The 57,671-nt window shown below is 53.2% G+C and carries 57 protein-coding genes, 4 pseudogenes and 1 riboswitch (1 of these 62 running past the window's edge); of the genes and pseudogenes, 27 read left to right on the top strand and 34 right to left on the bottom strand.

The window, feature by feature from the left end; translation table 11 throughout:
- The 7 genes from QTO30_RS20620 to QTO30_RS20590 form a co-directional block, all read left to right on the top strand.
- Positions 1–523, top strand: partial view of an NAD(P)-dependent oxidoreductase gene (locus QTO30_RS20620; protein WP_340426042.1) — the 3' portion only. Its footprint begins 98 nt before the window's first position; 523 of the gene's 621 nt are visible here — the last part of the coding sequence; its start codon lies off the left edge, out of view; it ends in the stop codon at positions 521–523.
- Between the two features lie 76 nt (positions 524–599).
- A complete protein-coding gene (locus tag QTO30_RS20615) occupies positions 600–1,073 on the top strand; it encodes a DUF427 domain-containing protein (protein WP_340426041.1) in 474 nt (157 codons plus the stop codon).
- On the top strand, positions 1,067–2,017 hold the full coding sequence (locus tag QTO30_RS20610) for an NAD(P)/FAD-dependent oxidoreductase (protein WP_340426040.1): 951 nt from the start codon (positions 1,067–1,069) through the stop codon (positions 2,015–2,017). Before QTO30_RS20615 ends, QTO30_RS20610 begins: the two co-directional genes overlap by 7 nt.
- 69 nt (positions 2,018–2,086) lie before the next feature.
- Positions 2,087–2,175, top strand: a riboswitch (TPP riboswitch).
- A gap of 45 nt (positions 2,176–2,220) precedes the next feature.
- Entirely contained in the window at positions 2,221–3,003 is a 783-nt protein-coding gene (thiM, locus tag QTO30_RS20605) for a hydroxyethylthiazole kinase (protein ID WP_340426039.1), read from the top strand.
- A complete protein-coding gene (gene thiE, locus QTO30_RS20600; RefSeq protein WP_340426038.1) occupies positions 2,994–3,644 on the top strand; it encodes a thiamine phosphate synthase in 651 nt (216 codons plus the stop codon). Before thiM ends, thiE begins: the two co-directional genes overlap by 10 nt.
- Positions 3,641–4,450 (top strand): bifunctional hydroxymethylpyrimidine kinase/phosphomethylpyrimidine kinase, encoded by an 810-nt coding sequence (gene thiD / locus QTO30_RS20595; RefSeq protein ID WP_340426037.1) that lies wholly within the window; start codon positions 3,641–3,643, stop codon positions 4,448–4,450. The genes thiE and thiD overlap by 4 nt, the downstream gene beginning before the upstream one ends.
- A complete protein-coding gene (locus tag QTO30_RS20590) occupies positions 4,447–5,211 on the top strand; it encodes a 3-oxoacyl-ACP reductase (protein ID WP_340426036.1) in 765 nt (254 codons plus the stop codon). The genes thiD and QTO30_RS20590 overlap by 4 nt, the downstream gene beginning before the upstream one ends.
- 1,000 nt (positions 5,212–6,211) lie before the next feature.
- Here QTO30_RS20590 and QTO30_RS20585 read toward each other — a convergent pair.
- Both QTO30_RS20585 and QTO30_RS20580 read right to left on the bottom strand, forming a co-directional pair.
- Complete coding sequence (locus tag QTO30_RS20585; RefSeq protein WP_340426167.1) at positions 6,212–6,556, bottom strand: DUF2461 family protein; 345 nt, start codon at positions 6,554–6,556, stop codon at positions 6,212–6,214.
- Complete coding sequence (locus QTO30_RS20580; RefSeq protein ID WP_340426035.1) at positions 6,475–6,864, bottom strand: DUF2461 family protein; 390 nt, start codon at positions 6,862–6,864, stop codon at positions 6,475–6,477. The genes QTO30_RS20585 and QTO30_RS20580 overlap by 82 nt, the downstream gene beginning before the upstream one ends.
- A 101-nt stretch (positions 6,865–6,965) precedes the next feature.
- On the opposite strand from QTO30_RS20580, the gene QTO30_RS20575 reads away from it, so the two are divergent.
- Positions 6,966–7,508, top strand: a complete 543-nt coding sequence (locus QTO30_RS20575; protein ID WP_340426034.1) for a CBS domain-containing protein — start codon at positions 6,966–6,968, stop codon at positions 7,506–7,508.
- 372 nt (positions 7,509–7,880) lie between these two features.
- Here QTO30_RS20575 and QTO30_RS20570 read toward each other — a convergent pair whose 3' ends face one another.
- On the bottom strand, positions 7,881–8,735 hold the full coding sequence (locus QTO30_RS20570; RefSeq protein WP_340426033.1) for a LysR family transcriptional regulator: 855 nt from the start codon (positions 8,733–8,735) through the stop codon (positions 7,881–7,883).
- Between the two features lie 161 nt (positions 8,736–8,896).
- Between QTO30_RS20570 and QTO30_RS20565 the strand changes: the two genes are divergently transcribed.
- The 12 genes from QTO30_RS20565 (at position 8,897) to QTO30_RS20515 (ending at position 20,430) form a co-directional block, all read left to right on the top strand.
- Positions 8,897–10,684, top strand: a complete 1,788-nt coding sequence (locus QTO30_RS20565; protein WP_340426032.1) for an MFS transporter — start codon at positions 8,897–8,899, stop codon at positions 10,682–10,684.
- Positions 10,685–11,285: 601 nt separating this feature from the next.
- Positions 11,286–12,170, top strand: a complete 885-nt coding sequence (locus tag QTO30_RS20560) for a LysR family transcriptional regulator (RefSeq protein WP_340426031.1) — start codon at positions 11,286–11,288, stop codon at positions 12,168–12,170.
- A 53-nt stretch (positions 12,171–12,223) separates the two neighbouring features.
- Positions 12,224–12,451, top strand: coding sequence for a hypothetical protein (locus QTO30_RS20555; RefSeq protein ID WP_340426030.1), 228 nt, complete (start codon positions 12,224–12,226; stop codon positions 12,449–12,451).
- An 11-nt stretch (positions 12,452–12,462) separates the two neighbouring features.
- The gene (locus tag QTO30_RS20550) at positions 12,463–13,374 is read left to right on the top strand and encodes an MFS transporter (protein WP_340426029.1); all 912 of its coding nucleotides are present in this window, start codon (positions 12,463–12,465) and stop codon (positions 13,372–13,374) included.
- 216 nt (positions 13,375–13,590) lie between these two features.
- On the top strand, positions 13,591–14,409 hold the full coding sequence (locus QTO30_RS20545) for a HalD/BesD family halogenase (protein ID WP_340426028.1): 819 nt from the start codon (positions 13,591–13,593) through the stop codon (positions 14,407–14,409).
- Entirely contained in the window at positions 14,406–15,209 is an 804-nt protein-coding gene (locus QTO30_RS20540; RefSeq protein ID WP_340426027.1) for an SDR family NAD(P)-dependent oxidoreductase, read from the top strand. Before QTO30_RS20545 ends, QTO30_RS20540 begins: the two co-directional genes overlap by 4 nt.
- 48 nt (positions 15,210–15,257) lie before the next feature.
- A complete protein-coding gene (locus QTO30_RS20535; protein ID WP_340426026.1) occupies positions 15,258–16,310 on the top strand; it encodes an L-histidine N(alpha)-methyltransferase in 1,053 nt (350 codons plus the stop codon).
- Positions 16,311–16,369: 59 nt separating this feature from the next.
- Complete coding sequence (locus QTO30_RS20530; protein WP_340426025.1) at positions 16,370–17,536, top strand: GNAT family N-acetyltransferase; 1,167 nt, start codon at positions 16,370–16,372, stop codon at positions 17,534–17,536.
- Between the two features lie 4 nt (positions 17,537–17,540).
- Positions 17,541–17,702 carry a sterol carrier protein domain-containing protein gene (locus QTO30_RS22175; protein ID WP_445327199.1) on the top strand — a complete coding sequence of 54 codons (162 nt, stop codon included), beginning with the start codon at positions 17,541–17,543 and terminating at the stop codon, positions 17,700–17,702.
- A 51-nt stretch (positions 17,703–17,753) separates the two neighbouring features.
- Positions 17,754–18,434 carry a 2OG-Fe dioxygenase family protein gene (locus tag QTO30_RS20525; protein WP_340426024.1) on the top strand — a complete coding sequence of 227 codons (681 nt, stop codon included), beginning with the start codon at positions 17,754–17,756 and terminating at the stop codon, positions 18,432–18,434.
- A gap of 262 nt (positions 18,435–18,696) precedes the next feature.
- A complete protein-coding gene (locus tag QTO30_RS20520) occupies positions 18,697–19,677 on the top strand; it encodes a M20/M25/M40 family metallo-hydrolase (protein WP_340426166.1) in 981 nt (326 codons plus the stop codon).
- A 282-nt stretch (positions 19,678–19,959) separates the two neighbouring features.
- Positions 19,960–20,430: an SDR family oxidoreductase gene (locus tag QTO30_RS20515; protein ID WP_340426023.1), complete on the top strand. Its 471-nt coding sequence runs from the start codon at positions 19,960–19,962 to the stop codon at positions 20,428–20,430.
- A 638-nt stretch (positions 20,431–21,068) separates the two neighbouring features.
- Here the strand turns inward: QTO30_RS20515 and QTO30_RS20510 are convergent.
- The 6 genes and pseudogenes from QTO30_RS20510 to QTO30_RS20485 all read right to left on the bottom strand — a co-directional run bounded on the left by QTO30_RS20510 (position 21,069) and on the right by QTO30_RS20485 (position 25,880).
- Positions 21,069–22,049 (bottom strand): hypothetical protein, encoded by a 981-nt coding sequence (locus QTO30_RS20510; protein ID WP_340426022.1) that lies wholly within the window; start codon positions 22,047–22,049, stop codon positions 21,069–21,071.
- Between the two features lie 108 nt (positions 22,050–22,157).
- Positions 22,158–22,286 (bottom strand): annotated as a pseudogene (locus QTO30_RS20505) (SMC-Scp complex subunit ScpB); the annotation flags it as partial.
- Between the two features lie 221 nt (positions 22,287–22,507).
- Positions 22,508–23,902: a lamin tail domain-containing protein gene (locus QTO30_RS20500; RefSeq protein WP_340426021.1), complete on the bottom strand. Its 1,395-nt coding sequence runs from the start codon at positions 23,900–23,902 to the stop codon at positions 22,508–22,510.
- Positions 23,899–24,378 carry an endonuclease/exonuclease/phosphatase family protein gene (locus QTO30_RS20495; RefSeq protein WP_340426020.1) on the bottom strand — a complete coding sequence of 160 codons (480 nt, stop codon included), beginning with the start codon at positions 24,376–24,378 and terminating at the stop codon, positions 23,899–23,901. The genes QTO30_RS20500 and QTO30_RS20495 overlap by 4 nt, the downstream gene beginning before the upstream one ends.
- A 140-nt stretch (positions 24,379–24,518) precedes the next feature.
- Complete coding sequence (locus QTO30_RS20490; protein WP_340426019.1) at positions 24,519–24,866, bottom strand: hypothetical protein; 348 nt, start codon at positions 24,864–24,866, stop codon at positions 24,519–24,521.
- Positions 24,867–24,884: 18 nt separating this feature from the next.
- Entirely contained in the window at positions 24,885–25,880 is a 996-nt protein-coding gene (locus QTO30_RS20485) for a DNA/RNA non-specific endonuclease (protein WP_340426018.1), read from the bottom strand.
- A gap of 98 nt (positions 25,881–25,978) precedes the next feature.
- Here QTO30_RS20485 and QTO30_RS20480 point away from each other — a divergent pair, with 98 nt between their 5' ends.
- Positions 25,979–26,551 (top strand): hypothetical protein, encoded by a 573-nt coding sequence (locus tag QTO30_RS20480; protein ID WP_340426017.1) that lies wholly within the window; start codon positions 25,979–25,981, stop codon positions 26,549–26,551.
- Positions 26,548–26,889, top strand: coding sequence for a hypothetical protein (locus QTO30_RS20475; RefSeq protein ID WP_340426016.1), 342 nt, complete (start codon positions 26,548–26,550; stop codon positions 26,887–26,889). Before QTO30_RS20480 ends, QTO30_RS20475 begins: the two co-directional genes overlap by 4 nt.
- Positions 26,890–27,328: 439 nt before the next feature.
- Here the strand turns inward: QTO30_RS20475 and QTO30_RS20470 are convergent, their stop codons facing one another.
- The gene (locus tag QTO30_RS20470; RefSeq protein WP_340426015.1) at positions 27,329–28,891 is read right to left on the bottom strand and encodes a hypothetical protein; all 1,563 of its coding nucleotides are present in this window, start codon (positions 28,889–28,891) and stop codon (positions 27,329–27,331) included.
- Positions 28,892–29,550: 659 nt separating this feature from the next.
- Positions 29,551–29,703: a hypothetical protein gene (locus tag QTO30_RS20465; protein ID WP_340426014.1), complete on the bottom strand. Its 153-nt coding sequence runs from the start codon at positions 29,701–29,703 to the stop codon at positions 29,551–29,553.
- Between the two features lie 95 nt (positions 29,704–29,798).
- Between QTO30_RS20465 and QTO30_RS20460 the strand changes: the two genes are divergently transcribed.
- From QTO30_RS20460 to QTO30_RS20450, 3 genes are all read left to right on the top strand, one after another.
- Positions 29,799–30,365, top strand: a complete 567-nt coding sequence (locus QTO30_RS20460; RefSeq protein WP_340426013.1) for a T4SS efffector SepA family protein — start codon at positions 29,799–29,801, stop codon at positions 30,363–30,365.
- A gap of 61 nt (positions 30,366–30,426) precedes the next feature.
- Positions 30,427–31,071, top strand: a complete 645-nt coding sequence (locus tag QTO30_RS20455) for a hypothetical protein (RefSeq protein WP_340426012.1) — start codon at positions 30,427–30,429, stop codon at positions 31,069–31,071.
- A 10-nt stretch (positions 31,072–31,081) separates the two neighbouring features.
- A complete protein-coding gene (locus QTO30_RS20450; protein ID WP_340426011.1) occupies positions 31,082–32,011 on the top strand; it encodes a Kiwa anti-phage protein KwaB-like domain-containing protein in 930 nt (309 codons plus the stop codon).
- A 177-nt stretch (positions 32,012–32,188) separates the two neighbouring features.
- Here QTO30_RS20450 and QTO30_RS20445 read toward each other — a convergent pair whose 3' ends face one another.
- From QTO30_RS20445 to QTO30_RS20380, 14 genes and pseudogenes are all read right to left on the bottom strand, one after another.
- The gene (locus tag QTO30_RS20445) at positions 32,189–32,827 is read right to left on the bottom strand and encodes a phospholipase D-like domain-containing protein (protein WP_340426010.1); all 639 of its coding nucleotides are present in this window, start codon (positions 32,825–32,827) and stop codon (positions 32,189–32,191) included.
- Positions 32,828–33,036: 209 nt separating this feature from the next.
- Positions 33,037–33,900 (bottom strand): hypothetical protein, encoded by an 864-nt coding sequence (locus QTO30_RS20440; RefSeq protein ID WP_340426009.1) that lies wholly within the window; start codon positions 33,898–33,900, stop codon positions 33,037–33,039.
- A gap of 51 nt (positions 33,901–33,951) precedes the next feature.
- On the bottom strand, positions 33,952–34,860 hold the full coding sequence (locus tag QTO30_RS20435; RefSeq protein ID WP_340426008.1) for a hypothetical protein: 909 nt from the start codon (positions 34,858–34,860) through the stop codon (positions 33,952–33,954).
- On the bottom strand, positions 34,836–35,180 hold the full coding sequence (locus QTO30_RS20430; protein ID WP_340426007.1) for a hypothetical protein: 345 nt from the start codon (positions 35,178–35,180) through the stop codon (positions 34,836–34,838). The genes QTO30_RS20435 and QTO30_RS20430 overlap by 25 nt, the downstream gene beginning before the upstream one ends.
- A 4-nt stretch (positions 35,181–35,184) precedes the next feature.
- Positions 35,185–35,625 carry a hypothetical protein gene (locus QTO30_RS20425; protein ID WP_340426006.1) on the bottom strand — a complete coding sequence of 147 codons (441 nt, stop codon included), beginning with the start codon at positions 35,623–35,625 and terminating at the stop codon, positions 35,185–35,187.
- Between the two features lie 118 nt (positions 35,626–35,743).
- Complete coding sequence (locus QTO30_RS20420; protein WP_340426005.1) at positions 35,744–36,472, bottom strand: helicase C-terminal domain-containing protein; 729 nt, start codon at positions 36,470–36,472, stop codon at positions 35,744–35,746.
- 311 nt (positions 36,473–36,783) lie between these two features.
- Positions 36,784–39,423 (bottom strand): hypothetical protein, encoded by a 2,640-nt coding sequence (locus tag QTO30_RS20415; RefSeq protein WP_340426004.1) that lies wholly within the window; start codon positions 39,421–39,423, stop codon positions 36,784–36,786.
- Positions 39,420–42,116, bottom strand: coding sequence for a hypothetical protein (locus tag QTO30_RS20410; protein WP_340426003.1), 2,697 nt, complete (start codon positions 42,114–42,116; stop codon positions 39,420–39,422). Before QTO30_RS20410 ends, QTO30_RS20415 begins: the two co-directional genes overlap by 4 nt.
- Positions 42,117–42,196: 80 nt before the next feature.
- Positions 42,197–43,819: an HsdM family class I SAM-dependent methyltransferase gene (locus QTO30_RS20405; RefSeq protein ID WP_340426002.1), complete on the bottom strand. Its 1,623-nt coding sequence runs from the start codon at positions 43,817–43,819 to the stop codon at positions 42,197–42,199.
- Positions 43,820–43,934: 115 nt separating this feature from the next.
- The gene (locus tag QTO30_RS20400; protein ID WP_340426001.1) at positions 43,935–44,471 is read right to left on the bottom strand and encodes an ATP-binding protein; all 537 of its coding nucleotides are present in this window, start codon (positions 44,469–44,471) and stop codon (positions 43,935–43,937) included.
- Entirely contained in the window at positions 44,464–44,700 is a 237-nt protein-coding gene (locus QTO30_RS20395) for a hypothetical protein (protein ID WP_340426000.1), read from the bottom strand. The genes QTO30_RS20400 and QTO30_RS20395 overlap by 8 nt, the downstream gene beginning before the upstream one ends.
- A gap of 4 nt (positions 44,701–44,704) precedes the next feature.
- Positions 44,705–45,163, bottom strand: coding sequence for an ATP-binding protein (locus tag QTO30_RS20390; RefSeq protein ID WP_340425999.1), 459 nt, complete (start codon positions 45,161–45,163; stop codon positions 44,705–44,707).
- 151 nt (positions 45,164–45,314) lie between these two features.
- Positions 45,315–45,957 (bottom strand): annotated as a pseudogene (gene scpB, locus QTO30_RS20385) (SMC-Scp complex subunit ScpB).
- Between the two features lie 11 nt (positions 45,958–45,968).
- Positions 45,969–46,931 carry a DUF1403 family protein gene (locus QTO30_RS20380; protein WP_340425998.1) on the bottom strand — a complete coding sequence of 321 codons (963 nt, stop codon included), beginning with the start codon at positions 46,929–46,931 and terminating at the stop codon, positions 45,969–45,971.
- 156 nt (positions 46,932–47,087) lie between these two features.
- Here QTO30_RS20380 and QTO30_RS20375 point away from each other — a divergent pair.
- Positions 47,088–48,166, top strand: a pseudogene (locus tag QTO30_RS20375) (tyrosine-type recombinase/integrase).
- Positions 48,167–48,228: 62 nt separating this feature from the next.
- Here QTO30_RS20375 and QTO30_RS20370 read toward each other — a convergent pair.
- The 9 genes and pseudogenes from QTO30_RS20370 to QTO30_RS20330 form a co-directional block, all read right to left on the bottom strand.
- Positions 48,229–48,531 (bottom strand): HigA family addiction module antitoxin, encoded by a 303-nt coding sequence (locus QTO30_RS20370; RefSeq protein WP_340425997.1) that lies wholly within the window; start codon positions 48,529–48,531, stop codon positions 48,229–48,231.
- Entirely contained in the window at positions 48,521–48,811 is a 291-nt protein-coding gene (locus QTO30_RS20365; protein WP_340425996.1) for a type II toxin-antitoxin system RelE/ParE family toxin, read from the bottom strand. Before QTO30_RS20365 ends, QTO30_RS20370 begins: the two co-directional genes overlap by 11 nt.
- 52 nt (positions 48,812–48,863) lie before the next feature.
- Entirely contained in the window at positions 48,864–50,174 is a 1,311-nt protein-coding gene (gene repC / locus QTO30_RS20360) for a plasmid replication protein RepC (protein WP_340425995.1), read from the bottom strand.
- Between the two features lie 234 nt (positions 50,175–50,408).
- A complete protein-coding gene (locus QTO30_RS20355) occupies positions 50,409–51,452 on the bottom strand; it encodes a ParB N-terminal domain-containing protein (RefSeq protein WP_340425994.1) in 1,044 nt (347 codons plus the stop codon).
- Entirely contained in the window at positions 51,452–52,804 is a 1,353-nt protein-coding gene (locus QTO30_RS20350; RefSeq protein WP_340426165.1) for a ParA family protein, read from the bottom strand. Before QTO30_RS20350 ends, QTO30_RS20355 begins: the two co-directional genes overlap by 1 nt.
- A gap of 313 nt (positions 52,805–53,117) precedes the next feature.
- A complete protein-coding gene (locus tag QTO30_RS20345; RefSeq protein ID WP_340425993.1) occupies positions 53,118–54,338 on the bottom strand; it encodes a hypothetical protein in 1,221 nt (406 codons plus the stop codon).
- Positions 54,329–55,018: a ParB/RepB/Spo0J family partition protein gene (locus tag QTO30_RS20340; RefSeq protein WP_340425992.1), complete on the bottom strand. Its 690-nt coding sequence runs from the start codon at positions 55,016–55,018 to the stop codon at positions 54,329–54,331. Before QTO30_RS20340 ends, QTO30_RS20345 begins: the two co-directional genes overlap by 10 nt.
- A 451-nt stretch (positions 55,019–55,469) precedes the next feature.
- Positions 55,470–55,681, bottom strand: a pseudogene (locus QTO30_RS20335) (hypothetical protein); the annotation flags it as partial.
- 121 nt (positions 55,682–55,802) lie between these two features.
- Positions 55,803–56,228 carry a hypothetical protein gene (locus QTO30_RS20330; protein ID WP_340425991.1) on the bottom strand — a complete coding sequence of 142 codons (426 nt, stop codon included), beginning with the start codon at positions 56,226–56,228 and terminating at the stop codon, positions 55,803–55,805.
- Between the two features lie 267 nt (positions 56,229–56,495).
- On the opposite strand from QTO30_RS20330, the gene QTO30_RS20325 reads away from it, so the two are divergent.
- The coding region (locus QTO30_RS20325) for a hypothetical protein (RefSeq protein WP_340425990.1) at positions 56,496–57,671 on the top strand (1,176 nt) is incomplete at its 3' end.

Below are 57,671 nucleotides of genomic sequence, written 5' to 3'. Positions count from 1 at the left end.
GAAAACCGATTTGATTGAGCCGTTTGCTGGGGACGCGCGATCAGCAGACGATGTGACGGCAGCGCTCGCCGGTGCCCGCGCGGTGATCTACACGCTGGGTATCAAGGAACGGCTTGCGATGCTCTGGGAGGAAGAGGCGCTCTTTTCCGATAGTACGCGTGTGCTGATTGAGGCGATGAAAGACAGTGACACCAAGCGATTGGTGGCGGTAACTGGATTTGGTGCGGGACGTTCTCGAAGTGCAATGAGTTCGATTGAACGTCTTGGTCATCGGGCCATCCTGGGCAGGCCCTATGCCGACAAGGACCGGCAAGAGGCGATGATTATGGAAAGTGAAATCGATTGGACGATTGTTCGGCCAGTTATTCTGACCAATAGTGCGAAATCACGCGGGCTTGAGGTGCTGCGCGATCCATCAAGTTGGCGAAACGGATTGGTCTCACGGCGCAGTGTCGCATGCTACCTTGTTGATGCCGTGGAGGATGGCCTCGACATCGGCGCGGATGTCGTGCTGACCCGTTGAAAGCTGGCGTTTGCTGTTGCCTCTGCCGGACAGTATCGCGATGGAAGTATTTTACTCAGGGACCATGTCCAAATCAATGTCAGACCTTATCGCAGAAAACGTTCAGGTTTATCCACGACCGCCAGCCCTGGAACCGGTGCCGCACCGCCTGCGCGTCGTGTTGAATGGTGAAACTGTCGCTGAAACGACCCGTGCTTTGCGGGTCCTTGAAACCCATCATGCGCCAACCTACTACATTGCGCCTGAAGACGTGGAGGCCGCGTTGATCGCGACGCGCCGCACCACCTTTTATGAGTGGAAGGGGCAGGCAGCCTATTTCAATGTGCGGGCAGGCGACAAGACGGCGCACCGCGCAGCGTGGAGCTATCCGTCCCCATCCGCATCCTTCAGCGCTTTGGCCGGACATGTGTCTTTCTACGCTGGCGCGATGGATGCATGCTTTGTTGGTGCAGAGCGCGTCATTCCGCAGCCCGGCGACTTTTACGGCGGGTGGGTGACGGGGAACCTACAAGGGCGTATCAAGGGCACACCGGGGACCGAGCATTGGTAGGGCCGACCGCCAAAACGGCTGTCATCGGCGCAGGTATGGCTGGTCTGACCTGCGCGCGGGAATTGATGCAGCGCGGCGTAGATGTGGTGGTTTTTGACAAGGGTCGGGGACTGGGCGGCAGGATGGCAACGCGCCGCGCGGAGGGCGGTTTCCAATTTGATCACGGTGCCCAGTACGTTACACCGCAAAGCGATGGCTTTTCCGCGATGTTGAAGCAAGCCGAAGCCGCTGGTGTCGTGGCACGCTGGCCGCAAGATCGTGAAAAACCGGCGTATGTCGGTGTCCCCGGGATGACCGGCTTGGCAAAGCATCTGGGAAACGGCCTGACGATCCGAAAAGAAACCCGCATAGAGAGTATCGTGAAATCGAATGGTCGCTGGAAATTGATTTGGCAAGGCGGCGATGAGACGTTCGATCGGGTGGTCATCACCGCGCTTGCGCCTCAGATCGGCGCGCTCTTGCCCGACGCGCATCCCTTCAACGCCTCCCTGAAAACGGTCGAAATGACACCGTGTCTGACGCTGATGGTCGGACTGCCCGGTGATGTTGAACTGCCCTTTGTGTCGCGCCGCGCTCCGGAAGCGGACCTAAAGTGGATTGTGTGTGACAGTGCAAAGCCGGGTCGGCCGGATGCGACGTGCATTGTCGCGCATGCCAGCCGCGATTGGAGTATGCGGCATCTGGAATTGGATCGGGACGCTTTTGCCAAACTTATGCTGCCGCTTCTGTGCACGGCACTTGGTATCAGTGCTGTGATCACTCCGGCCTATTTGTCAGGACACCGTTGGCGGTACGCGTTTGTGTCCCGACCGCTCGGGCGTACCTATCTAGCCGACGAGGAGGAGACGCTATTCGCTGGTGGCGACTGGTGTCTTGGTGCGAAAGCCGAAGATGCCTGGGTTAGTGGGCAGGCCATTGCAGCGACGATCGCAAAACGGGTCTGATTTAAAATGACGCATAGACGAGACTAATGCGTCTCCCGGATTGACCGCACTGCCATTTCCAAGATAGCCTTGACTTGTCAGGGGCGCCGAGAGGCTGAGATGCACCCTTTGAACCTGAACCGGATAATGCCGGCGGAGGGAGGCAAAAACAGACCTAGTCGGTCTGTACCGTCTTTCCGTATCAAGCGAAAAGGAAAGATCGCATGCAACCCAATGCAGCCCTCGACGCGTTACGAACGCAATCGCCGCTTGTCCACTGCATCACGAACTACGTCGCCATGAACATCGCTGCGAATGTCACGCTGGCTGCAGGCGCATCGCCTGCCATGATCCATGCGCCTGAAGAAGTTGCGGATTTTGCCCTGATCGCAGGGGCTTTGACAATCAATATCGGCACTTTGTCCACCCCTTGGCTGGAAAGCATGAAAGCCGCCGCCGTCGCAGCAAATGCGGCCAAAGTGCCGTGGGTGCTGGATCCCGTCGCCCATTTCGCAACGCCCTATCGTGCCAAAGCAGCCCTTGATCTTCTTGCGATCAAACCCAGTATTGTTCGAGGGAATGCGTCGGAAATCATCGCTCTCGCAGGCGGAGCCGGGTCTGGCAAAGGCGCCGACAGTGGCGATCGCGTGAGCGACGCACAGCGTTCCGCCCGGGCCCTTGCAGTGCGCCATGACTGCATCGTGGCAGTCTCAGGCCCGGTTGATTTCATCACCGACGGCAAACGAAGCGCAAGTATCACCGGTGGTTCGGACATCATGCCAACCGTGACAGCCTTGGGATGTGCGCTAACAGCTTTGGTTGGTGCCTATGCTGCCATAGCACCCAGGTTCGAGGCGACAATTGCAGCGTTCGTGCACTTTGCTGAAGCGGGGGAGCGGGCAGGTGCTGAAACATCGGGGCCCGGCAGCTTTTCGGTCGCCTTCTTGGATACGCTTCACGCGCTACAAACCGGTGATCTTCTGGAGACGCGTGTGTCATGGAACTGATTCCACGCAGCCTTCGGTTGTATCTGGTGACGGACCCGAACCTTTGCCCCGGACCTGCGTTGATCGAGACGGTCGCAGCTGCGGTTCGCGGCGGCGTCAGCTTTGTGCAGCTGCGCGACAAGGAGGCCTCGACCCAAAGCCGCGTCGAAGCCGCGCGCGCGCTGAAACGCGTATTGGCAGGCAAAGGCATTCCACTTGTCATCAACGATGATCTTGAGGCAGCGGTCGCAGCAGACGTGGATGGTGTGCATATCGGCCAAGATGACGTCATTCCCGCATTCGCGCGGAAGCGTTTGGGACCGGACAAGATCATCGGCCTGTCTTGCGAGACGCCAGAACAGGTCGTGTCAGCAGACCCTGACCTTGCTGACTACCTCGGCCTTGGCACCGTTTTTCAGACTACGACCAAGGCGGATCACAAGCCAACGATTGGCCTGTCTAGTCTGGCCGAAATGGCGCGGTTGGCGCGGTTGCCAACAGTGGCCATTGGCGGATTGAAGCGCGAGCATGTGGCCGATGTCCTGCGGGCCGGATGCAACGGGGTCGCCGTGGTTTCCGCGATTTGTGGTCAACCCGATCCGGAACGCGCAGCGCACAACCTCAGCCATGCTTTGAATACAACAGCTGGACTTTCGATATGATCAGAAACGTTCTGACCATTGCTGGTTCCGACCCTTCCGGGGGTGCTGGTGTCCAGGCTGACTTGAAGGCCTTTGCAGCCAACGGGGTGTATGGATTGGCGGCCATAACGGCTTTGACCGCGCAGAATACCCAAGGCGTCAGCGGCGTCGAATTGATCGCACCGTCGTTCGTCAAGGCACAGATCGCCGCCGTTTTTGCCGACGTCCGCATAGATGCCGTTAAGGTCGGCATGATCGCAACCTCAGAGATCGCAGTAGCGGTTGCGCAGGCCTTGTCTAATCATCAAGACATCCCAATCGTGCTTGATCCGGTGATGGTCGCTAAAGGTGGCGCGCCGCTGTTGCAAGACGATGCGATGGAGGCATTGCGCGTGTCACTGTTGCCCCTGGCCACGGTCTTGACCCCAAACCTGCCAGAAGCCGCGCGTCTGCTGAACCGACGCGAAGCTGCTACCCGCGACGCAATGGCCGCCCATGCACGCGATCTGTCGGATTTGGGTCCAAATGTCACGCTGGTGAAAGGCGGCCACCTGAACGGGGACCAAAGCCCCGACGTTCTGTGGGATGGCATACATCTCCACTGGTTCGAAGCTGCGCGCATGCAAACCAGGAATACGCATGGCACAGGCTGTAGCCTGTCGTCAGCGATTGCAGCGCAGCTCGCCAAAGGTCTGGTGCCAAGTGCGGCCGTTGCCGCAGCGAAGCAGTACATCTCAGGCGCGATTGCTGCGGCTGATCTCCTGACAGTCGGACGAGGTAACGGGCCGGTCCATCATTTCTACAGTCTTTGGAAGGAAAAAACATGAGTAAGGCCCTAAAGGAACAGACCGTCTTGGTGACAGGCGCGGGCCGGGGATTGGGTGCCGCAATCGCGCGGGCATTCGCCCGAGAAGGTGCGCGGGTGGTGATCAACTATCGCAACAGCAAAGCGGCTGCAGAAGAACTTGCGACTGACTTGGGGGATCGTACTGTTGCTTTGCAGGCCGACGTACAAGATGCCGACGCAGTAAAGCAGATGGTCAAGCATGCAGAGAAGGCGGTTGGCCCGATTACGACCTTCATTCACAACGCCTTGGCTGACTACAGCTTCAACGGGGATGCGCGGTCCACCGTCGAGACCCTAAGCGCCGCTGAAATGCTCTCGCAACACAGCACTGCGGTGCTTGGCGCGCTGAATGTCATCCAAGCCACCGCTCCGGGGATGGCAAATTCGGGCTTTGGGCGGGTTGTCACGATCGGCACGAACCTCTTCCAAAACCCTGTCGTGCCCTATCACGACTATACCTCCGCGAAGGCCGCTCTGCTCGCGTTGACGCGCACCATGGCGGCCGAGCTCGGGCCAAAAGGCATTACGGTCAACATGGTATCCGGGGGTCTGTTAAGGACGACCGATGCCAGTGCTTCAACACCGCAGGAAGTCTTTGACTACATCGCGGGCGTTACGCCCCTGCGCTCGGTGGTGACCCCGGAAGAGGCCGCAGACGCGGTCTTGTTTTTTGCGAGTCCCTGGGCACGCGCTGTGACTGGCCAAAACCTCGTCGTTGACGGAGGTTTGGTGTTCGGGTGAGATGGAGAAACTGTGACGGAAGAGCCAATGCAGGATGCCTACCGTTTCCGCGTCTCGATGATTGCTAAGGGTCGAAGCGAAAGGAAGTTTTAGATCCGGGTTTTTTCTTATCTTTGAACGACCGGTTTGGTGATAGCATGTGCGAAGCAGCAGTCATGACGCCGCACCTGCAAAATAGTGCTGCGTGAGCAAAGATGGAAAAACCAAGATTGGGTTTCCCGCGGTCTGGCCGTAGCGGCAACTTGCGGCGGATGGCCGAAGAAACGCCAAAGTGGGTGATGCTGCGCTCTGTGCGATTGTCGGGTTCGGGCGGAAACCGCTATAGTCCCCGATTGAGGGCTAGTCTGTGTGAACGTGCTCTCAATGGCGTTGCCTCATAGCACGCCTTAGGAGCAGCGTGCTTACAAAAACCAGGATCAAAGCGGCGTAAATGCTGAGAGCCAGTCCGCCGAAATGGTAAACCACATAGTACGTGTCCGATGTCTTTGGCGAAGGCATCAACAGGTCGGCAATCCACAAATGATAGACAAGAATGCCAATCCAAATCAGCAGCCAAACTAGACAGGATACTTGGATGAGCTTTAACGCGCGTAGGACCATACTTGAAGCAATGCACTTGGCGGATATGAAATCAAGTGTCCCAACCGGCGAGTTCTGTTCTAAGCAGGCCGCTGACATGATAATCTGTTGGCGCCAGCATGCGGGGGCGGCTCATGTCGCCCGAACGCTGGACCGGACGTTCGCTCGATAAACCTGGATGATTGCTGGGTCCGCAGACTCCCAGTCCGCCGTCGCCCTGATTTCGCGTCCGCCGCGAACGGCGGGTTTGACGGACCGCACCGCAGCATCCGACACTCCGAACGGACGGCGGCTTTGGGTAGACTCGAATGCGGCACAACCGGCTCGGCACCGCGGATGCTGCATTGCCTTCGATGGCAGCTCTGAGCCCCAAAGCAGAGTGCGACGCCCGCATCACTCTATCGTCACGGTCCGCTCGCAATCAATCAAAGTAACGTACCAACTGCCGAGCAGTGCTAAAGATATCAATCAGCGTATCTATTGCCGTATCTTCAAGCAGCAGTCCGTCAGGCAAATCATGGCGGCATCCTAGACCAACCATTTTCAAATAGGGTGCGACTGGATGACTACTTTCAAAACCATCCGGAACTATGTCGAACGCCTTGCGTGTCACCACGCCGTCCGGAAAAGTCTCTTTGAACTCCGTATCGGTCAAGATATCGGCCAAGCCTTCGGGGTCATTAATCAGGCGCTGGCGAAGCCTCGCAAGGGCAACCTTAGATGGCTGGAAAAGTGCGGCCCCCGCGTAACAATTCTCTGGCTCGATGTGCAGATAATAACCAACGCTTTCTGAGAAATCACCGGCATTGGCAAATACATCCACATCGGCGCGGAAAAAGCACGCCCAACACGCTCACGTGGTTCCTGAAAGAACTTTGTGTAGTTTTGCTTTGGTTTAACCCGCGCTTGCGCGACGTAAGGATCAAAGCGATCAGCATAGTCGTGCAATGTAATGGCTATGCCGGTGAAATTATGCAAAGCATCGTCACGTTCGGCGCGATGCTCATCCATCCATGCCTTGCGATTATTCGCTGCGAGATTGGAAAGGAACGCAAATGTTTCTGGCTCTACCATAGGTTAAATTCCTGTTTCGCTGTTTCAGTGTGCCTATCGCTGGTAGCGAGGCAGTAACACGCTACCTCCTAAGAGGAACATACTTAACCAGGAGCATCACCATGCCAAAAGAAGCTGTACGCCCCGGAAACCGCTTGATGGACCGCCCGGAATACAAGTCAAAACAGAAGCCTTTGACCCGGTCATCGGATACAACGGTCCTTAATGCAGTGTCCGCGATGGCGGAAAAGAACTATGGCTCTGTAATTGTTGTCGACCCCGATAACAAAGTCATCGGCGTGGTGACAGAGCGTGATGTAATGAACAAGGTCGTTGGCAAGGAACTAGATCCCAAAACCACGCAGCTATCCGCTATTATGACAAAAGATCCACGGGTGGCGCGGGAGTCGGATGATTTGCTTGATTGGCTCCGGATCATGTCCAACGAACGGTTTCGGCGCTTGCCAGTGGTCGATGATGATGGGCGCATCACTGCCATATTCACCCAGGGTGACTTTGTGTCCTACACATGGCCTGACTTGATCTATCAAATGAAGTCGATTGCGACAGCGACGGTCATCAAGAATTGGCCCTGGTTCCTGATCGGGGGCGGTATCACGCTCTATTCTATCGTCATGGTCATTGTGATCGGTCTAGTCAATTGATCAAGAAGTTGGTGAACGCATAGCTGTGCGTTGCCATCTTTAATGCGGGTAGCGGTGTAGCTACCTCCGGCTTGGCTTGAGCGGTGAGAATTATACCCGCCCATTTTCACGAGATGCCTAGCAAAAAACTAGAAAGGAGCAGAGCTGCCGTTCGTAGCCGACGCAGCCAATGAATCGAAAGAGCCCACACCGGGCGTCTTGATTTCTCGCTGCGCGCGCTCGCAGCATAAGAAATGCCGCATAAGCGAAAAATTCAGCGCATTATGCAGCATAGGAATCGGCCATTCGTGCAGGTCGCAGCGTGGATCAAGCGTCGAAGTCAAAAGTCGGCGTCATCTCCACCGCTCGCCGTTCAAAATTGAATGGCAGCAGTCAACTCACTCTAGCGTGTTGCGTTCTACCAATCGTTTGTGCCGTCTCGGCTTTCAACCAGTTTCGGAGAAGCGCTGTGACTGGGTCTTCTTGCATGTTGGGATGCTCGGATATCCAGTAGTCATCGCGACCAGGAAAAGTAGCCGTTCCGATTTGAACCAGATCACCGCGCTGCAAGGCGTCACAACAAAGCACATTGTCACCGATGGCGATACCTTGTCCGGCCAAGGCGGCGCGGATTGCAAGCGCGCCGCTTCCCAGAACGAAACCTTGGTCGTACCGGAGAACCTTTTGTGCGCGCAAGAAGGTATCCCACCAGTAGGTGTCGACATCGTGGAGAAGACAGAGTGTTTCGAAAGGTTTCGCCGAAGTTTCGAGGAGTGAAGGGCTCACAACGGGAAAAACAGTAAAGCCGCAGAGGCGCTCGACAGAGGCGGCATCCGCACGTGGATGCCCATACGTGATTGCCAGATCGCTTTGCGGCTTGTGCCGCCCCGGGATAGTTGGAACGAATATCACATCGGTATCGGGTATTTCGGCCTGCAGTCGCAGTAGCCTTGGGGCCAGCACAAGATCGAGAAATTCAATATCAACTTCGACCGTAATCGCTCGACGTGCCGACAGACCTGAAGCTTCATTGAGCCCAGCGTCAAGCAATGCCAGAACACGCCGGGCGACTGGCAAATACGCCCGACCAGCTGCTGTTACGACAACCGAACGATGTCTCCGAGAAAAAAGGGCTGTCTCTAAACGGTCTTCGAGGCTCGCCATCTGCTTGCTGACCGCTGCCTGCGTGACGTTCAGTGCGTCTGCCGCACCAGCAAAGCTTTCTCGCTCCGCAGCTTCCACGAACATTCTTAACGCGGTTGGAGAAGGTAGGGCTCGCATAGCGCTGCATAACCAAATGGAAGGCGAGAGGCCAGAAAAATCTCTTTTGACCTACATTTGTCATGTCTCTAGCTATTCAGACAATGACCCAAAAAACCTCTAGTATTAGCTGTCGGGCAGCTGTTGGCATGGACCGCGCTCTCAACTGGGGCGAACTTCTCGCCGATGGCAGGGGACTTCGTATCAGCGCGGTCCTTGCGGTCATTGTTTTGCACGCTGGCGGAAACTATGCCGCCGTCACGCTTGCACCGGCGATGGTTGCGGAAGTGGGCGGCGGGGAACTCATCGGTGCTTTGACCGCACTCTTTAACATCACAACGGTTCTTGCGGCAGCAGCGAGTGGCCCGTTGGCCGCGCGATATGGCATGAAATGGCTTTGGTGGATCATGACGGGACTGGCGTTGTCTGGTGCGCTGCTTTCAGCCGCTGCAGGTACCATGTTATGGATCGCGGTTGGTCGTGCCGTTGCCGGTTTTGGAGGCGGCGGTCTGCTCGCTCTCGGATTTGTCGCTCTGCACTCGGAAACAAGCCCGGCTGCGTTCCCCAAAATCTCGGCAATATCTGGCGCGTTCTGGATCGGAGCTGCGTTTTCTGGTCCGTTGGTCGGAGGCCTGTTCACGGATTTCTTAGGCTGGCGTCCGGCGTTCATTGTCTTTGGCGTTGGTATGCTGATTTACGGATTTGCCAATGCGAGAACCATGGCAAGGGTCGAAACTGAGCGCAGCACAGAACGGTTTCCAATAACGTCGTTTACGGCCTTTGGCATAGGAATTGGGCTGATAAGCTTCGCGCCCCAATTCGACCGCGGCGCTGCGGCGCTTATCGCTTTCGTTGGACTTATCGCACTCACTGCAGCTATCTGGCGTGAAAGATCACATGTGCCGCGCATGTTCCCGAAACGCGCTTTTCGACTCCGAACGATGCAGGGAAGCGCGATTGCGGCAAAGACAGTTCTTGGGGCGAGTGCGATGAGCATTCTCGTCTTCGGCCCACTTGTTTTGACGCAAGTTCACGGACACAGCGCCACATTCGCCGGGGCGTTAGTGCTGATCGAAACCATTGGCTGGTCGGTTGCTTCTTTCGCAATCGTGAGCATTCCTGGGGGACGGTATGTTGCCTTGGCCGGTCCTTTCCTCACGCTTGCCGGTTTGATTGGATGCTATGTCTTTCTGATCGGCGGTCACTTGATCGGCGCAGCATTCTCCTTCGCCGCGTGCGGTTTTGGCCTCGGTATGATTTGGCCGTTTCTGGGTGAACAAATGGTCGCGGGTGATCTAGACGGTGAAAAGACTAAGACCATGGCCATGGTTTCCAGTGTCGAGACCCTTGGATTTGCCATTGGTGGAGCCTTGGTTGGCCTCGTGGGTGCATTCGTTGCTGGGGGTACCATCGATGACAGAGCGTCGATTCTCAGGGCCGCGAGCGCAGGTATTATGTTTTCGATGCCATTCGCGCTGATCGGTGGCGTGGCGGCCGTTCGGGCCTTGCGGGGAAGGTCAGTTGAATTCATCTGCGCCTTTGAAGCTTGCGCAAAAAGGGGAGAAGCAGTCGTGACCATAACTCGGTTTCCATATGAAGGACTGGGCCGCTGCGAGGCCGTCGTATCGGATGGACTGGTCTATGCGGTTGCGACGGATCCGCACTGTGCGGATGGAATCCTTGCGCAGACCAGGAATGCGTTGGATGAGCTCAGCAGTATTCTTGAGAAGGCGGGCAGCGGTCGACCAGGGCTACTTCAGGCCACGGTTTTTCTCAGCGACGTCAAACAAAAGCAGGAAATGGATACGATTTGGATCGATTGGATCGGACCAAAAACAAATTGGCCGCAACGCGCCTGCGTTGGCGTTGATCTCGAAGATGGTTGCTTGATCGAAATCGTAGTGACCGCAAAAGTGCTCAGGTCATCGCCTCAATAGCAGTCACTCAATTGGCGGGCAGCATCTGTTAAGTGTAGTTCTTCGATTGTCCTCGCCGCGCCAGCGATGAATGACATGGTCATTCTCCTTTCCGGCTGCTTTTAAGAGGCCAATTCTATCGTATCTCGTTGGCCTTAGGAGAGCGACTGCCGCAAAAAAACATGCCATTCATGCAGATCGCTGTGTCGTTCCAATGTCGAATATTCAGCTCCCAAGACTAAGCGCATTGAGGAACTAATTCGGAGCGATTTTGGAACAGCATAATAGAGGATATTGCCGCGAATGTGCTCGATCCTGATCCGTCTTTATGGCGACAAGATGTGGACCCGTCACGATTTGATGCCGCTCCTTTGATAGCATTTACTGCAACAAAAGAGACAGATTATGTAGCATCTGATCTGCAACGTTGAATGTTGCCACAACACCTTGCGACGACTTGTCAACGTGACATCAATTTCACTTTCTAGTTGTATGCAAAAGATATAATATCGGCGTCGGCCCAAAATATGATGTGCCTAATTTACAAGGCTTCTATCGGTTGCGGGGGTATACTGGCCGATCATCCAAATATGTACAAACAGTGGCGGTAGGTTCGAGAACGATGGCAGGTTACCCCTCAACAACAGCTCTACAAATGTTTCTCGAGGCTGCGCGCCGGGAGAGTTTTTCCAAGAGCGCACACCCGCTTGGAGTAACGCCAGCCGCGATCAGTCGCCAGATCAGCGCGCTCGAAAGTCAGTTGGGCGTCATGCTTTTTGAGCGTGGTAATCGTTGCGTCCGTCTTACCGAAGCCGGGCGGCGTTATCAGCATGTTGCAGCGCGCGTGATCTCGCTCTTACAAGAAGGGGGCAAGTACATTGAGCAGGACGCGGACCCCAAAAGTCTACGGATCAGGGTTGATGCAGCTTTCTACGTTTTCTTTCTCCAGCCGCGGATAACTAATCTAGTGCATGCCGTACCAGAATTGGTCCTAGATATCATCAATACCAGTCCCGTTCGATGCGATCAGGACAAGGGCGCGCAAGCTTGGATTACCTACGGTCAGCCAATCCTCGACCGCGAAAGCAGGGTTGAGCGGCTATTCGATTTCAACTATTTTCCAGTGGGCGCTCCAGATATTTTGAGTAGCATAGCCGATCCGATCGGGACGTTAACCCTGTTTCATGATCTACAGCGGACGTCTTGGGCCCCAATTCTTGACCTCCAGGGTGCGGGGCGCAAAAAGCTACCAGTGGTGTTTGGTCAATACACGATCTGTTTGGATGCGGCAATTGCAGGGTGTGGCTTGGCCTTGGGCAATGATTTTCACTGCGCCGATGCACTTTCCGACGAACGACTGATGGCTGTAGGTAACATCCAGTTACCCGCGCATTCCTCATATTGGTTTGTAATTGATGAGAGATTGGTTGTTGATGAGACAGCGCTCGCTTTTCGCACTTGGCTTTTTGACGAGTTGCAGCAGGTCCGTAGTGTTCTGAGCAGATGACGTTGATGAGCAAATCGCTCGCGCCGTTCCAAGTCGTATAAAGGGGTAACTGCTTGATACGAGATGAAATAGCCACAGACTGGCCCTCTATCATAGCAGTGACTTTGGGGATCACTGCCTTTGCTACGGCACAGGGCCTAACTTATCCCTTGCTGTCCTTCTTGCTAAAGGACGCGGCACTCAGTGAAGGCCTGATTGGCCTTCATGCTGCTGCATTTATGGTTGGACTTGTTGTCTCGGTTCTAACCTTGCCAGCATTGAATGCATATGCACGTGCTTAAGCACTTTGATCGTGGCAGGATTGGCTATAGCAGCTGCAGCGCTGGTCGGATTCGCGCTGACGGAGAACTTGATCTTTTGGTTTTTTCTGCGGTTCGTCCTCGGCTATTGCGTGAACACAATTTACGTCCTAGGCGAAGCTTGGTTGAACGCTGCTGCGAATGACAGAGTTCGCGGGAGAGTTACAGGTGTCTACGGTGCTGGAATGTCTTTCGGGTTTGCAATAGGCCCGCTTGGCATAGCTGTTTTTGGCACAGAAGACGGCCTCGCGTTCTCGATATGCGCATCATTCGTCGCACTTGTAGCGATGCTGTTTGCGATATTGGCCCGGCGTGCAAAAGCGGAGCCAGAACCTGTGATCTTGCGCGAGATCGGGGCTTTTTTCACGTTGTCGCCTCACTTGATAGTCCTAGTCATTATTTTCGGCATATTCGACAGTACGGCAATTGCAATTCTGCCGCTTTATTTTGTCAATGAAGGTCTAACTCAGGGCGAGGCAGCGATCTTTGTCACAGTAATCCATGTCGGCATGATAGTTGCGCAACCCGCACTTGGCTGGCTGTTAGACCGAGTGAACCGGTGGGCGGTCGCTATCGGATGCCTCGCCGCTACCAGTTTAAGCTTTTTCGTGCTTCTCTACATACCAGTCTCTAGCTCTTTACTCTGGTTGGTCTCAGCTGCGGCTGGAGCCGCATTTTTCGGCGTCTACACGTCAGCCCTAACGCTTCTCGGACAAAACCACACGGGCAGTACGTTGGTAGCTGGGAGTGCTGCTTTCGCCATGGCATATGCGCTCGGCGGAATTGCCGGGCCCGCTACTACAGGTGCGCTATTGGCCATCAACGCCAGTTGGGCATTTTGGTTTCTTATCGCGGTTAGCACGTGCGCGGCTGCAATTTTGTGGCGGAAGCTGGGGCGTTCATAGCTCCGCAGTTTTTCATACATCTGCTCAACTCGTGGGAAGAAATGTAGGTGTTCAGTTGCGGGAAACTTAGTGTAGAGTCACAATTTGTAAATCAAGTATGCATTGCAAAGACACATAAACCTGTGGTTGTCTTGAACCGCAATATCAGATCTCAAATAATCCAATTCTTTGTCTCCGCAATTCTCATAAGAATTAGCGAAGCGTAAGAGGTGCGAAATGAGCAATGTGTCAAATGCAGCGGATGATTTATGCGGAAATATGAGTGTGGGTTTCGATTTGGAATCTGACCTCACTCCGCACAGGATTCTAACTAAAAACCTTATTCGACATAATGACTATAAGCTTCTTGCAGATGCACGGGAAGCGTATGGAGCTTGTGGCTATGCGGCTCTGCCTGGTTTTCTCGAGAAACCAGCTGTCGTGACTTTGACTGATGAACTCACGCGGCTACGCGAGAAAGCGATGCGAAAAGATTTTTCGATGCCAGGCTATGAAAGCCCACGCAATATGGCAGTGCTTAGCGGAAGACAAATTTCCAGGGAATCGCCGTTGATATTCAGCCTATATTTTCATCATGCCATCCGCGACATGATCGCCGAAATCACACAGTCGTCTGTATATAGTTGCTCGCATGAGGGTGAATTTCTGGTCGCCAATATGCTGGAACAACCAGGTGATACCCACGGTTGGCACATAGATGATCCCGCATTTGCCTTAGTAATCTGTCTAAAGAGCGCCCCCGCTGATGCAGGTGGGGAAGTTCAATTTATTCCGGATTGGGTAGACCTTTGCGCTAGTCACCGGCGCTCTCCAAGCGAAAATATCGATGATCTAGTGACCGAATGCCATGCGAGTGGTCTGGTGAAGACTGATCAACTTGAAGCAGGTGACGCCTACCTCTTAAACGCTGGTGACAATTTACATCGCGTCATGCCTTTGACGCGATCTGGCGTAAGCCGTTGGGTTGTTAATCTTGGGTTTCAGAGTGTGCCCTACCAGACCTATGGCACTACAGCAGATGCACTTTACAGTTGACGGTTTCATCCGCACCAAAGGGGCTGTTCGACAAGCTTACAAGTGAACGAATGTTCGATGGTCAGCGTGTGCTGGTCACGGGCGGAGCTAAAGGCCTTGGCCGTGCCATTGCGGAACGTTTAGCCGCTCTTGGTGCGGAGGTCTTAATTGGCGATATCGACTCAGAGGCTGGTGCCAATGTGTCGGCGGTGGCGCGCTCCAATGGCAAAGTGATCGAGTTTCACCACCTAGATGTCACCAACCGCTCGGATTGGGACCGGTTAACGGTTACTTTAGCGAATCTGGGCGGCCTAGACATGCTTGTGAATAACGCTGGTATACTAATTTGCGAGCCGATAGCGACCATGAGCGAGGAGACATTGCAGCGCACCTTTGATGTCAACGTCAAAGGGGTGCTGCTCGGATTGCAAACCGCGCTTCCTCTCATGACCCGTCGAAAGCAAGGACGGGTGGTGACAATAGCCTCAACTGGCGGATTTGTTGGAAGCGCAGGCGGATATGCTGCTTACTCTGCAAGCAAGGCAGCGGTACTGTTGATGTCCAAGTGCGCGGCCATTGAGTGGGCAGATCAAGATATCCGATTCAATTGCATTTGCCCAAGCGCGATTCCGACCAGCATGGCGGAGAGTCTTACAGAAACCGATTGGGCCGCGCGTGCTGAGGCCTCGCTATTGAACCGAACAGCTCGGATTGGTGATGTCGTTGATAGTGTTATCTTTCTGCTATCAGAGCAGTCCGCTTACATCACTGGAACCGAAATCATTATCGACGGCGGAACAACCGCCCAAACCGCGCGCTAGGTAGTCGTCGCGGCGCAATAAATGAAGTTATGACATAGGAGACTTCCCATGAACGCCAGCGACCTCGGCTTTAACGCTGAAAAAATGAAAGCCATGAGCACTAACAACACCATCATCGCAAGTGACGAAGGGCACCCGCGTGTCGATGTCTGGCGCGCCTCGAATGAAGCGACCGCTGGATATGCACCTGAACAGATCGATGAATTGCGCCAAGCATTGACTGGTGTGACCAAATATGTACCCGCCGTATTTCTCTATGACGATCTCGGATCTGCGATCGGTGACGAAATCGTCGATGCAAAGAGCTACTACCTTGCACGCAAAGAATGCGAACTGCTCGACCGCCACAACGAAGACATTGCAAGGCTAACCGTTTCCCCACTGGTAGTAGAACTGGGCAGCGGTAGCGGCAAGAAGAATGCTGGGCTTTTACGATCTGTCCAGCAGCAGCATAGCGCGCTCTACTACATGCCAAATGACATCAATGAGAAACTGATGTATGAAGGTGCGCAGGTCTTGGCCGATATGCTGCCTGGCGCACGCATCCGCTGTCTCGCTGGAACATTCGAACAAGCGATCCAAGAGGTAGTCCACGCCACAGAGATCCCGAAACTCTTCATGCTTCTTGGCAGCACTATTAGTCAGCTTGACGATTTTTCCTTGCTTCGCTTTTGGCGAAGCCAAGTCAGTAAGGGTGATCAGATTCTTATCGCCTTCGACCTGGTTAAGGATCCGGAAATCGTAAAAGCAGCTTATTCGAACTCTGAGACCCAACGTCATAGCGCAAATGCATTGATGAGTCTCAATCGCAGTTTTGCAGGAGATTTTGATCCCAATGCTTTCGAGTTCGTGGTTCGCTACCACTCGGAACTCTCTCGGAACGAAACCCACCAGAGGAGCCTTAAGGATCAAGTTGTGCGACTGGAGGCCCTGGGGCTAGAGGCGCATTTTGCCAAAGGTGAAACAATTCGTACTGCATATCAGCGTAAGTTTGTGCTGGACGACGTCACCGCGCAAACGGAGGCAATCGGACTTTTCCCGATTGCCCGTTTCACAGATGAGCAGGACTGGTACGCCCTCGTTCTTTTCGAGGCAGGTTAGATAAAGTGGCGCAACATTTGCACAACTTGGGACGTCAATCACAGGGCACTGTAGTACATGTGCCCGATAATATTGAGCTTGGCGGAGAGGTGACAAAGCACACCAACTACGTTGTCGAGCAGCTCGTTGCGGACGCTTTCGATGCCTTCGTCGATGTTATGGACATCAGTTGTCTGGAGGATACCCAGACATCCTGCCGAACCCGGCTCGCCCGCGTGCTGCGCAGCGACAGATGCTTCTGCGTTTATGACACACGGTTGCCGCACGTTACCAACCAGAATCAACCCGAAACCGAAGTGTTCAAAGGGCCGTGCCATCAAATGGTCGCAACACTCGGTCTCTACGATCTTGATATGGTTGTACCAGGTGGTCGGATCGAGATGGCAGGCGTGACAGCAGTATCAGTGCGGCCGACGCATCGTCGCCGCGGTCTTTTACGGCAGATGCTTTCACACGGCTTGCAAAATGCGCGGGCACGGGGCCAGACTATGGCTGCTCTTTGGGCGACGGAGCCCACGATCTATCGCCGATTTGGTTTTGGAAGCGCAGTGAAGGTCGCAACACATCAGATAACGGCTTGCCTAGAATTCTTGGGTCCGTGTTTGGGTGATCCAATGATCGTGATGGTTGACCGCGCCACGTTTCTTGACTCGGCGCGCGCGCTCTATGATCGCAATCTTGACAAACGACCAGGTGTATTTCGGCGAAGCACAGATTGGTGGGAAGCGCGGCAGCTCGTTGCCTCACCATTCGGGAGTTTCCCTGGCGCGTGCCTTAGATACGCACTGGCCCTGCGCGGCGAGGAGGTTGTCGGATATCTCTTGTTTCACACCAACTCGGAGAAGCAGGATTCCAATGACGGGGGTGTGTTATTCATTCGCGAGATATTTGGCACCGATGTAGCAGCGGAATTGGAGCTTTGGAGGTTTGCAGCAAATCACGACCTTGTCTCTACGTTGCGCGCGCCCTTTCGACCATACCCGGATCCAATCATAGCGCTTGCTAGAGACTCTCGGATGATCAAAACGACCGTATCCGAAGGATTACACCTTAGGTTTCTGGACGTCGCAAACGCGCTTTCCGCGCGCAGATATGCAATCTCTGGGAAGATTGATATTGCGCTAGAGGGACCGGATGACGTGGCCGGTCTATACTGCATCTTTGTCACTTCGGACGGTCGTGCCCAGTGCCGCATGAGTAGCCAAACAGCCAATTGCAACAGATAGCTCTGTGCGGCTTCACGCATCCACATTGGCGGAAGTCTTTTTCGGCGGTCATCGAGTGTCGTATCTCGCTAGGGCTGGACAGATCGAAGGGCCGACCGACGTTATAGATCGTATGGATTTGATGTTTCTTCATCGTAACACACCAGTATCGCTAGAAATTTTCTAGTCGAGAGCGCGTTACGAACCGCAAAGAGCAATCGCAAAAAAGGAGGTCAGAATGTCACAAATACATCTGAATAGGGAGTTGTCGTCCCCAACTGACGCAGGCGTTGAAGCGGTTCCAGGCGCAGGGTTGCAGTTGCATGGGTTCGAACCCTTCCGGCTGAATGAGAGCTACAGCACCTTCTTTGCAACCTTGCATCAAACCTGTCTCGATCTCGAAGCAGATCCTTACGGCGACGGTTCGACCCGTTTCCGTTGCTATGGCCGTGCGCTACTGCTTCCCTGGAGCAAGGCTCTGCATTGGTTCCCCAACACGTGCAATTCCGACGGCAGGGAGGCCAGCGAATACTACCAAGGAGACTTTAACCCCGAACTTGGCGATAAGTCGCGGCTCTTTCCGCCGCTCCCCGCCCAAATCTGCAATAGTGGCGATTTGGCCGAGGTGATCGTCGACAACTTTGATCGTACAGTATGGCAAGGCTTTGATCGCAGCGCCCCGATCCAAGTTGGGGTTGCGTTGATGCGGCTCTATGTAAATCGTACCTATCCAATAGCCAAAATCACTCCCGATTGCCTCCATCAGGATGGCGAACATTACACCTTCATCCATTTGATTGATCGATGCGGCATAAGCGGCGGAGACAACACAGTTGCTGAAGTATCGCAGGTCGGAAAGTTACCAGTCGATACACCTGCAGGAGAATCCGGGCGAGCTTCACGCTCGAAGAACGGCTAGAAAGCTACGCTGTGCACGACCCTCAGGTCTCACATCACGTATCAGGAGTTGTCCTCGATGGTGCCGCGACCGAAGGCTGGCGACATACATTGGTAATTGACTTCACGCCGATGAGCCCTCGTTTCTGAGGGCGAGGAAATATCACATGGTATGCTCGGTCCCTCCGATCCCAGAGATCGCAAATCAAGATCCGCCGGATATCGACAAAGACTATCTCATCAATCTGCTTAAGCGCTTGTTAGCGACGCCAAGCCCAGTGGGCATGACCAAGGACGTAATGTTTCTTGTTCGGCATGAGCTCCAGCAGTTGGGGCTGCCCACTAGTGTCACGCGCTCTGGGGCGCTAAAGGCAACCTTTGAAGGACACGATTCGTCGGTGAACCATGAATTGGGATTTGCCGCGCATCTCGACACATTGGGCGCTATGGTAACGCAAATCAAACCCAATGGTCGCGTCTCGTTGACCCCTCTTGGTAGCCTGCCTGCTCGATCAGTCGAGGGCGCGCGGGCCTTGCTTCATAGCCGAGAACCGATCCGAGGCACATTCTTACCGTTATTGGCTTCAGGCCACGCGCATTATGATGAGATTAACACGCAACCGGTCGATTGGAGCAACCTAGAGATGCGGCTCGATATCCGTTCGGACAGTGCAGCGGACACTCATGCGGCTGGTGTTGAGGTAGGCGATATCGTTTCGCTCGACCCACAAGAGTTTTTCTCGGACACCGGCTTCATTACGTCACGCTTCTTGGACAATAAAGCCGGTGTGGCCGCGCTCATGGCTGCAGTGCATGCATGCGTCCAAGCTGGGATACGCCCCGCGCGTCAAGTACAGCTTTTGTTTTGCGTTACGGAGGAAGTAGGCGGCGGCGCAGGCCATCTCGTGAATGAGGCTATTGCAGACGTGATAGCAATTGACATTGCGCTGTGCGCGGAGGGTCAAAACAGCCATCCCTATGGCGTAACCATTGCATTCAAGGATCTTTTTGGACCATACGATCAGATTCTCGCGCACCGTTTGGTCAACCTGGCTGAAGACAATGGCATCGCCCACGCTCGGGACGTATTTCCGCAATATTTTAGTGATGCCCGCGCCATCCGAGATGCAGGCCACGATGTACGCTTGGCTCTCTTGGGTTTCGGATGCGACGCCAGTCACGGCTATGAACGAACGCATACCGCGTCACTTCTTTCGCTCTCCCGCCTGTGCGTTTGCGCAATGCGAGAACTGAATGCATCCTGACCCGGCATTCGCTATGTAGTGTACGAATAACTTCTCCATGCATAATCTGCCGCCTCACCTTTGGGTCGAGTTCTATGATCCGCGATACCCCCAATACTGAGTCATTATGGACCGCGTCTTTCTACAAGTTCTGGCAGCCGCACCGGCACGCGGCCCAGCCATGTTTTAAAGCCTTCTCCAAAATGCGCCAGCCAACCGGTTAGAACGCTTTCTGTCCGGATCGACACATCCGCTGGACCGTCTGTCCGTCATGGCCTCATTGCCGCCGCTCCCGTTTTTTGCATGCAGCAGCATTTCCGAAGTGACTTAAGCGCCGCTGAAATGCTCTTGCAACACAGCACTGCGGTCCTGGGCGCGCTGAATGTCATCCAAGCTACCGCTCCTAGGATGGCGGATGCGGGCTTTGGGCGGGTTGTCACGATCGGCACGAACCTCTTCCAGAATCCTGTCGTGCCTTATCACGATTATATCTCTGCAAGGGCTGCTCTGCTCGCGTTGACGCGCACCATGGCGACCGAGCTCGGGCCAAAAGGCATAACAGTCAACATGGTATGCGGGGGTCTGTTAAGGACGACCGATGCCAGTGCTTCAAAACCGCAGGAAGTCTTTGACTACATTGCGGGCGTTACACCCCTGCGCTCGGTAGTGACCCCGGAAGAGGCCGCAGACGCGGTCTTGTTTTTTGCGAGTCCTTGGGCACGCGCCGTGCCTGGCCAAAACCTCGTCATTGACGGAGGTTTGGTGTTCGGGTGAGATAGAGATACTTTCACGGGAGAGCCAATTCACGATGCGCGACGTTTCGGCGCCCCAGTGATTGATAAAGGTCAGGGCAAAAGGGATTTTTGGGATCCGGGTTTTGTCTTATCTTTGAACGACCGGTCTGGTGACAGCAGGTGCGAGGCAGCGGCCACCACGCCGCACCTGCAAAAGAATGCTGCGTAAGCAAATATGGAAAAACGAACTACCGCAAAGTCCGCATCTTACCAGTTCATCTACGGCGCTGTGAAGGTCGGCGAACCCAGAATGTTCTCAGCTTGTTCTTCAAGATGCCCAAATATGCACGTTCGGTCCAGTCAGGCCGTGAAGTGACAATAATTCCTAGTTATCGTTACTTCATCAATCTTTAGAGCATCGCCGATGGAACGTGCTTCATCAAGTACAGATCGACTTAGGTCGACGCCGCCCAAGAGAGACAATCTCCGCAAGCATTACCGCAATTCGGGCTGGATTTTGGCCCAAAGAGAAGCCCTGATGGGCAGGCATGGACGAAGGCGGTGTGATTGAGACGGGGCATGATGGACTCCTGTTGCGGTGTCCAGCCAGTCCGCGATGAGCGTGGCGTTGGCCATCACACGCTCCGCGCCTATTCGGACAGCAAAGGTGAATGCTACCTATTCATTGCGGGAACGGCTCCGCTTTGAACGGTAAGAACGACGCAGTCGGCTCGGCTTGAGACGTGGTCGAGCAGTTGGTCTAGCTTTTTCAACCCGCTGCGCTGTTTGCCGATGAAGACGTAAGATCCCACTTGCTAGAAAAGCTTCTAGCATAGCTGAGATACCGGCACCAAAGAGCGTCGATGCTGCGATCAGTAGAGCTTGTGACACCTTATCAGTTCTTGGATGGCTAAATTGAGCTGAAGTTCGGAAGTTTTGTGTAAGGTGGCCTTCAAACTTTCTTTCCGGCGATCGGTATATTTCGAGCCCTTCACTGTCGAGGCTCATGGTTCTTGGAAAAAGACGCTTAGCCTCATTTTCAAACGGAAGCACAATTCCTGTTGTCGCGGTACGTATGTCGCTGGGGTCTGCACGGTTTTCATACGAACTGTTGAAGACAGCCCAGTAAGTTGAAATTTTGCGGTCTGTATAGCTCAAACGCTGAGTCAAATCGGGAACGTGCATCCACAATGAACCGGCAAACTTCACCGGATCTGGTTCGATAACATATTGATCCCCACTGGATGCAACACGAGCACGAAAATCAAGATATTGAATATCCCGCGTCGACTGGCCGTCTCTATGATTAATCTGGAAATTGAGCACTTCGTGGTCGGTCCAGAATTCAAAGTTACATCCCGCGTTTGCCAGCGCCTCGTCATCGTCAGGCGCATCCGTTGCCTGGACATGTATGTTTATCAGTGAGTCAATACCGTCGACATCTTCACGGTCAAATTCATTGTAGTCGGGATAGAAGGTCACGGCGAAGGTTATTGGGATTGGGCAATTATGCCAGACTGTAAATCCTGTTTCCTTGGCCTCCTGGTCATAGATCGGCAGCAGATCAATGAGCCAAGCAATCGTTAGTCCGGACGAGATACTAAGAACGAAGCCAACGATAGCCGTTAAGGTTATTCGTGATCCGCCATCGTTATCCATCTGCAATTCACATACTGCTTTTTTGCTACTTCTTACTCAGATATCAAAATCTTGGATGCTTTTCTTGTACCATTCAATATCCTCGGTTTTCTAAGGCTTAAGCAGCTATCACAAACCGGCGTCCTCAAGTTGCTCCACATTTGGCAGATCCCGCAACGACTTCAGATCAAACGCTACCAGAAACTTCTCCGTTTTCACATAGGTGTAGAGGGCTCCACGCCGTGGTGATTGCGGCCCGTGTCACCGGACCTTAGTTTATCAGAATCTGCCGATTCAGCGCGTTTTAGGGCACTTTTGTACTCCTATTTACAATACATCCACAAACCGTGTCGCGCGTCAGACCTCATCACTCCCCACTGACCAATAGGGAAATTGGTAACCGTAAGCACCTACATCGAGAAGGCTTACCCACAGATATGACGGTCTGACTCCCGACCAATTGCTGTGCAACACCACATCTATTCTGTGACAAAGTGCAACAAAAGCCCGGAGGGCACTGAGTGATACCCTACCCGTGCAACCACTGCGTCCTCGGCATTGTATACGGCAATCAGACCACCTTTGTTGCCCATCTGCATGGAGTTTGGGGTGTCACGCGTGACCGTGAATTTGCGCGATTTTCCCGGTTCAATTGGTCCGTTGAGAGGAAAGCGACGATCAAGCTTATCTGCAAGGCTCCAACCCGCCAGCGAGATAATTTCGTTGCTGGTATTTTCTAATGTGACCCATTCATTGCCCGCGTCTTCTCCTTCGGGATTTGGCAATGCTCGCATGATGCGAATGACACCGTCATTGACCACTTCAATTTCACCTGAGGGCTCAATCACGACATCGGTGTCGCTACTTTGCAGTGGTGACAAGAAAACCGGATAGAAGGACCGGACCATGTCGCCCCGCGCGTTGTCCGGAGGTGGCTGCACCGTATTCCGATACATTATCAGATTATAGCGCGCTCCGTTCAGCTCAATGGTTTGTGCATTTTCATTGTTTTTGACGAAATGGCCGCCTGCGAGGCTTTGGAAAAGAGCGATAGTTCCGAGCGCGATCTGCAATTCGGGACTTGGGCCAACAAAAAATCCACCTCGGTCTTTGACGAGAGTGTCAACGACGTCACCATGAACATCCTTTTGGTCCCAGGTCATGCTTACAGTGGCGACATGGGGAAACCGTTTTCCGGCGGTCGACGTGCGATCTGCCATGCCGTCGTAGTTAAAGCCACGAAAGTCGACACGTCCGCTCTTTTCGTCCAGATAGAATTTGGTCCACGAGTGATAGCCACCAATGCCCTTGCCTTTTGCATGTCCTTCGCCAACCATCACATGTTCAAAGCCGGAGGCGCTTGAGACCGGTTTTTCCGGGTTGTACCAGTTGGTATAGAGTTGGAACCACATGCGCATCATTTGCATTCGTAAATCATCACGATCTGCAATCGCACCCAAGTCATCGCGCAGGTAGGTAAGGGTACGTTGCATGACAACCGTATCCAAAATAACATCCATGAAATTGGCAATTTCTGTATCTTCGACGACATTATCGCCAAGATGGTCCTCAGTCAGGCTCACGTTCACAATGTAATTGTCCAACAAACGGATAAACGCTTGATACGTGTGCCCTGAAATCTTGTCGGGGTTTACATGAGCAAAGAGCGGGTCTGGGGCAAGATCAGGCTTCGTGGTTTCTACCTGTTCATCCACAAGGATATCGGCATCAGGATCCACCCATTCTCCTGTTGATTTTCGGGCACTGACTGTGCACCCGTTGTTCTTCAGATCCAGATCCCAAAGCTCTTGATAAATTGTCATAGTCGGAAATCCCTGTAATAAAATTGTGCCCGACTGATCAGGTTGCTTCAATCGTCGTCGCGATCAACATAGAAGTGACTCCAAACTTCGAGGTGGTCAGATTGCGTCCGTCGATAATTAGAAACACTGGTTCCCAGTCGTCCGATTTGCCCGCTTTCAGCGACTGCCTCCACCATGTCGGAGGGGACAACGATGTGATCAAGAACTTTCGGTTCAAATCGAGATGATGAGACCAGGTGACTACATCCGTGCTGCGTAGAAGCATCGCACTGGTCCGGAATCATACTCACGAGACCATTTGAGCGGATTGGATAGAACTCCTCGGCGGAAAGAGGGGAATTGAAATCGCCAACGACCACAACGTCATCGTCACTATCTGCCACAGTCAAACGTCTCAACTCGTCAAGCATCAATGTGGATTGCCACTGTCGAAGATCATCGTCGCAAACACCTTTGTTTGCGCCGGTCGCTGAAGACACTGTAGTTTGTGACTTGAAATGCAATCCTACCAAACGAAAATCAAACAACCAAGCAACCAACCTTACGGTAACGGGCGGCCTGAGGCTGTCGTAGATGCAACTGCTCCAGATCGGTGGATTCGTCGTTGGGATTGGTAGTTCGGCTGCAGAACCTGCAACAACCTGTACATTGCCAGATTTTACGAGCACTACGACAAACTGCTGACGTCCCGGGTTGGCCCCCCGAAACTACCTTCAACCGCGACTTCGAAACCAATATCCTGCAAATCCGCGAGAAAATTGCGCCAAGTCGCAGTACCTGTGTTAATTTCCTGTAGTACGACGACATCCATAGGAGCGATGCGATCGACTACCTTGTCGATTTCCCTATTGCTGTCGCTACTTCCGCCCCCACCGAACAGCTTGATGTTGTATGAGCCGATGGCGATGCAGGGCCTGCCATCGCAGGTATCCAAAGCATAGGAAGGTGTCGCCAATCCCAACCAAATAGTCAGGATTACAACTATATTTCGGCAAATGTGTGCTCTCAATGTCATGTGACTGCTGCTCCCAATTCAGTCATCATGCCAGATACCGGGCGCGATGGAACGCTCAACCGCTCTTTGCTTGGCTGCTTCCATATCAGGGAACAGATCAAACCCGGTTTGTGCTTCGATGTCATCAATACTGACAAGTGCATCCTCGATAATGTCCAGCTCTTCATCAAAATCGAGACCTTCGGGCACCTCTGCCCCTGAGTGCGGTAGACGCACAGCAATCGTCTCGATGAAACCGGAAGGTCGTTCATGGAGCACAACTTTGAAGAAATGACTTGGAATTCCGACACGGTCGTTCGGACGGACGCGATCCACGTCGTTGTCTCGCGCGCCATCGCCATCAAAGTCATAGATCGGCCCTGTCACGACAATGATGTCGCCCTTACTGCGCGCCCATGTCCGAATAAGGGATTCGAGGGTCTTCCATACGCCGCCGTTAAAGTCGGGCTGCTGCGGCATGATGTTTGAAAGCAGGAATGTATTGATCATGACATTCCGGGATCGGTTCATATCGGCCCGTGGGATCAGATGCCCACGCTCGAAAATGGGTTCATCGTAATCTGCAAGTGTGCCACGGTTGTCGTCCGCAATACGCTCATCTTCTCGAAAACATGTTTCGCGCGTTCTTCTTCGGACATCAGATCGGGTCAACCGATACTGTGCCAACGCGGGCTGGCGCATGATCTCATCGTGCAGGATCAGGTATTCGCGGTGCACAAGGAGAGGGTAGTCTCCTGATGTTGTTGGCAATCCCCAGGGTCCGTGCAAAGCGATGCTATCGTCAGACTCGCTGGCTGTCAGCAGGAGATCGTCGTCAAGCGCATCAACGTCACTGTCCGAAATTCGACAATCAAACCCAGAGATCACCGTCGTTCCCGGTGCGGGAGGAATGGTTAACGCGTCCTCGGTGTTCTCTTCAATTGCAGTGATTAAGCCTGACCAGTCACGATCGTCGGCTATCGCCGCGCTTGCAATGAAAGGCAAGATGGCGGCGGCAAAAACTTTCAACTTCATCCAACAGTTCTCCAACATACAAAAATTAATGCTTGGACGAATACCATTTTTTTGGCTGAATAAGAACAACTAGATTATTTGCTTGATGGACAATTCCCTTGAAACCAGAGGTCGCCGCCGCTCAATCAAATTATGGATCGATGCCAAATGTTTGTGGCGTTAGCTTCGGCAGCAAATTCTCCGATGGCCAAAAGGTAGCAAACGGGGATGCGTTGCAGTTTTTCGTCACGAAGAAAGAAGCACTTACGGATCTGAAGCGCTCTCTACCCGCCTTTGTGTTTCGTCGCAGCGCTGACGGAACGGTTGACCGCAGCGAAAAGATTCGAACCGATGTGATCGAGCTTCAAAACCTTGAACTGTGCTGCCGGGCCGGAAATGAAATCAATCAGTCGCCCTATTCAGGTTCGGTTGCGCTGATGTTCCGCGACAAGGCGGGAACAGATGACGTCTATGCTTTGACCTGCGCACACGTTGTGGGCGACCTGACAGAGCCAAATGGGATGGGGGGCGATTTCGTCGGCGGTAACACCAGTTGCCAGTTCACGGCGGAGGTAGTGTGGGCCAGCGTCTTGCAGGATGACACACTGGATTACGACATAGCTCTGACAAAAGCAGACATATACAATGGCGAGGCTACCGATCTAATGGTTGAGGAAGCGACACCCCGATGACCGGTCACGCCGATCTTACAGGCACAACGATGGGATCACAGTTCGTCGCACAATCAATGAAAAGTGGCAGGCAAGAATTGAGCGTGGAGTCTGAGGCATCCACTATTGGCGAAATTGACACGCAAGACGGCACAAAAATCAGCATCTCAAATCTCATCAGCTGTCGCGGAACAGCTGAAAAAGGAGATTCTGGCGGCTTAGTGTTTTCCAACGATCAAATCGCCGGGATCATCGTAGCAAAAAGCGACAATGGGTGGATATTGGTCCACAGTCTCAAAGACGCTTTTGACTATTTACAAAATGAACTGGGCCGACAAATAGACATCTTCGGAACTTGACCCACACGACTGCCTCACTGAACCACTACCGGCTGACGCCGGTAGGATCGGCGATGTGGTTCTCCAAGTACTGAAGGACGATATTGTGACTTGGCACTTAATCCCGATTTCACTGTACCCTTAATCGCAACATATCCACAACTTGTGCAGAGGGTTGGACCTCAACGTTTTACCCCGAGTAGCAGTACGAATTATGACGGCAAGCCGCTCGCCTTTGGTAGGGTTATCCACAGATCTGACGTTATGGCAATAAAGGGTACAGTGACAGGCACATTACTCCGCAAGTATGGAACTCATCCGTGCAGGTGAAGTCTTCATCGACCTCCAACGCCCCATTTGTCTTGAGTATCCGGGCTCTCTTTCCACGCTGGGAACGGTCATTCGGATAGTGCGGTCTCGAAGATCACTTGCGTTGATCTGAGCTGCGAATGAGAGACCCTTATCGCACCTGCAGATTACTCAGACCGGAATGGCCCTGCGCCCAGGATAAGACATCGCTGGCATCCAGAAAGAACCCTTCCGTCCCGTCAACAGCGGTGAGCATGCCATACCATAGTGTCCCGGTGACGTTCAAAATGAACGCGCCGGAATCGCCGCGCCTGGCCCGATGCCCGATGGGTGACCACCGACCACCCCAAAGAGATGTTGAGCGAATGCTGCTCAGGTTCTGAAAGCAATGCGGTTGGCTTTGCCCAGTGACGGGATCGACAACATCGACCAGCTGCGTGAGGCCCAAACTGCCAAATCGATAGGAATGAGGTCCGCCGCTTTTGGCCCCAGCCATGTCAACACGTTGTCCAGACCCATAGCTCTGGGAGACCTGCAGTCCCTGAACCGGGGGGATATGCGAGGGGCCAAGGCGGATCAAAGCCGCGTCCATGTCATTACCGTTCTGACTTCCCGGTTGGCACAGCGTGCCCGAGGGCAGTGGCGTCAGAGGCGAAGACTGCGCGACACCGCCAACGAGAACGCCACCGGCATCCATCGCAGATGTCGCTGCTCCTACGACATGGGCGCAGGTCATGCCATAAACATCCGTACCATCGCTGAATGTGCCACCAAATGTCCCGGGACCATCGCCTGAGACTTCATCTCCCGGTGCGATCGCCGCAACGCATCTTGCCCGGTCCTCAACCACGACCGTCACCCTGTCCGAAAAGCGGTTGGCGATCCCACCAACCCTGTTCCTCATGTCATCGACCTCGCCAGACACCCGTTCTGGTGCGCAGTGAATGCGCACAAGCAAAGGCAGGCGCTCGCTGAAGTCCTTCAACCGCGGTCCAAAGTCATGAAAGTCAAACTCCGGATCAACAGTAGGGTCAAAGATATCAATGTCATCAAAGCGATAAGAATTGTCATCTCTTGGGTATTTTCCGTTTCTGGCAGCAACCCAGAACCGCAACAACCATGGATGTGGTTCAACATGCACCCCCTGAATCAGAGGGATTTCTGACACCTCCTTAGCCAAGGAGATGCACGTCTCGCTGTTCTCTACGAATTCTCGAAGCGCACGCATCTTGCTATCCCCCTGCCGCAGCGGTGGGCTCGCGACCGGTTGGGCCAAAAACGTCCCCAGCGTCAAGACCGCGGTCGCCATCAAGGCAATGCCTGGCACAAAATAGCTTGGATCAACCGCCCCCCAGATCGTATATCCGTAGATCAGGAACGCGATCGGTGAAATGACACGATGATATCGACGGGACTCAGGCTTGGCCTCTGGGAAGAACCGATCAAAATAGGCGTAGGTCAGGATGGCACCCAGCACCAACCCCACAAGACAGGCGATCGTCACCGTTCCCTCCGGAAACACCAAAGAGTCTGGTGGTGGGGCATCCGGGTCAGCACTCTTGATAGGAAGCAATGCGGCTGCCTGCGTCCACATCGTATAAAAAGCCAGTATTTCAGCGGGGATGTATTTGGCAATCCGCTCAATACCATCCTTCGGGTTGGACCGACTGGCGGTTTTTGCACCAGCGGACACTGTTTCGACCAATCTACTCATTGAGTTCCCCAAAATCTCTTGTGTTGTAATCCTCGAAACTTAAACGCTGGACGCGTCTTGAGTCTACTCTCTGCCGAAAACTACCCCTCGAAATCCCGCATGCCTCACAGAAAGACATACCGGCTCCAAAAGGAGGTTCGTTCAGTTCATCCCGATCACCCTTCAGCAACAGCCAGCCAGGGTGTACAACGATATTATAGGTCAAAGATGCTGGCTGAGGGCGCTTTATCTGGGAGGTTATGTAAGCGACTTTGGAAATTTGAAAAACGGGCCCTACAGTTGATTCCGCATCCGTTACGAAAATATGCCTCGTATAATGTGGTGTTCGCGGTAGCCGAGGAGCGGCACGCGCATCTAAATCGAATTTCACAGATGCGGCTCGTGATTTATGCGGTGAAGCTTCTCGGGAGTTATTCCAATCTACGTGAGTAGAACTGAAAACAGATATTCGTTGCAATTTCTACAATGGCTGCATCGTTCCGCATTGTGACCACTGCAGACCGAGTATGAACAATCACCTCAGAGGATAAGGACGGGCCATTATCGTTGCCTCAGCCTAAACAGGTCGGCGGTCCTTCAAACCGCGAGCCGATAATGCCTCTTTCGATCTCAACCTTAGCATTCCCGAGCGTCCAGAGAACGACCAGTTCTTCTAAGCTTCAAACGTCGCGGCCAAGCTCATTCCAAAGACGCCGCACCTCGGGCCAGTCGAGAACCTCGGTCGTCTCGCATCCACAGACCTTGCCAGTTGCGATCCGCTTGAAGACGCGCATCGCGTCAAGATGGGCTCCGGCGCGCAGATAGGCCTGCATTGCCGAATATCAAATATGTTACATATCTACCTATACTCTACTACATAAATATGTTACATATCCCTAGAATGCAGAAATGCTGCGCAAAGGAGACAATGATGATGCCGGTAATTAGACTGAATGATGCTACGTTCGTTGATCTGAAATCGATCTCAACGTGGATCGGAGCCGAAACGCCTTCCGAAACGATTGTTCGACTAGTTCAGGAAAAAATGGAGACGCTTGATCTTGAGCGCGACATTGATCCTGGCCCAGGTGAGCGGAAAGGCTCTGGCGATCACATGACTTTCGACAAGTCTCCCGGCCTTTCGTTCACCAAGGTCCTTTCAGCGAAGGTGGATGGAGATACGCTTCAAAAGCCAAACTGGGCAGGTATACTTCTTGCCGCCATTGGTGCACTCACAAACAAAGGTATTTCGGGCCAGAACCTCGTTAGAGAGTTGCAAGTGCCAACTAAGTGCACTGCATATGAGGAAGATGGATACCGATACCATGCTGACCTTGGAATCTCGGTTCAGGGGCAGTCGGCTCAAGATGCTTGGCGAGAGGTCTCTCGAATTGCGAACAAGCACCTTATCCCCATCGAGGTCACGTTTCAGTGGCGTGAGAACGAAAAGGCCCAGCACCCTGGACGAACAGGCTTGCTATATGCAGGAAAATGAACTGGGCGAATTTCTCTGCGGACGAAATAAGCTCTACTTCATGTACAGCTTCTGCGTATGATTGCTTAACCAAGGCGGAGCCGATTTTGTTGGTTCGCTAGAAAATGGACAGATTTTGCAGTTTCGATTTTTTGCATCCCTTGCCGTGTTCCTGGGCTCCTATTTGCCGCTGGGCATCATTTTGCTCGTGCAGGATATTGACTACGGCAACTATCAACCCTGTTGTTGGGAGTTTTGGAAGAGCAGCTGTGGTTGGATGCCTGAACTTAAGAATCCATACTTTTCTCTCCCAATTTTTGCTCTATCCGCTGCCTGTTTTACAGTCGCGATGTACTCCTTAACCAGCGCCAAACCAAAGAACCCCGTAAATATCAGCGCGGTCAAATACATACCAGCCGAGTTGATGAGCTACACGCTACCCTACGTGGTATCGTTCATGAGTCTCGACTACCAGCAAGCCGGAAAATTCGTTGGTCTCATAGTCTTCTTGCTGTGGATGTTTTGGATCACGCACCGTTCCGGCCAGCTATTGCTCAACCCTATTTTCATCGCCTTCGGTTGGCGATTACACGAGATATCATTCAGCTTTCCCGGTAGCGACAAACTTCACCAGGGACGCGCCCTTTCGAGGGGCCCTTTAAGTTCGGACACACAATACATCCATGTGCTGGTCCAAGATGTAATGATTGTTAAGGCGGCTGATTGAAAGGGCGAGCATGGCAGTATTAGACGATTTAAGAGCGTTCAACATCGAAGAAGCCCATATCGTATTGTGGGTTTTTAGAGGGCCGCGAGGATCAGCAGTTGAACTTCCAAGCTATACAGGACGTTGGGTGCAAACTGATCAAGCGGTTGATCAACGCCTAAGAACAGCGTTCTCAAACGAACGCGACCGCATACAAGAAACAATGGAGTACAGCCTTCTAGCTGAAAACAATGAGGCAAGCGCTTTGCGGATCGAAAAAGACGAGACGCATGCTGGAATTGTCATATTTTCATCAGGCGAAGAGGTCGAAACGAAACGCGCAAGATCGGAAAGTGATCTTGTGAACACGAACTTCTACGCTATCAAAGCCACGCACGGTGAAAGCGTTATCTATGCGGTACGCCAAGCCGATAGATCTTGGAAAAGTCGCCACAGAAGATCGCTACGTTCCACATTTATTATGCGCGAACATGAACTCACCGTTGATGACACGCCACGATTTGACATCCACGATGGGGTAAACTTCTTCGTAGTAGGAGATCAACTACTGATAAATGGAAAGAAGCAATTTGAATCCATACTGAGATACAAAGCGGCGCATGTCTCCGATTTCGACAGCCTGAAAGCCGAGGCTGAGTTCTCTGGAATATTCTCGGATGTGGCCCCATTGGACGAGCACATTAGAAATAACAAGATACAGTTAAGGCGCGCGCAAGCCATTCGACAGAAAGGCCATTATAGAGATGTGGCATTCATGCAAAGGCTTCGTGATAACTATATACACTTTGGCTTTCAAATCGAGTTCGACGATCAAGGTCTGATTGTTCCGACGCCCGAAACATGCTCTGAAATAATAACTGCACTTCTTGATCACCGATTGTCCTCAGCGTTCTCTGAGAACATTTATGATGTCCAGAACACGACTACGGTAGCAGTTTAGGGCTGGCTGACACCAAACGGCAAAGGTTCGTTTTGGGAAACGATAATGCGTATCGTTACCGGCTGAATAGCCCCGATTTCGATGAATTCAGATGCTGTGATGGACTGACAGGACACCGCAACAGGAGTCCTCATGCCCCATCTCGATCACACAGCTTTCGTCAACCCTGAAGTATGATCAAGCCGGTAGTCGAACGAGCGTTGAGGACTCCAGCATAGCCTGTGCGAAAACTGATAGCGGTTTAGCATCAACGCCCCTCAGCAATACACCCGTTTCAACTGTACTCTCCAATGATGCATAAAGCAGATTAGCAGATCCAATGTAGGCAACGCTTTCATCTGCCACAAAATATTTTCCGTGGAAAGTTTCCCGTGAGCGTCCCGGTCGGTCTCGATAGTAGGTCATTATGGAAACGTTCTGCGCGACTTTTCGATCACCTCCTGATTGCTCCGCGCGCAAGATGTCTTCGTACTTTCTAACGATCAAATAGGACTTCACTGACGGGTCGACAGCGGCTGCAATAGTATTGAAAACATCCACGCCGGCTGCATCAATGAATGGGGTCGCAACTATGAATTTTTCAGTGGCAGCACGGGCTACCGCTGCAAATGCGTCGATTGTTCTACCTAGAGTTGCTCGCTCAACGCCGCGGCGTTCAAGGCTTTCTGATATGTCGTACCCGTCGTTCGGCAGTGTAATAACTGAGACTGGTCGATCAAAGGTGCTGATGGAATCCAATCCAAGAATAGCTCCTTCCAAGGTCCACCGAAGTTGAGATACGTTTTCGCCAGTCCACAGTACCTCTGTTCCGTCCACTGTCGGTCTCAATATCCCATGCTCTTCCAAGAGCGACCGAAATCGCCTCTTGTCCAGTCTGGTCATATTTGAACCAACCAGACGATCCAAAAGTGAGTCAACGTCAATCGATCGTGTAGTGTGGCGAGCAAGCCCTTCCAGTGCTCTGATGGCTCCCAATCGGAATGGCAAGCAGGCCGCAGCGGCCCGGCGAATATCGGCTTGAGAACTCAATTGAAGTAACCGGCAATCGGCGATTCATTCATGTCCCAAGACATGGCCTCACCTCCAGCTAGAAAGGCTCGCGAGATGATGTTGTTACCGGCCACACAGCTAACTTCTGGTATCATGATGCAAGCGGGACATGCCCCGCCGCGATGGTCACACAGAGTGCCTGAGCCACATCGCAGAGCTCGCGGATCATCTAGCGACATTAGTAAGTCATACCCATGGTTGCGCCACATCGCCGCAATATTTCCAAGATCCGGAGTCATACCCTTTCGATAAATCACAAAGGCTAGGTCAGCAGGAAAAATACGTTCTCCAAAGGACCCAAGATCTAATCCACTAAACTTCGAACAGGCATGTATTAGCTGGTGTGATAGCGTATGTAGGAGACCGAACACGAAGACGGGCGCATCCCTTTCCCTGCGGCCAGATGTTTCTGAATAAGCTTCAGCGAAGCGGCCAAAATCGTTATAAAGCTCAATCAAGCGACCGCCCAAGCTTTGTCCCTGCTTGGCGTCGATTGCTTCCTTTAGACCATTCTCCTCCAACCAGCTTACGACGCGGTTTTCGTCGAGCTTTACGTATATCGCTTCATTGTTTTGCCGCAGAACATAAATTGGCCTTTTGCGATCATCGATCCGTGGGAACCCGCAAAGGCGCACCGGCATAGATAAACCTTTTTGTTGGGTCGTAGGTGATGCGGAAACGCGGCTGAAACCGAACGAATACTGTAACATCTTCAGATTTCGGATCAGTTTGAGATCAGAAATACCAAGCGCAACTTTTCGTTCGACCACACTATCGAGATAAGCACGCCGTGCATTACTATCTCCCGGTGGTTGAAGGTCTGTGTCCGGAGCTGTCAAGTCGACCACCGGCCGGATTGCATCATTTGATACCGGTGTATCGATCTGCTCTTATCGCAAGGCTTGATGCTCGAGGCCAAGCCTTATGGGGTCAAATTTTCTCGCAAAACTCGACCTTTCATGAACCTGTCTAAGTAACAACTCAGGAGCTTCGGGTCCTCCGTCGATCCAGCCTTTCACTTGTGCCTGTTCTCGGTATGAGTCGAGCTTTGGCTTCAACATCTCAACGGCATCTTGAACCCCACTGGCTTCCAACGTCGCTTGTGCTTTGAGTGTTTCCTGGAGGCCATTGGCCAGTTCCATAGCCCCTGGCTGGTTGACCGCGCGGAGCGTTTTTATGATCGCGTCATCGCCCGGGATATGCGACGGGTATTCATAAAGATCCAATAGTGACGAGATCAAATCAGCAATTTTGTCGTCTGCCATTAAATCTATATGCCGAGTTGTCTCATATGAGATCATTTGCTCCGACTGGACATAATAGAGACTGTTAGCGCGATATGAGACTGGCAGCATATTGATTTCGCGGAGTGTCTCTCCTGGATCAGTCGTATAGCGATCTAATAGCCACCGTAGGGAGTTTTCATCCTTCTGGCGAAGTTCGCGTCGTTCACCGCAATGACAGTAAAAATACCAGTCGCGAAACTTGCCGGACCGGCCCTTGTGAAGCTTAAACTCACAAACTTGGCCAGCGTCACACCGACCGGGAAACTGATTTGTCATCTTGCCACTCTTAGTGTCGATATCTTTTCTGAAAGGTGACAAAGGATCGACACGGCCCGACCAATGCGCAAAGACCACGTCCAACTGTCGCCATTCATGAAGACCGGACGAATTTTCTTTGCAGCGACTGACGTTCTTGAAGTTGCCACCGTCATATGCGAGTTCCGTTAACTTAGCTTCGTGAACCACTGAACATTTTCGGCATGTCAGCATCAGCGGGTCAGGGACGTAAGCCATGCGATCGGGGCACAATACTCAAACTTCGATTGCTCGAATGCGGGACGACTCTCACGATCGAGAAACACTTGCTCTTCGAGTGTTTGCTCAGGAGCGACCGGTGGATCTTGGCGTATCATCCCGCGGCGATGCCAGTTTTGGATGAACTCAAGAATACCCTCACGAATTTGATTTCGTTCCGCAGGCTTGATGTTCGGATCGGATCGCGTGATGGGGACCGATCTACAGGCTCCTATTCCACCCTCAAAAGTGAAGTGTTTATCGGGAGCATAAGTCGTCGCAATTTGTGTTTGCGATCGTTGCATCGTTGTTTTTGCCATAGCACTATCCGCCTGTCTCATCGTCGAGCTCTGATCCACTTGCGCGCTGCTGTCGCAAGAACTGCAATGCGCGCTCAACTTGCTCTTCGTAAGATTCCGATCGTTTTCGCCCAACAGTCGCTGTTGCAGGAAAAATCTGCCCGGCTTCTTCAACATCCCGCAAGGACATCATAGGAGGGCTTGCATCAGTACTGCCACGCCAGAAGTCAGAGAGCTTACTTACTGTAAGTTCGGATTCCGGTCCAACGAAGAGGTCAAAAATGGCGCTTGCTTCGTCGGTTACCAAGTTCCGGTAGTACACTGCGTTCGACGGTTGACCTATCTTTCGGTGGCCACGGCCCTCAACGCCCGTGGCGCCAATAGCAAAATCAATGAAACTGGAACGATAAACATGCTGATTTTTGACTGGTTCTAAATATCTACGTACATCATTGAGACGCCACATCTGCGGGGCCCGTGCTTTATCAGACGCGTTTTTGAAGAGGCGCGGTTCGACGAAGCCTACAAGCCAGGCCTGAAATAGGCTCGGCATCACGCGCTTTATTGCATGGGCTGCCCACCGATCAATCGCTTAGCGGAGATATCATTCGCTCCAGAAACCGGTGAAATGGACGATGAACTTCTACGACATATCGGTCGCGCCGTGACTGCGGCGTGGGCACCAAGAGACTGAAGCCAACATGTGCGCGACCAACCCGAGATGAAGCTTGGATATATTCGGCGATATTGCTGGGAATGCCAGCAAACACCATTGAGTTAAATCGATCAACATCAACGCCATGCGAGATTGCGGATGTAGCGACGATATTCCGCAAACCATCGGAAAGCGGTACAAACTCTCCATCCTGTGTTTGCGCACGCTCGGCCTCGCGCATAACGCGTTCGATGTTTTCCATATCAACACCGCCGGAAATCAGATCAAGCTTGAGCTCGTCTTCTGGGAGACCGTCATACCGGTGAGTTTCGCGCGATACATCCTGTAGCGCGTCGAGTACAACATCCCCACCCTTCTTGTTTGTAACGTAGGTCAAGACAACGCGATGAAGGTCAACAAGAGTTGCGATCGCCGAGAACTGTTTTGCGTCTCGCGCTGACGCAAGTGCTTCAGCGCGCATATCGGACATCTCGTCTTCATCAACTCCTGTTAGTCCGTCAATTAGGCGATTGACTGCCCGCGTCTGGCGCACTGGATCAGTGTCTTGCCATAGGTCTACTAACAAAGAGGTGATTGTTGCATGGAGCGCCGCCAATATGTTCACAGTAGTGATTGTGTGTGTTCCACCATTCGTCATGAAACACGCATAGACTCGTGACCATGGGGCAAAGGTCTCGACGTCACCGGTCTGATCTAGGCGTGCGAGACGCGTGTTGTCATCGGGTCGCTTTGGGTGCGAATAGAATGACTCGTAGAGATCTGGACCAGGTCTTGGAAATTGCTGACACTCTCGTTGATACAAAACCTCAGTCTGTCGAGCCGGATCTGAAACTGTCGCAGTAGCTGCGATAATCTTGGGCATACGAATGGCACCGATATCGTCCTTTCCCGATTTCCTTCGCACCGCTTGATCACCAAAGACGTCAGTATTCTGCTGAAAAACTTGTTCTAGACTTGTTTCAAAAGGCTGGCGAAAGCCCCGAGGCTTTCTTCTAGCAGATGCGCTTCATCTTGAATGACAAGAGATGGAAGGGGGTCAAAAAACAGCTTATGTCCTTCTGGAAAGAACGGATCCAAAGCTGTGTAGCCTGTCGGCGGAGTGTTGCTCCGCGCATCTCGAGGCGGCGCTAGTCTCTCGAAATCATCCTGCACCAACCGAGCAAGGCCGAACATTCCAAAAACCTTTGAGATAGTGCTGTCGTGTTGACCGATTAGCGCCAGCTTATCGATTGTTCCCAAAACAACTGATGGAGCGCGCGCATAAATGTCTTGGTCGACAAGCAAGAACGGTAGTGGTTCAAGCGTATCTTGAGGATGGTTTTCATTCCAACGACACCCCGCGTTCAAGCACATCAATGCCAGTCTATGGTTACCGTTTGAGCCCTCTTTTCGACGGCGGCGAAGTTCCGTCGTTTGATCACAGAGTGGGCAGGATGGAACTTTGTTCAATGCTCTTCTGACAGAGAGATACGCAATCTCTTCTGGACTACCATTGACGAGCGGTTTTGCGTCATCAAAAGGTACGGCTTTCAAACGCCCGTCGTCCAAGCGGTTCGGTGTATTGCTGGCACCGACCCAGAAACCTAGCTGGAAAGGGGCACCACCGACTTGGTGCCCCTTGCGGATTAGTTCGGCACGAACCAGCAGCCGGAACAGTCGCCGCGCCTGCTGGACCGTCAGCAATCGAAGCGGATACCTAACTAAAGCACTAACACCAAACGTTTTTCCGCGTAGTCGATCCAAGAACAACAGGTAAATCAAAGCACCAAAAAATGCCTCCGATTTGCCACCGCCTGTCGCGAAGTAGAGTAAAGAAGCGGTTTCTTCGTCTCTCTCAGGATCAAAGTCATCTTCGTAATCTGGCAACCGAGATGCAAAACCGGGAATTTGAGCGATGATGAACGCGAGTTGGAACAGCCGCCATTCAAGGAATTTACCACCTCCCGCGTCTCGGAATGTTTCGTTCATCATTACCCATGCCAGATAAGGTGCAGCGGCCGGACTCTCCGCTGAACTTCGATACGCTGCTTGGGAGCGAGCGAGGACATCAACACCGCGGGCAATATCCCGCCGTTCTAATTCGTAGGCATTGCAGTCTTCTTCGAAATTCTGTCGCTCAATCAACGCCTCCGTCGCATCGTCAACGCCGCTGGATGGATCAATTCTGCTCCCAAGCCGTTTTATCCAGGTCTCATATTCACTTGGCAATTCAGACAAATTAGAAACATCGAATGCCGGGTCGCTGAGAGTCGCGTAATCACGTTGGACCCGCGAATCTGATCGAGGAACTTGACGCGGGAGAACGTATCGCGGGGCCCAATTGGTCCTTAGCACCGTCTCAGAATTCGATGTCTGCGTGTCAACACCACAGTTCACGCCCATAGCGTCCTGAGTCATGTAGCGGCGATATCGATAGCTCGGTTTCACCCTATCAAGAGGTAGGGGCTTAATTGCTAGGCTTGCTATCTTGACTTCCAGGCCGACCTGAAAACAAGCCGGTTCGAAAAAAGGCTGCTGAGAATTGGCCAAGCGACGACCGTGATGCTCAAGCGCGATCCGTATTAGGGACGCATCTTTTGAACGACGGTCGCAACTAGATTGAAGATTGACTTTCAACCCGAAAGGGTTTGGGAGAAGTTGATCAATGTGAGGGACCTGACTCCTGCATTCTTTAAGATAAATAGACCACGCTTGAGCTGAAACACAATCAGACGGTACGATCTTCCTGCCTCGGAAAGCACGGTTCCGACCGTCTTCAGATTGGAGCCAATCAGACACACATTTCTTGATCGTAAGATCAATTTCGCGGGAAAGCTCTTCTGAGCGCGACTTGAGGTCGACAGCCAGATCAACATTCCACGGACCCAGCACGACCGGAACTCTTACCCATATGTCAGGTGGGGGCATCGGATCCGCTAGGTGATCAGGTATGCTCGTATTGGCTTGAGCATATATCGCATCTTCGGCAGCATTTTCTGCTTCGTCAGCCTCGTTGTCATTGAGCGCTTCTTTAACTTCTTGAGCGTTCGGTTGGAGTGCCACTTCCTCTAAGTTTACATTTGGTGCGGGAAGCCCCACCAATCTGCACTCTGCCGAATATGCCTCCTGTTTAGCATTTAGATATTCGGGATAGCTGGCACTTTGCCCGCGATCATTTCTCCATGCCTCGAGACGGCTTCGGACCGCCGACTTAAGCTTCCTTCTTAGCTCAGCCGTAGGTTGGAAGATCGGTGTCATTCCGTAGCGTTTATCTGTGAGCTCTTCCCATTCAGGAAGGCCACGAACATAAACCGCAAGCGTACCAGAAACAGTGCATTGTGTGTGATCAGCTTTGGAAAGAGCAAAATCCAGTCCATGCGTGTTTATTCGGATGTCACTGGTCTCGTCATCTTCACCGGTTGGATCAAAACCCGGAAGGAGAAAACCCGAAACGAAGTGCCGACTAGGTTTGCGGCCAAAAACCACTGCACCGCTAGGTCCAAAACCACTGACTCGCTTGAAAGTCAGGTTTATTATGCTGTCGCAGACACCCTCCTTTAGCTCCTCGAGGCGCGGAATATCCTTTGAATTCAAAGATGTAGGTTTCATTGCCGCTCACTTTCGATACGCTCTATATGGAGAACTTCGCTAACATGTTCAGCGGACAAATCACGAATCTTCTCAATGAGGGGGCGTGCTGAAATGTTGGCGCGCAAAACTGCGTCGGGATCAATGAGTGCCGAAGCATAGAGTTTTCTTAGTTGCAGACCTGATCTAATTCTGCCGCCTCGGGTGGCTGTTATGGCGTATGTCCAATAAATTTCGATCAAGGTATCATCTATCCCAAGCGCGTCGCAGAACATTCGAAAGTGCTTGAACAGTCTCGGTGCCTGTGGAGCGCGCAATTCTACCGGTACTTCGTCTTGGCGCCTCACATCTAACCAACGCTGAACACTATCGAGCGTTGGTGGTTCAACGGCCGCATGATGCATCACCATCAAAACCTGCTGTGCCTTGCTGCGAAGATTGCCACCAGTAAGTTGGTCAGCTCGATCTCGGACAGCAGCATGATAGTCTGCGAGTAACGGGGCAGCTGCAGCACGAAACTCGTGCGCGCTCTGCAAAGCCTCAAGGAAAAGCGTGCCTGGTACAAGGATTTCACGACCTGGTACGATCTTATCTCCACGCAAGTATTCAAAATTATCGAGATCTGCTTGTTTTCGGGAGACGAAGACAGTTTGAGGGTTGGCGTGGATGGTATCTCCGTCCACTGTAGTTATCTTAAGGACGCGCCCCTCTGATGCATGCGTTTGGACAGTCATGTCTATAATTTTAGAGCCTGATGTCGATGGATCACCAAGCTCCAAATCAGGGAGATCTGCAATGCTGGTCTTTAGACTTGACCGTACTTTCGTGACCGTATCGCATATCTGGTCATATCCTGGTTCTTTTTCCGGCCATGCCTTCAAGAGTGCGTCTCCATAATCGGCCAAGAATTTAGCACTGGATGCGTCCACGAGAAGTTCAACTTTGGAGGGGCAAGACGGATTGCAAAGTAAGGCGAGCGCTTCGCGAGGAGGTGGAGAAATCAGCAAAACATGTCCATAAGGTCTCATGGAGGTGGCTGCGATTTCTACTTCTGTGATCGAGTCCCGTGCAGTCACGATATCAAATTTTTCGCCTAGTCGATCGGTGACATCGCGAAGGTCAGGGTCGTTTTCGATCCAACGTTCGAGGAGTTGCGCTGCGGATACACCGGATGCTACCACCAAAGTACGCGTTCCTCGCTTTGGAAGCGTTTCTAGTCTGGACCTCAGCATTTTCTTTGTAGTTATCTCGGCCGACGAAGAAAATGCGACAGCCAGTTCCTGAGCTTCTTCGGCAAAGGCCATTATTTCTGATTCCAAATTGCCAGCCCTCGGAGCGATTTCCCGCAATTCTGCCAGCGAAGCACCAATGTTGAAAGATTCTAGCAAGCGATTGTTCAGGTGCCGCTCATCGGGATCGTCAAATGCTTGGTTTACGCCGGTTTGCGACACCGGTGAATTCGCTAGCATGCGCATCCGCGACAGGCAGACCCCTATGCACCTAGCGATTTTGCCGCCTGCTAAATTGGCTGTATGCCTTCTGACTTGCATAGCATTTGCAGCAAATGCCGCTAGGTCACTAGCAAAAACATCAATTTCTAAAACGAGTCTGCCGGGGCTGCTTTCTAGGAATCTGCCGTCCTCCTTTTTGTTTTGCAGAAGTGATGTTGCATTTTGCCGGATCAAGACCACTGGTAACGGTCGTTTTTTCTTGTTACCTTTTTGTTTCGCAGCCAGTTCGTACTTTGCGAAAGCTGCGACGAATGGATCGTCAGTGACAGCGACTATTGGAAGGTCAGGGTCTCCGTGCCGCATGCGCGAAGCGATGTCAGAGAGTTCTCGTCGCCAATTTTCTCCAAGACGCGCGCGGGCGCGATACTGAAGATCGATCAACACCACGTCAGGTTTTCGATGACTTGGTGCCGTGCAGGTAGTCCAAGCGTGCATTGGGCTGGCGCCATGAATGACGGACAAAAGCCATGGAGTGGTCTTGGGCTCGACAGCTTCAACTCTTTGATGATCCGCTGCATTTTTCTTATGAGTCAGCAACTCGGATAGTTTTCGTGAGCGCTCAAGAAAGAAATCTTCAGGGTTTTTGAGCGTGCCGGACGAGTCGAGTGACCTTCGTGGCGTCAGTTCAAACAGTGTGGGGTGTTCACGATCTATTGTCCGATCGACAACGGCTTTCGCGCGCTTGAAATTCGACAAAGCTTCGGTTCTCAAATCTTGTACTCGTGCGACTAGTTTATGGAACCTAGCTTGGGTCCTCTCTGCACTTTCAGATTCAGTTTTCAACTTCGGATAGAACGAATTCAGCCAAGGTTGATTGACTTCAATTAGCCAACTGCGATCTACGAGCAACGCTCGCTGATTGGCGCCTGTACGCGCACTTGCCGGAAAAAATATAGTTGAGAGACCTCGGTACATTTCCGGCCCTTCGGCCAGTTCACAAAGAAACGCGATTCCATGCAGAGCCGAAACGCCTGGAAGTGGGCGTGGCCAGTTGAGAATGACGGACGATTGCCGCTTGCTGACGGCCTTTCTAAAAGCGCCAACTGCCGCTGCCACACCTTCCGACAGGACTGCATTTTGAAAGTTGCCACTTCGAGCCAAAACGATGTTCTGAGGATCAAAAAACTCCGTCGATCGCTGAACCATCCGCGTTTTGGAAGTGCTTGTCTTGTTCTTCGCATTGGCGCTCAAACGTGCTTTCAAAGCCTCCTTTTGCTGTTGGCGCCGGGTCTGCAGTTCTGACAGTGGATCAGAGGCGTCTCCGTGGAAGTGCTTTCGCCCCTTCACGAAGAGTAGGCCTTTTCGAGGATTGCTTCGAACGCCGCTTCATCAATTCCCAAAATGCCTTGCTGGCGCAGATATCTGAAGTCGGGAAGCGGTAGCTTACGAAGCGCAGCGATATTGACGCTGTTTGAGGACAGGAGCGGCCGCAACCTCTGGTCCACCGCTTCAGAAGAAAGGACACGCCAAAGCAAACGAAGGCCAATTTCCTGATTGACCTCGGGTAACGGAGAAATAACCACTACGTGGTTTTCTGCGTAGAACGCTCCATATTTGTCGATCCAAGTTTGATCAACGATCCCGGCTCGAATCCTGCGGACTTGATCTCCACTGTTTGTTCGCTGCAATACTATCGAGGGGCAGGTTAACGGCGCGGTCCGCTCCAATACGGAAACAAATGTTACAGGCCCATCACCAGGTTGGCAGCGGCGTGATGCCGGTTCGGCGTTTTGCCCAGGTTTGATAACGTGACCCCAGACAAGTGGTACAGCGTTACGCCGTTTTCGACGTACACCGCTGAGCAAACCCCTGTCGCGATTGTGTACGATGGAACCGCAACGGACTTGATAGCCATAGTCTTCTAGCGTTTGTACTGTCGAGTTTTTGGCGACCGGCGGTGTCGCATGCCAAGGTTCGTCTGAGTACGAATCAATCAGATATCTATCTTGTCGGCGCCACTTCATTCCTTGATTGACTATTCGCGCATCAGCACGGCGGGCTCCACGCTTTGGAACTCCTTTTCTGCATATGAGCAGGCATACGTCCTGGGACACATCTCGGAACAGCTTTTTCCGCTGGGAGATCGTATCGATTGCCAAGATTCTTGATTGAGACGTTAGGTGCTGACGTAAATGCTTAAAATATCGGCCTGTGATGAAGCTCGTTGGCACCAAAAAGGCGAGCACACCACCATCTTTTAAGAGCTGCAGCCCGCGCATCATAAAAAGCGCATAGAGGTTCGCGTATGTACCCAGTGTCTCCTTTGCCCAAACAGGCATGCATTTTCGTTCCGCCGGTGTCAGAACACGATAAGGAGGATTGCCAATCACCGCGTCGTAGGTACCGATTTCACCTAACTCAAGGCCGTTGCCGGTTAGGACCACTTCGGTCGCATCTTGTTCAATGACGCTTGTAGCCGCGACGCGCGCAAACTCAGCAAGTGCAGGATCAATCTCAATTCCAGTAAGAGATGACAGTACTTGCTTTGGTGTTGCTCCACTGTCGCGCATTCGATTTGCAATCGGGCCGATGAAAGAGGCTCCACCCGCAGAGGGATCAATGAACCGCCCAGCTCCGAAATTGACGCCAAATCGCTCCAGTCGATCTAATACGTATTCGCTTAAAGGTGGCGGAGTGAAATACATAGCCAGAGCTTTTTGCTTCTTGGCTGGTTGTGCAGATGCGTAAACTAGGGAGGCCGAATAGATCCGATCTAAATCTCGCAACCGCTCGGTGTATTTTTTAAGCTCCGTCGACTGGATTTCTGCTGGCGTTAATAAAGTTTGGCAGAATGCAGACCAGGCTTCATTTCTAATACTCTGTTGCTGACACTCGGATACTTCACCGATCAAAGCGGTTCCGCAGTTCAATGCGTTTGCCAAAAAATCCGCCTGGGTCATTGTCATTCTGGCACTCCTTCAGCTGCGGCTAGCGCGAATGCCGAGCGGGAGTCGCCGCTTACAATTGGGAAGCTGAATAATCGTCCAGCCATTTCTTTGATGCATCGCCTTTCTAGAATCCTCATGATGCACTCCATAGGCATGAAAGCGGGGCAGCGAATATGTTTTCACCAAACGGTACAACCTGATCGTGGTCATAGAGAACCATCCCCTGCACGAATTTCTTGCCACAGGCGTCCGCGAGCTTGCGCATCCCTGAAAAATCACCCGCCGAAACGGTGGCGGACGACTTTACCTCGACGCCGACGATTTCACCGCGGCGGTTCTCCAATACGATGTCGACCTCGTTCCTGTCCTTGTCACGGAAGTGCGAGAACGTGCACCGCTGTTCACTCCATGTCGCTATCTTCCGCAGTTCGCTGAACACGAAGGTCTCCAGGATCGCACCGAAGCTCGTTTTGTCCTTCCGGACAACGTCCGGCGAAACATCCCGCATCGCTGCGAGGAGGCCCGCGTCGAAAAAATGCAATTTGGGCGACTTGGTCAGGCGTTTCAGACGATTTGTGAACCAGGGCTGCAGGGTATGAACGAGGTAAAGGCTCTCAAAAACACTCACATACTTCTGCGTGGTGACATGATTGAGGTCAAGGCTAAGCACCGATACCAGTGTAGTTAACCAACTGTCCTGAGTGCTCGGCAAGCACTGACATCAGTTTCGGCATGATGGCAAGTTGTTCGATCTGGGCCACGTCTCTGACGTCTCGCTGGACGATCGCATCAAGATAGCCATGATACCAATCCTGCTTTCGTGACCATCGCGCTCGACCAAGCGCTTCGGGATACCCGCCGGAAAGGACGTTTTCAACGAGGTCGTCACCGACGATCATGTGGCTAAACCCTCGGCTTCTCTCGCGCAAAAGCCCGATCAATGAACCCCGATTTCGCCCCAAGGATCTCTGCCTGCGAGAGGGGCAATAATCGAACGACCTCCATGCGGCCAGCAAGGGAATCTGCCACTTTTGGGATGGTCATGAGGTTGGCCGAACCTGTTAGGAGGAACCGCCCCGGTGTCTTGTCGTCATCGACCAAGTTCTTGATAGCGAGCAGAAGGTCGGGCGCGCGTTGGATCTCGTCGATCACGGCGCGGTCCAATCCGCGGACGAATCCGACCGGATCATCTATCGCCGACTGCAAAACGTTGGCATCGTCCAATGTCAGAAAAGGTATCTTGTCCGACGCGATGTCGGTTGCAAGCGTGGTTTTGCCGGACTGACGCGGCCCCGAGATGAGAACCACGCGGGTGTCGGACAGAGCCTCTTCCACTCTAGCCTTGGCAAATCTTGGATACATAGTCGCGCGACTCCCTTCGACCGATTGAAAGTACGCGCTCGACCGATTGAAAGTCAAGTTCCGACCGATTGAAAGCGTGATGTGGTCTGATTGGCACTCACACCTCCGACTGATTGAAAGTCAAAGCCCGACCAATTGAAAGTGAAGAGCCTCACAACTGCGCTGCCCGGGCATTCTCATCCGCGCCATCAACCGTCAAATCAAGTTCCGGCAAATCCCTTAACGTCTGCAGATCAAACATCACCAGAAACGTCTCCGTTGTGACAAACGTATGCGGCGCGCCAGGCCGCGGAGCCCGCGGTCCGCTGGCGATCAGATCCTTGAACCGCAGCCGCGCGAGCAGATCACGGCTAACCTCCTTGCCAAAGATGTCCTTGAGGCCCGCCCGGTCGATCGGCTGGTGATAAGCGATGGCGCAAAGGACGCCCATCTCCATTTCGGTGAAGGCGAGCGACTGCTCGCCGAGATCGGCTGCAGCCTTGATCGCGTCCGCAAACTGCGTCTTGGTTCGGAACATCCACCCGCCGGAAACTTCGGCCAGTTCGTAGGGCTAAGCCCACCAGCTCTGCTTGGACGTCGTCGATCAGCATCTCAACCGAGGCCCCCTGCCCCACCACGCGCGCCAGGTCATCGCGCCCGACTGGCGTGGCGCTCGCAAAGAGCACCGCCTCGATCCGCCCCATCCATTCGCGCCAGCGCAACTCTTGCGGCAGGTCTTCAAGTTCCCGGTCAAACACGCCGTCGCGTCCGGCCTCCTGCAGTTTCGAGTTCTCCCGTTTGGCATCGGAGGTCATGGCGGTGCGGGTCATCGCACAATCCCATAGAGCCGGAAGGTCGGACGTCCTGTCAGTTCCCGCGCCACGCCAAGCTCGACGAGCCGATCACAGAACCGCCGCGCGGCCCGATCCGTCATCGGGATGGTGGTGCCTTGGATTATCGGTGACAGCATCATCGACGGCGCCACGGCATCCTCGGATAGGAACAGCGCAACCGCCGCCTCAGATCCCTTGGCGCGCAACTTCGGCGCAATGACGTGAAGCGTCGCTGCTCTTACTGCGAGGTCGCGCGCCAGTCGGATCGTGTCTTCAACGGACCCAAGGATGCATTGCTGAACGGTCAGATCACCCCCCTGCCCGTCCGCGACGAGGTCTCGCAAAGTCGCCTTGGTGAGATGCTGCGCCGTGATTGGTAGTGCGGTTTTCCAATTGAGAGTTCGCGCCAGAACCACATCCGAGAGTAAACAGGCAATCCGCTCCGCCCGATCGTCCATCTCAAGAACCGCGCGCATCACGGCAACACAGCCCGCTAACGGTCCCTCGGTTTTTGCGCGGGTCGCACCAGACGCTATCAACATCACGACATCATCGGCAAATGCCGCGCCAACCAAACCTTGGACATCGTCATGCCAATCACGCCCCGTCAGTTTGAGACGGACCGCGTCGCGCCAAAACGCCAACAAATCACCATCGGGCCCCCGCGCCTCACCCGGTGGCGTCAGATAATACGCGTCCCGGATATCCGCTTCCCGCGCCAGCCGCCCTTCCAGTTTCGAGGTGGCGGTTGCTGCATTCAGCGCCGACCGGTTCGCCAGCAGTTTGCCCGGCACACAGTGCCTCGGATCAGCGGCCAGCTGATCCAGCAGTGTCAGAGCTGCGCCAGACCGAAAAGCCACAGTTTCAAGGGTTTCTGCACGGCCGGAGGAGACCCAGGCGGGCAGCTTCGGTAAGGTCGTCAAGTCGTCGGAGATGGCAGTGGCCTGGTAAGTCATACCACAACAATAGTCTCACGCGGCGCTTTCGTCCACAATATACGGTACAAACCGCCCCACTCTGCCGTTCTTCGCTACGTCCAATAAGTTTGCATTATCGGACGTGCAAATCTAGGATGTCAGAAAGCCAGCATTCTCATGAATAGGGGTACAAAAATGGCCCAGAAATCGCCCTCAGCGCCCCCTGCCCCGCCCAACGATGACGCGCTGGACGAGAGAGATCGCGCCATTGCTATTCCCGATGCGGTCGCAGCTTCGGGTTCCCTTGAGCAACTCGTGGAAACCGCACGCGGCTTTGCCGAACAAGCTACGGCCGAGAACACCAACAAGGCCTACAAGGCAGACTGGGCGCATTTCGCCAGCTGGTGCAGGCGGCGTGGCGCCGACCAACCGACCCCCGACCCCCAGCTGATTGGCCTCTACATCACCGACTGCACCGCCCCGCAAGACAGCTCCCCTGCCCTCTCCTACGCCACCATTGACCGCTGCGGCTGTCTGGCCTCGCCTGGAACTATCAGCAACGCGGGCAGACCCTTGATCGCAAGGACCGCCACATTGCAACGGTGCTCGCAGGCATCAAGCGATCCATGGCGCGACCACCTGTGCAGAAGGAACCCATCGCGCCGCATGAACTCCTAGAGATGGTCGGCACGCTCACTTACAGCCTGCGCGATCTGCGAGACCGCGCTATCCTGCTTCTCGGTTATGCGGGCGGGTTCCGGCGGTCTGAGATCGTCGCCCTCGATGTGAACCGCGACGACACCTTGGGCGGCAAAGGCTGGGTAGAGATAGAAAAGGAAGGCGCGATCGTCAGTCAGCTTACTAAAACAGGATGGAAAGAGGCCGCGATCGGACGCGGGTCATCAGATCAATCCTGCCCTGTCCACGCGCTGGAGCAGTGGCTGCACTATGCAAAGATCGATCATGGTCCAATTTTTCGACGGGTCCTGCGGGACAATTCCAAGGTTCAGGATGCACGTCTCTCAGACAAACACGTCGCCCGCCTGATCAAGAAGACGATGCTGGATGCAGGCATTCGATCGGAGCTCAAAGAAGCAGAACGGCTCAAGCTCTTCTCAGGCCATTCGCTGCGCTCTGGTCTGGCCTCCTATGCGGATGTCGAAGAACGTCATGTGCAAAAACAACTCGGACATGCATCAGCCGAGATGACGAGGCGATATCAACGCAGGCGAGATCGGTTCCGGGTGAACCTGACTAAGGCGGCGGGGCTATAGGCCCTGCCCCAAGCTAAAGCCGAAATACCGCAACAACACTCAATCTTCGCCAAAATCTGTCATCAGGCCACGTCCCGCAGCTTTTGGACCTTGATATCGTCTTCATGTTGCCGGGCCTGCGCCAGTTCGTAACTGGTTTGCATGCGCAAAAGCGTATCCGCCTTGACCCCAAAAGCCTTCTCGAAGCGGATCGCCATATCAGCCGACAGTCCGGCATTGCCGTTGAGCAAGGTGCTGACAGCCTGCCGGGACACCCCAAAGTGATCAGCAAGGTCCTTCACGCTGATGGAGGCCGGTTCGACAATCTCTGTTTTGAGCCAATCACCCACATGGACCGTTAGCGATGGATGCATTTCAAGAGCCATGATAATCCTCCAATTCCATATCGATAAGCGCACCATCTTCGTTCATGCGGAACGTCAGCCGCCAGTTTTTCGTCACGGTCATCGACCAGGTCCCCTTTCGATCCCCGGTCAACTGGTGCAGGCCGTAATTCGGCGGTGTGCCCAGCTCTCCGAGATCTGCAGCGGCATCGATGAAGGCCAGCATCTTTCGTAGCCTGCCCGTGTCACCCACCAGACCTTTTGGGTTTCCGGTTTCAAAGAAGCGCCGGAGGCCCTTATGGCCGATGCTCTCGATCTTCATCGCAATCTCCTACATTGGACGTGACACTGTGTCAAGTGTCACGCGACACATGTCACGCCCTTACCCCGCTCAATCGGCCATAGAAGCTGCGCTCTAGATGCAGTTCACCAGCTTGGGCCTTCTGAACCATGCCGCGCAGATAGCCACCTGGCGAAGACACCTCCCCGGTCGCGTGCTTGTCGTAGATCAGAGCCAGTGCCGCAGTGGCAACCTCCGGCCCGAGCGCCCGTTGCGCCACGTTCCAGGCATGTTCCGAGATACCCACCATGGGCCTGATCTTGGTGGCGGCCCGATGCACACCGTTCCAATCGCGGATATAGCCTTCCAGGTCGCGCGCCATCTCCCCGAACTGCGGACAGGTCAGCATCAGCATGGGTATATCGATATCTGATCGTGCTTTGTTGGTATGTGTGCTCCACTCACCCTCAAGGTCCACATCATCAGGCCTCTCAACCCGCTCTGCCGGTGGCTGTTCTGGCACAGCGCCTGCCGCGCGCTTTGTTTCAAAGCGGTTACTATTTACAGGATAAGGTTCATTTGTAGTTAGTATGTGGGTCTCATCAGAGACACCCGTGGGTGTCATATTTTGATGAAGAGAAACAACATCAGCTTCCGTTTGAAGGTCCTGAGTTGCTGAATCTGCGTCCGGTTGCTCTGGCCAGTCAAAAGCCGCCTCGAAGGCCTGTTCCACGCGCTGTTGCAGGGCTTTAAACCATGCAACCACATCACGGAGCGTCTCCGGCCCCGTAGAGCGCTTGGGAAGCCGCTCAAGCAACATGGCGAACTCATCCTGCAGATCGCGCCAAGGGCCCCGCAAACGGCTCTCCACGGCTTTTTCGATCTTCGCGCGAATTGTCCTGCGCGTTACGGTGATCGTATTGCGGAGGGCCTTGCAGTACTGGCGCTCCTCCTTGATCTGCGCATGCAGGGCTTCAAACTCTGCCGCGCGGGCCGCCAGAGGCGCGAGATCGAAGCCATAAGCGTCTAGGATGTAGCCATCGTCGTCTCGGATGCCATAGCGCTTGCCGTTGGGGCTGTCCTTCATCCAGATCAGACCGGCTTCACAGAGACGCCTGACGTGCCGCCTGAGCGTTGCCAGGGAGAACCCTGTTTGCTCCATAAGAAAGTTGTTGGAGGCCCAGACAATGGGCCGCCTGCCCTGCTCCCAATCCTGCGGCTGTGTCACAGCCCCAAAAGTGTCCAAAAGCAGGAGATCCTGCGATTTAAGCCCGATCGCGGCCGCCACCTTCTTGGTGGCAACAATCGCCTGGGATTTGGGTACAAAAAGCCGTTCACCGGCTCGTGCGTGCTGTTCAGCAACCACAAGGCCCGGTGTTGGCTTGCGCCAACCTGTATGTTTCATGAGATGTTTCTCGCCTCCTCTGCTCAAAAGAAGACAAAAGAAATCCGTTCACCAAACCGGTGTTTCGTTGACAACGATTTGCGAGGAGTGCTATCTAAAAGCTGCAACACAGATAGATTGGCTCTCTAACCGCAAGGTGGAGGGCTTTTCTTTTGCCGTTAAATCATTGCATGTGTGATCCTGTTTCTTGCCTCTGTTGAGATCGAAGAACGCCGTCTCCGCGGCTCCTGCCTCTTACTTCGATCCGTGTTTCTCTAAATACTCAGCGATGACATCACCCAATCCGTTGAGGACATCTTCAGTCAGTGTAAGCCCTGTCGCGGCCACAGAAAGACGACCCCCCTGCCCCACTAGGCTCAGACTTTTTGCACCGATCTTGCGTCGAACAGTGAGCTTCTTGGTCGTCTTCGGCTTCTTCTTTGCTAGCTTAGAAGCCTTGCCAGACAGGTCCATTAGGACCTGCTCGAGGTCGCGGTGACTGAGTTCATAAACATTTTTGCACGCGTGCAAAATCTCATCTTTGGCCGCGAAAACTGCACGCCCTCTGGAAACAGCACTATTGTGAACTCCCACGCGTTTCGCGAACTCTGTGGCGGACAGCTTTCCGTCCATCTTTGCTTCTTGGAGCCGTTCAAACATTTCGCCGATAGAGACTAGCCGCTCGAAGGCGCTGAGGTTTTCACGCTCTTCGTTCTCCCGAAAGCGCATGAAGAGCATCTCGAACTGCTCTTCATCAGAACCGCGCTGCGATTGAGGTACGAGCAACGCTCGGACCGGCTGGCCAAGTGCCTCAAGTATGGCATGACGACGCCGTCCAACAATCAATTGAAAGGATACGCCCTCGACGTTTTCAGGCTGACGCTCATCAGGACGCCAGTTCGGGTCAGCTGGCCAGACATGTATTGGCGTATCCTGGCCATTCCTCGCTATGCTGTCTTTTAACTTCTCAAAGGCCTCCTGATCACGCCAATCGTCACGCCGATCAGTACCCACTACATCGACAATCTGTGCCGGATCAATTCGAAGTTCGTGCCTCCCTGATAGTATCCGGTCAACGACCTGAGCACGTTCGGCTTGTAGAACTTGCCCCGCATCCGAAAGCGCACCAGCTTTCCATGCGCTGCCCGAGCCACCTAGTCGCGGCTTCAAGCCGCTAGGTGTATCAGAGAGAGCCTCTTGCTCGTGTTCCACAAGATCTTCAGCGGTGCCATTCGCAGCGTCATCTTCTGCTGCCACAGCCTTTTTCTTGAGAACGGAGCTGCTCAAAGTTCTCTTCATCAAGCTTCCTCCTCAAAGTCATAGAAACTCTTCATCCACTCATCCGCATAACCGCGCTCCAAGCCTGGCCAGAGGCGTGCGACAATGGCATCATTAACGGCGTCTGCGTTTTCGATGAAGCGATTGATGCCCTTCCGCTTACCGGGAGTATCAGGGTCATACTCGTAGACTGACTGATACACATCGGACGCGTTCGAGATAGAGTCAGATCTCAGGTAGAATACCGGCAGCACTTCGTCAGGACAATTCTCGAGAAGGTTCCCAACTTGCGCCAGGTCCTGTTCGTTAGTTCGTTGAACGATGGTCGGCAGCAACATATGAGCAGCCCCACCCATATCGATCCGGTCGGTCGCAAAGATGTGGCGTAACATTGTGAGCAACCCTGTGACGAAGGTCGAAAGAGTTGCAATGTCAAAACCCTTCATAGTTTGCGGGATGATAAGCGACGTCGATGCCATTACATTATTGAGCTGGAAGAGCGTGAGCGCAGGCTGATAATCAATAATGATGCAATCGAGTGTCTCATTGAGCGCCGCATCAAGCTTGGACCTGTCGACCCGACCATCGTGCACCAGTTCGTCCGGGCGGGTTTGAGGCTGATGGCCTTCCTTCCAACGCTCTATGGAGTCGCGCAAGAAACGATAGAATCGTTTCTCGGGCGTACCGGCACGCAACAGCCGTGCGATCTGGATCTCTCCTTCCGATGTCTCCCCATGTGCTGGAACGAGGCGCACGCCCGGCCAAGATGTCTTCTTAAAGAAGCTATCGAGGGTTGATGCATCATAGTCGGTGTAGGGCGATTCTTCGTCGGTTTGGAACAAACCCGCAAAATCTACCATCGTCGGGGTTTCGTCATTGGGTAGAGTCGGCATTTCGTCACCACCTACGAAGTAGAGTGTGATTGTGCTCTGGGGATCCGCATCCATGACACCCACGCGCATGCCGTAATGCAAGCTGAGATACTGTGCGAAGTGTGCTGCACTCAACGACTTGGCTGTACCACCTTTTTGGCTCGCAAAAGAAATGACAGGCAGAGTATCCCCAGGCTTGCGCCATGCAAGGAAGTGATCAGGGCGCTTCGCGGATGCGGCCATGAGCGCGCGGATGTGCATCAACTCTGACAGCGTGAATACGCGCTCACGACCAACATGTTTGCCTGCAGGAAAATCGTCATTATCCTTGGCAAACTTGGTCAGGTGCTGATGACTGATGTCTAGGAATCGAGCGCATTGGCGCATGGACCAAGACCGCTTGATCCTGTCTCGCAACGTCAGCTCCTTATTGACCGAGACCATTGTCCGACCAAGGCCTCGCTCGAGCTCTTGAAGGAATTGTTCTATGCTACCGCTCATATCACCGCTCTCACTCGATTCTCTGGCGGAATCGATTCCAAGAGTTAATAGCACGGTTTTGGGAATTTTGTACATATATTGTACGCCTACCAGTTTTCAGCGCACATTTAGGGCCATACCAGCCAAAAAACTAGCCAGTTCGAACTGCCAAGCACGCCCGAGGTTAACTTTTTGCACGCGTGCAAAACCGTCCTCAACACTCGTCGTAGGAAGTTCGATAAGGTGATGTTTAAGCGTTCGGCGCTCCTAGTATTTGGTATGTGGCGAACGCCTCGCATAGGGCAGGGGGCGCAGCTGCGCCCCCGCCCGAATGCTAGAAGCAAGCTGGGGTCCATTCATTGATGCGCGCCTTCTGGGTCGATGTGACCTTGTAGATCGCCTGCACGTCTGCATCATGAAACAGCGCGTGCATCTTCTGATCCTTCTCGCCCTTTTTCAGTTTCTTGAAAGTTCGGAACTCTGCGCTGTCTGCCTCGCGTTCAAGCAATTGCAAGAACAGGGTATCTAGCTGCGCCGCCTTCATGCGCTTGAAGCAATTTGCGGCTGTTGGCGCCCAGATTTCACGGATGCTGACACCAGCCTTCTCGGCGATGAGGGTCATCATATCGGCTTCTTGCGTTTTGAACGCGCGAGCAAACGACTCCGTGATTTCTACATTGCGGGCCTTCTTTCCTTGAGCGAGGAACGCCTCAAACGCCTCGACAATTGGTGCCTCTTCGGCATCCCAATCGTCCTCATCATCTTCACCATCGGGCATATCTCCTCCAAGATCAGGGCAAAGTCTGAATGCGTCATCATCGTTTTTAGGCATGTTACGCTCCATGTCGAAACGCACTGCCATAGTCTCGTTGCCCCAATGCGAACCACGCGACAGCCCAAAAGCTAAAAGGTCCAAGACCAGTTCCGGTTTCCGCAGCAGCGCCGTCTGGAACGCGGCCAAACGGATTGCGGTCATGTCTTCGATAAAGGCTGCAGCGAAGGCGGGCTTGTTTGCTTTTTTCTCGGCTGCGTCTGCAGCTTCATCTGCTGCTTTGGCTTCGTCTGACTTTAGAAAACCAGCTTCAACCGCTTTGTTGCGATCTTCTGCCTTCACCAGGCCGACGATTTCACGCACTGTGCCGTTGTTGGCGACATATAGGACCGCTCCTGCCATCGCGTGTTGTTCGTCTGAGTATTCGCCGACCAAAATATCATCCAACGCCTGCTTTTCTTTACGCTTCTCGCTCTCCATGTTCCAGTATGGTTCTTCATCGAGCTCAACGTATCGTGCCTGCTGGTCGTCAGTCAGCTCACCAGGTATTGGTCGTATCAGTGCCAACTCACCGTCGTCGGTCAGCTGATAGGGCATGATGTGAGACGCATCGCTGATATCGACCCACGCCCACTTTTCCTTTTTCTGAAACGCTTTTGCAGCTTTCATCAGTTTCGCACTGAACAACTCGTCGAGTTTCGACGCGTCGTTGATGACGGCCTCATCATCAAACAAGTTCGTGTCTATTGTGCCGCCAGCTTTTTTGTATGCGTTCAATCCCACGTACTGCGCCATCCGGCATGTGGTGCTTGGCTTTTCTTCAGTAAGCGCTTGTTTGATGTGGTGTGCATGCCAATAGCCCCCTCCGAGATCGCTTCCAAAACTTCCAACTGCTTTGCCTCGTCATCACTGACCGTGAAAGCCTGGGCATCGCTGAGGCTGAGGTCACCTGCCTTGACTGCATCAAGTACGAGCCCCGGCAATTTTGCCAGGGCGGCGCGGCGGCGCACATGCGCTTCGGTCACGCAGTACGCTTTCGCGACTTGGGAAATCGATAGGCCGGTTTGAAGTGAACTGCCGTAGTGTCTTATCTCGTCGACAACATCCATTTCTTCGCGTGCTGTGTTTTCAAGCAATGCCCATGCAAGAGCAGTTTCGAGGTCGTCAGTCACGCGTACCTCGATCGTTTCCAGATCCGGGCGTTCTTTCACAGCCAGTTGCAGCGCGTGCCAACGACGGCGCCCGGCAACAATTCCAACCTTCCCTTTGTCATCAATAAGACCGCAAACGTTCTGCATAAGGCCACGGGCTACGATTGTTTCAGCGAGATCCTTGATTGAATCTTCATCGATTTCTTCATTGAACCGCGGATTGTGTTCCGACACATATGTGTCGGACAGCGCGATCAGCTGGGTCTTGTTTGTGACGGCGGTTTCTGCAGTAATTTTGGATTGCTTAGTCATTTGTCGTTCCTTCTTTTGGTGAATCTGGACCTCGACCATCGGGCAAAGGCTCTCTTTCCGATCCCAACTGGGATCGATGAACGGCGAAGCCGCCTTTTCTCTTTTTGTTTGAATTTGGGCGCAGTCTTCAGACAGGAGCGGCTGTATCGCACTTGCCGGTGGGGCAGGGCAGGGGGGTCGTCGGTGTCGTTAGCCCCCAATCCCCCCTTCCCGCGTTTTCTCGGCGCAGAGGGGGGCGGTGAAAGATGACCCGTGCTGATTCAGGCTGGTGAACACCCGCAGGGCCGGAACGCAGAGGAGGACCGCGCTTTGCGCGGTTGGGAGCCAGAATGAATCTGCTAAGGGAAATCACCGGCCACCCGACAGACGGAAATCAAGCTAAGCCGCCCGGAGGGCGGCGTTCTGGATCGACGTATTAGCTGTTTTTAGGATCGCGTCACATCGAGCGTTACCCCGCATCGGCTGTCCACATCGGTGTAAGCTCTCCAGCGCGCCACAGCCGGGCCAGCATCGTTCGCCATGGATCTCGAACCGATGGCGACCACATGGCTCACCATCGCGCCGGTCTGTCTTGATCCGGTCGCCCGATTTACGTGGGATCATTGAGGGCGAGGCAACGGCACAGTCAAAACCCAGCTTAGTCAGATGGCGATGGATGCCGTATGGGCAGATCGGAGCTGTTTCTTTTCGTATGAGACAAATGGGCGTCGAGGGCTCGTAGAGACCTCAGGGCCCGTATTGACTCCACGAAATAGTGACAGCCGAGTTCTGGGCTTCGGGCGGTTTACTGTGCGGAGCCTAGGGCGTGATGACCCTCATTTTGGAGGGTCAGTGACCCGGCATCGATGCGTGGAACTGGAGTTGTTGGTGATGCCAGCTTCAAAGTCGCCTGAAAGACCGGTACACTGAACAAGCGAACCGTAGCATTCTTCCCACTGAACTCAGCTTCGCCAATAGAAAACTCGGACTTCAGTGTGTTGTGGTCGATGATAACGGACACATCCGATGTTCCTTTGCCTTGTTCACGAATGAACGACAGCTGGACGTTGTGTCCCATCAATGGGTACGCATGCAGCCAGAGTATTAGTTCAGACTGATCCGTCTCCATCACGGCTCCGATTTTCGATGTTATCCGGCGATTGCTTGACGATATGAACGCGGCCCCGGCCAGACGCATTGAGGCGTTTGGTATTATCTTCTCGAAATTCATTTCATCTTCCTCTCGATGTTGGCTACTGCACCGAAAACTTGAAACGGTTTTGCTACTAAAATTGATGCAACCTATTGTTGATTGTAAGGGAAGTACTCCAGACAAATAACGAACAGAAGTGAACGGAACTGAACAAGAACGAACAAACGACATTTATCTTATTGATTTACTTCAACTAAATTCCTAGGATAAAGCTTGGAAAGGCTATATCCTGAGTTCTGAAGAGCAACCGTTGAATCGAGGACGCAACAATGCGCAGGGTTGTGAATGTTGATTAAGCGTGGAAAACTTTATGAGGTGCCGCCGTCAGACGGGCGCGACATCAAAGACCTGTTTCTGTATGCCGTCGAAAGAGGTATCGGTCAAATCGTCGATTCAAAGGGTATTCCTAAGAACAAATGGACACCCAACACATTAGCAAATGCGATATCGGAGATCGATCACCCCGACGCATCAGTAGATCTTCGTACCGTACAGTATTGGTTTGATAGCAAGAACAAGCGAAATGTTAGCACAACGAACTGCCGTTGGTTGGCGCAAGTATTTGGGTGCGGTAGCCCCGATGAGATTTCGGATTGGCAAACAGCCCTCCTATCTGCTCGGAGGGTCTTCATTGAGGGCCGTGGACTTGACGGGGATCAATCCATTAACGGTCACAATGAAGGTCACGAAGTACTTGATACCAGCATCCAGCCACCCAAGGTACGTCGAAGACGCCAAATACCAGCTCGACTAGAAGCACTTTTCGCTGACCCAGTGACCCCATCGGTTGTGGTCTGGTTTTGGCTGACGGGAATCCTATTTCTTGCGGCTCTATTAGGTGTTCTAAGTGTAACTTACACGACCCCGGATGGGACAAATAAGCAGGTCGGATACCTTTGGAGTCCGAGCTGGATCATCCATGATCTCGTTCTGCTACCCTTTTTCTTAATGACGGTGTCACGAACAATTAACTTCTGGAAGACTGATACCCGCATGATGTTCTTGAACGACGAGCGACGAAGCCCTCAAGAGGGTTGGTTAGATAAGGTTAGTTCGCTGTCGATGCTTCTTTGGCTTGCCATAGCTATCAGCGTATTCTTTGTTTTCCTTCTACAATGGGTGGGTGGCTACCTGACACCAATTCTGCGCAATGAGCTAGGGAACACAGCGGTAAGCTGGCCCATAATCATCTTGGCCCGGCCGGATATTATGTCTGTGGGAGCCGCATTGGCCTTATCAGGAATTTACATCTTTTTTGCCGCGCTCGTGTTCTTCTTTCTCAACGCCGGATTTGTGTTCCTGTACGCCGTTTGGTCGGATTTTTCGGATCTGTTCAAACAGAACAACAATGTTATCAGGGCAGATGACGCTGCGAAAATGCGATTTGTTGGGGTCAGGCTGGTCGAAAACATATTCTTAGGAACGATCCTTGCCCTTTGGATTAGCACAAGCATAAAACTT

Source organism: Yoonia sp. GPGPB17 (assembly GCF_037892195.1).
In the GTDB taxonomy this organism is placed as follows: Bacteria; Pseudomonadota; Alphaproteobacteria; order Rhodobacterales; family Rhodobacteraceae; genus Yoonia.
The sequence above is the reverse complement of the archived record's forward strand: the minus strand, read 5'-3'. Positions and strand labels throughout refer to the sequence as shown.

Excerpts from the sequence above, each read along its gene's own strand:
- QTO30_RS20615 (WP_340426041.1), top strand. The coding sequence starts at position 600 with ATGTCAGACCTTATCGCAGAAAACGTTCAGGTTTATCCACGACCGCCA.
- thiM (WP_340426039.1), top strand. The coding sequence starts at position 2,221 with ATGCAACCCAATGCAGCCCTCGACGCGTTACGAACGCAATCGCCGCTT.
- thiE (WP_340426038.1), top strand. The coding sequence starts at position 2,994 with ATGGAACTGATTCCACGCAGCCTTCGGTTGTATCTGGTGACGGACCCG.
- thiD (WP_340426037.1), top strand. The coding sequence starts at position 3,641 with ATGATCAGAAACGTTCTGACCATTGCTGGTTCCGACCCTTCCGGGGGT.
- QTO30_RS20590 (WP_340426036.1), top strand. The coding sequence starts at position 4,447 with ATGAGTAAGGCCCTAAAGGAACAGACCGTCTTGGTGACAGGCGCGGGC.
- QTO30_RS20580 (WP_340426035.1), bottom strand. The coding sequence starts at position 6,864 with ATGGTAGAGCCAGAAACATTTGCGTTCCTTTCCAATCTCGCAGCGAAT.
- QTO30_RS20575 (WP_340426034.1), top strand. The coding sequence starts at position 6,966 with ATGCCAAAAGAAGCTGTACGCCCCGGAAACCGCTTGATGGACCGCCCG.
- QTO30_RS20570 (WP_340426033.1), bottom strand. The coding sequence starts at position 8,735 with ATGTTCGTGGAAGCTGCGGAGCGAGAAAGCTTTGCTGGTGCGGCAGAC.
- QTO30_RS20565 (WP_340426032.1), top strand. The coding sequence starts at position 8,897 with ATGGACCGCGCTCTCAACTGGGGCGAACTTCTCGCCGATGGCAGGGGA.
- QTO30_RS20560 (WP_340426031.1), top strand. The coding sequence starts at position 11,286 with ATGGCAGGTTACCCCTCAACAACAGCTCTACAAATGTTTCTCGAGGCT.
- QTO30_RS20545 (WP_340426028.1), top strand. The coding sequence starts at position 13,591 with ATGAGCAATGTGTCAAATGCAGCGGATGATTTATGCGGAAATATGAGT.
- QTO30_RS20535 (WP_340426026.1), top strand. The coding sequence starts at position 15,258 with ATGAACGCCAGCGACCTCGGCTTTAACGCTGAAAAAATGAAAGCCATG.
- QTO30_RS20525 (WP_340426024.1), top strand. The coding sequence starts at position 17,754 with ATGTCACAAATACATCTGAATAGGGAGTTGTCGTCCCCAACTGACGCA.
- QTO30_RS20520 (WP_340426166.1), top strand. The coding sequence starts at position 18,697 with ATGACCAAGGACGTAATGTTTCTTGTTCGGCATGAGCTCCAGCAGTTG.
- QTO30_RS20515 (WP_340426023.1), top strand. The coding sequence starts at position 19,960 with ATGCAGCAGCATTTCCGAAGTGACTTAAGCGCCGCTGAAATGCTCTTG.
- QTO30_RS20510 (WP_340426022.1), bottom strand. The coding sequence starts at position 22,049 with ATGGATAACGATGGCGGATCACGAATAACCTTAACGGCTATCGTTGGC.
- QTO30_RS20490 (WP_340426019.1), bottom strand. The coding sequence starts at position 24,866 with ATGACATTGAGAGCACACATTTGCCGAAATATAGTTGTAATCCTGACT.
- QTO30_RS20485 (WP_340426018.1), bottom strand. The coding sequence starts at position 25,880 with ATGAAGTTGAAAGTTTTTGCCGCCGCCATCTTGCCTTTCATTGCAAGC.
- QTO30_RS20475 (WP_340426016.1), top strand. The coding sequence starts at position 26,548 with ATGACCGGTCACGCCGATCTTACAGGCACAACGATGGGATCACAGTTC.
- QTO30_RS20470 (WP_340426015.1), bottom strand. The coding sequence starts at position 28,891 with ATGAGTAGATTGGTCGAAACAGTGTCCGCTGGTGCAAAAACCGCCAGT.
- QTO30_RS20465 (WP_340426014.1), bottom strand. The coding sequence starts at position 29,703 with ATGCAGGCCTATCTGCGCGCCGGAGCCCATCTTGACGCGATGCGCGTC.
- QTO30_RS20460 (WP_340426013.1), top strand. The coding sequence starts at position 29,799 with ATGATGATGCCGGTAATTAGACTGAATGATGCTACGTTCGTTGATCTG.
- QTO30_RS20450 (WP_340426011.1), top strand. The coding sequence starts at position 31,082 with ATGGCAGTATTAGACGATTTAAGAGCGTTCAACATCGAAGAAGCCCAT.
- QTO30_RS20435 (WP_340426008.1), bottom strand. The coding sequence starts at position 34,860 with ATGGCTTACGTCCCTGACCCGCTGATGCTGACATGCCGAAAATGTTCA.
- QTO30_RS20430 (WP_340426007.1), bottom strand. The coding sequence starts at position 35,180 with ATGGCAAAAACAACGATGCAACGATCGCAAACACAAATTGCGACGACT.
- QTO30_RS20425 (WP_340426006.1), bottom strand. The coding sequence starts at position 35,625 with ATGTGGCGTCTCAATGATGTACGTAGATATTTAGAACCAGTCAAAAAT.
- QTO30_RS20420 (WP_340426005.1), bottom strand. The coding sequence starts at position 36,472 with ATGACGAATGGTGGAACACACACAATCACTACTGTGAACATATTGGCG.
- QTO30_RS20415 (WP_340426004.1), bottom strand. The coding sequence starts at position 39,423 with ATGAAACCTACATCTTTGAATTCAAAGGATATTCCGCGCCTCGAGGAG.
- QTO30_RS20405 (WP_340426002.1), bottom strand. The coding sequence starts at position 43,819 with ATGACAATGACCCAGGCGGATTTTTTGGCAAACGCATTGAACTGCGGA.
- QTO30_RS20395 (WP_340426000.1), bottom strand. The coding sequence starts at position 44,700 with ATGATCGTCGGTGACGACCTCGTTGAAAACGTCCTTTCCGGCGGGTAT.
- QTO30_RS20390 (WP_340425999.1), bottom strand. The coding sequence starts at position 45,163 with ATGTATCCAAGATTTGCCAAGGCTAGAGTGGAAGAGGCTCTGTCCGAC.
- QTO30_RS20380 (WP_340425998.1), bottom strand. The coding sequence starts at position 46,931 with ATGACTTACCAGGCCACTGCCATCTCCGACGACTTGACGACCTTACCG.
- QTO30_RS20370 (WP_340425997.1), bottom strand. The coding sequence starts at position 48,531 with ATGGCTCTTGAAATGCATCCATCGCTAACGGTCCATGTGGGTGATTGG.
- QTO30_RS20365 (WP_340425996.1), bottom strand. The coding sequence starts at position 48,811 with ATGAAGATCGAGAGCATCGGCCATAAGGGCCTCCGGCGCTTCTTTGAA.
- repC (WP_340425995.1), bottom strand. The coding sequence starts at position 50,174 with ATGAAACATACAGGTTGGCGCAAGCCAACACCGGGCCTTGTGGTTGCT.
- QTO30_RS20355 (WP_340425994.1), bottom strand. The coding sequence starts at position 51,452 with ATGAAGAGAACTTTGAGCAGCTCCGTTCTCAAGAAAAAGGCTGTGGCA.
- QTO30_RS20350 (WP_340426165.1), bottom strand. The coding sequence starts at position 52,804 with ATGAGCGGTAGCATAGAACAATTCCTTCAAGAGCTCGAGCGAGGCCTT.
- QTO30_RS20340 (WP_340425992.1), bottom strand. The coding sequence starts at position 55,018 with ATGACTAAGCAATCCAAAATTACTGCAGAAACCGCCGTCACAAACAAG.
- QTO30_RS20330 (WP_340425991.1), bottom strand. The coding sequence starts at position 56,228 with ATGAATTTCGAGAAGATAATACCAAACGCCTCAATGCGTCTGGCCGGG.